The sequence below is a fragment of the Chryseobacterium indologenes genome (genome assembly GCA_016025055.1).
Taxonomy (GTDB): domain Bacteria; phylum Bacteroidota; class Bacteroidia; order Flavobacteriales; family Weeksellaceae; genus Chryseobacterium; species Chryseobacterium indologenes.
The window spans coordinates 4,210,015-4,267,685 of the sequence record CP065590.1; the positions used below are offsets into that span (position 1 = coordinate 4,210,015).

At 38.4% G+C, this 57,671-nt stretch carries 48 protein-coding genes, 8 pseudogenes and 1 riboswitch (1 of these 57 running past the window's edge); of the genes and pseudogenes, 14 read left to right on the forward strand and 42 right to left on the reverse strand.

Annotated elements, in window-relative coordinates; translation table 11 throughout:
* Positions 1–329: 329 nt before the first annotated feature.
* Positions 330–522, reverse strand: a riboswitch (cobalamin riboswitch).
* Positions 523–976: 454 nt separating this feature from the next.
* Entirely contained in the window at positions 977–1,240 is a 264-nt protein-coding gene (locus tag H3Z85_19425; protein ID QPQ51432.1) for a transporter suffix domain-containing protein, read from the forward strand.
* A 70-nt stretch (positions 1,241–1,310) separates the two neighbouring features.
* On the opposite strand, the gene H3Z85_19430 is transcribed toward H3Z85_19425, so the two are convergent.
* Complete coding sequence (locus H3Z85_19430; GenBank protein ID QPQ51433.1) at positions 1,311–1,793, reverse strand: hypothetical protein; 483 nt, start codon at positions 1,791–1,793, stop codon at positions 1,311–1,313.
* Positions 1,794–1,958: 165 nt separating this feature from the next.
* Here H3Z85_19430 and aroQ point away from each other — a divergent pair, with 165 nt between their 5' ends.
* The 3 genes from aroQ to H3Z85_19445 are packed head-to-tail and all read left to right on the forward strand — an operon-like array spanning position 1,959 to position 3,214.
* Entirely contained in the window at positions 1,959–2,525 is a 567-nt protein-coding gene (gene aroQ, locus H3Z85_19435; GenBank protein ID QPQ51434.1) for a gamma subclass chorismate mutase AroQ, read from the forward strand.
* 30 nt (positions 2,526–2,555) lie between these two features.
* A complete protein-coding gene (locus H3Z85_19440; protein ID QPQ51435.1) occupies positions 2,556–2,996 on the forward strand; it encodes a hypothetical protein in 441 nt (146 codons plus the stop codon).
* The gene (locus H3Z85_19445; protein QPQ53955.1) at positions 2,951–3,214 is read left to right on the forward strand and encodes a hypothetical protein; all 264 of its coding nucleotides are present in this window, start codon (positions 2,951–2,953) and stop codon (positions 3,212–3,214) included. Before H3Z85_19440 ends, H3Z85_19445 begins: the two co-directional genes overlap by 46 nt.
* Positions 3,215–3,273: 59 nt before the next feature.
* On the opposite strand, the gene H3Z85_19450 is transcribed toward H3Z85_19445, so the two are convergent.
* From H3Z85_19450 to H3Z85_19465, 4 genes and pseudogenes are all read right to left on the reverse strand, one after another.
* Positions 3,274–4,596, reverse strand: coding sequence for a phosphatidylserine decarboxylase family protein (locus H3Z85_19450; protein ID QPQ51436.1), 1,323 nt, complete (start codon positions 4,594–4,596; stop codon positions 3,274–3,276).
* A 175-nt stretch (positions 4,597–4,771) separates the two neighbouring features.
* Positions 4,772–6,164 (reverse strand): annotated as a pseudogene (locus H3Z85_19455) (alkaline phosphatase).
* Positions 6,165–6,247: 83 nt separating this feature from the next.
* On the reverse strand, positions 6,248–7,450 hold the full coding sequence (locus H3Z85_19460) for a GTP-binding protein (GenBank protein QPQ51437.1): 1,203 nt from the start codon (positions 7,448–7,450) through the stop codon (positions 6,248–6,250).
* Positions 7,451–7,456: 6 nt separating this feature from the next.
* Complete coding sequence (locus H3Z85_19465; protein ID QPQ51438.1) at positions 7,457–7,795, reverse strand: MerC domain-containing protein; 339 nt, start codon at positions 7,793–7,795, stop codon at positions 7,457–7,459.
* An 89-nt stretch (positions 7,796–7,884) separates the two neighbouring features.
* Here H3Z85_19465 and H3Z85_19470 point away from each other — a divergent pair, with 89 nt between their 5' ends.
* Entirely contained in the window at positions 7,885–8,277 is a 393-nt protein-coding gene (locus tag H3Z85_19470) for a transcriptional repressor (GenBank protein ID QPQ51439.1), read from the forward strand.
* A 175-nt stretch (positions 8,278–8,452) separates the two neighbouring features.
* Positions 8,453–9,541: an alpha/beta hydrolase gene (locus H3Z85_19475; GenBank protein ID QPQ51440.1), complete on the forward strand. Its 1,089-nt coding sequence runs from the start codon at positions 8,453–8,455 to the stop codon at positions 9,539–9,541.
* Here the strand turns inward: H3Z85_19475 and H3Z85_19480 are convergent.
* A complete protein-coding gene (locus H3Z85_19480; GenBank protein QPQ51441.1) occupies positions 9,513–10,058 on the reverse strand; it encodes a GNAT family N-acetyltransferase in 546 nt (181 codons plus the stop codon). The genes H3Z85_19475 and H3Z85_19480 overlap by 29 nt on opposite strands.
* Positions 10,059–10,215: 157 nt before the next feature.
* Here H3Z85_19480 and H3Z85_19485 point away from each other — a divergent pair, with 157 nt between their 5' ends.
* The gene (locus tag H3Z85_19485; protein QPQ51442.1) at positions 10,216–10,710 is read left to right on the forward strand and encodes a hypothetical protein; all 495 of its coding nucleotides are present in this window, start codon (positions 10,216–10,218) and stop codon (positions 10,708–10,710) included.
* Between the two features lie 92 nt (positions 10,711–10,802).
* Here the strand turns inward: H3Z85_19485 and H3Z85_19490 are convergent, their stop codons facing one another.
* The 22 genes and pseudogenes from H3Z85_19490 to H3Z85_19595 all read right to left on the reverse strand — a co-directional run bounded on the left by H3Z85_19490 (position 10,803) and on the right by H3Z85_19595 (position 36,842).
* Positions 10,803–11,030, reverse strand: a complete 228-nt coding sequence (locus H3Z85_19490) for a hypothetical protein (GenBank protein ID QPQ51443.1) — start codon at positions 11,028–11,030, stop codon at positions 10,803–10,805.
* Positions 11,031–11,244: 214 nt separating this feature from the next.
* Positions 11,245–11,703 carry an NUDIX domain-containing protein gene (locus H3Z85_19495; protein ID QPQ51444.1) on the reverse strand — a complete coding sequence of 153 codons (459 nt, stop codon included), beginning with the start codon at positions 11,701–11,703 and terminating at the stop codon, positions 11,245–11,247.
* A gap of 177 nt (positions 11,704–11,880) precedes the next feature.
* The gene (locus H3Z85_19500; protein QPQ51445.1) at positions 11,881–12,366 is read right to left on the reverse strand and encodes a hypothetical protein; all 486 of its coding nucleotides are present in this window, start codon (positions 12,364–12,366) and stop codon (positions 11,881–11,883) included.
* Positions 12,367–12,424: 58 nt separating this feature from the next.
* On the reverse strand, positions 12,425–13,225 hold the full coding sequence (locus tag H3Z85_19505) for a hypothetical protein (GenBank protein ID QPQ53956.1): 801 nt from the start codon (positions 13,223–13,225) through the stop codon (positions 12,425–12,427).
* A 190-nt stretch (positions 13,226–13,415) separates the two neighbouring features.
* Complete coding sequence (locus H3Z85_19510) at positions 13,416–14,924, reverse strand: TSUP family transporter (protein ID QPQ51446.1); 1,509 nt, start codon at positions 14,922–14,924, stop codon at positions 13,416–13,418.
* Between the two features lie 7 nt (positions 14,925–14,931).
* Positions 14,932–17,808 (reverse strand): TonB-dependent receptor, encoded by a 2,877-nt coding sequence (locus H3Z85_19515; protein QPQ51447.1) that lies wholly within the window; start codon positions 17,806–17,808, stop codon positions 14,932–14,934.
* Positions 17,809–18,177: 369 nt separating this feature from the next.
* On the reverse strand, positions 18,178–19,857 hold the full coding sequence (locus tag H3Z85_19520) for an NADPH-dependent assimilatory sulfite reductase hemoprotein subunit (GenBank protein ID QPQ51448.1): 1,680 nt from the start codon (positions 19,855–19,857) through the stop codon (positions 18,178–18,180).
* Between the two features lie 39 nt (positions 19,858–19,896).
* Positions 19,897–21,608: pseudogene (locus H3Z85_19525) on the reverse strand (flavodoxin domain-containing protein).
* Positions 21,598–22,443, reverse strand: a complete 846-nt coding sequence (gene cobA, locus H3Z85_19530) for a uroporphyrinogen-III C-methyltransferase (GenBank protein ID QPQ51449.1) — start codon at positions 22,441–22,443, stop codon at positions 21,598–21,600. The pseudogene H3Z85_19525 and the gene cobA overlap by 11 nt, the downstream one beginning before the upstream one ends.
* A 23-nt stretch (positions 22,444–22,466) precedes the next feature.
* Positions 22,467–23,378, reverse strand: a complete 912-nt coding sequence (cysK, locus tag H3Z85_19535) for a cysteine synthase A (protein ID QPQ51450.1) — start codon at positions 23,376–23,378, stop codon at positions 22,467–22,469.
* Positions 23,379–23,406: 28 nt separating this feature from the next.
* Positions 23,407–24,235, reverse strand: a pseudogene (locus H3Z85_19540) (serine acetyltransferase).
* Positions 24,236–24,240: 5 nt separating this feature from the next.
* A complete protein-coding gene (locus tag H3Z85_19545) occupies positions 24,241–25,479 on the reverse strand; it encodes a GTP-binding protein (GenBank protein QPQ51451.1) in 1,239 nt (412 codons plus the stop codon).
* Positions 25,480–25,575: 96 nt separating this feature from the next.
* Positions 25,576–26,487: a sulfate adenylyltransferase subunit 2 gene (locus tag H3Z85_19550; GenBank protein QPQ51452.1), complete on the reverse strand. Its 912-nt coding sequence runs from the start codon at positions 26,485–26,487 to the stop codon at positions 25,576–25,578.
* Positions 26,405–27,211 (reverse strand): phosphoadenylyl-sulfate reductase, encoded by an 807-nt coding sequence (locus tag H3Z85_19555; GenBank protein QPQ51453.1) that lies wholly within the window; start codon positions 27,209–27,211, stop codon positions 26,405–26,407. The genes H3Z85_19550 and H3Z85_19555 overlap by 83 nt, the downstream gene beginning before the upstream one ends.
* 82 nt (positions 27,212–27,293) lie before the next feature.
* On the reverse strand, positions 27,294–27,710 hold the full coding sequence (locus H3Z85_19560; protein QPQ51454.1) for an Rrf2 family transcriptional regulator: 417 nt from the start codon (positions 27,708–27,710) through the stop codon (positions 27,294–27,296).
* A gap of 286 nt (positions 27,711–27,996) precedes the next feature.
* Positions 27,997–28,482 (reverse strand): GNAT family N-acetyltransferase, encoded by a 486-nt coding sequence (locus tag H3Z85_19565; protein QPQ51455.1) that lies wholly within the window; start codon positions 28,480–28,482, stop codon positions 27,997–27,999.
* A gap of 290 nt (positions 28,483–28,772) precedes the next feature.
* A complete protein-coding gene (locus H3Z85_19570; GenBank protein ID QPQ51456.1) occupies positions 28,773–30,926 on the reverse strand; it encodes a T9SS type A sorting domain-containing protein in 2,154 nt (717 codons plus the stop codon).
* Between the two features lie 269 nt (positions 30,927–31,195).
* Positions 31,196–32,461 carry an FAD-dependent oxidoreductase gene (locus tag H3Z85_19575; GenBank protein QPQ51457.1) on the reverse strand — a complete coding sequence of 422 codons (1,266 nt, stop codon included), beginning with the start codon at positions 32,459–32,461 and terminating at the stop codon, positions 31,196–31,198.
* An 8-nt stretch (positions 32,462–32,469) separates the two neighbouring features.
* Positions 32,470–33,468 (reverse strand): 4-hydroxyproline epimerase, encoded by a 999-nt coding sequence (locus H3Z85_19580; GenBank protein ID QPQ51458.1) that lies wholly within the window; start codon positions 33,466–33,468, stop codon positions 32,470–32,472.
* Positions 33,465–34,949 (reverse strand): aldehyde dehydrogenase (NADP(+)), encoded by a 1,485-nt coding sequence (locus H3Z85_19585; protein ID QPQ51459.1) that lies wholly within the window; start codon positions 34,947–34,949, stop codon positions 33,465–33,467. The genes H3Z85_19580 and H3Z85_19585 overlap by 4 nt, the downstream gene beginning before the upstream one ends.
* A 14-nt stretch (positions 34,950–34,963) precedes the next feature.
* Complete coding sequence (locus H3Z85_19590) at positions 34,964–35,869, reverse strand: dihydrodipicolinate synthase family protein (protein ID QPQ51460.1); 906 nt, start codon at positions 35,867–35,869, stop codon at positions 34,964–34,966.
* A gap of 88 nt (positions 35,870–35,957) precedes the next feature.
* On the reverse strand, positions 35,958–36,842 hold the full coding sequence (locus tag H3Z85_19595; protein ID QPQ51461.1) for an AraC family transcriptional regulator: 885 nt from the start codon (positions 36,840–36,842) through the stop codon (positions 35,958–35,960).
* Between the two features lie 185 nt (positions 36,843–37,027).
* Between H3Z85_19595 and H3Z85_19600 the strand changes: the two genes are divergently transcribed.
* From H3Z85_19600 to H3Z85_19610, 3 genes are all read left to right on the forward strand, one after another.
* Positions 37,028–38,431 carry an aminopeptidase P family protein gene (locus tag H3Z85_19600; GenBank protein ID QPQ51462.1) on the forward strand — a complete coding sequence of 468 codons (1,404 nt, stop codon included), beginning with the start codon at positions 37,028–37,030 and terminating at the stop codon, positions 38,429–38,431.
* Positions 38,432–38,436: 5 nt separating this feature from the next.
* Entirely contained in the window at positions 38,437–40,608 is a 2,172-nt protein-coding gene (locus tag H3Z85_19605; protein ID QPQ51463.1) for a S9 family peptidase, read from the forward strand.
* A 94-nt stretch (positions 40,609–40,702) separates the two neighbouring features.
* Positions 40,703–40,921: a hypothetical protein gene (locus tag H3Z85_19610; GenBank protein QPQ51464.1), complete on the forward strand. Its 219-nt coding sequence runs from the start codon at positions 40,703–40,705 to the stop codon at positions 40,919–40,921.
* 619 nt (positions 40,922–41,540) lie between these two features.
* Here the strand turns inward: H3Z85_19610 and H3Z85_19615 are convergent.
* On the reverse strand, positions 41,541–41,963 hold the full coding sequence (locus H3Z85_19615; protein QPQ51465.1) for a lipocalin family protein: 423 nt from the start codon (positions 41,961–41,963) through the stop codon (positions 41,541–41,543).
* A 121-nt stretch (positions 41,964–42,084) separates the two neighbouring features.
* Here H3Z85_19615 and H3Z85_19620 point away from each other — a divergent pair.
* Positions 42,085–42,689: pseudogene (locus tag H3Z85_19620) on the forward strand (DNA-3-methyladenine glycosylase).
* 462 nt (positions 42,690–43,151) lie between these two features.
* Positions 43,152–43,472, forward strand: coding sequence for a multidrug efflux SMR transporter (locus tag H3Z85_19625; GenBank protein QPQ51466.1), 321 nt, complete (start codon positions 43,152–43,154; stop codon positions 43,470–43,472).
* 91 nt (positions 43,473–43,563) lie between these two features.
* Here the strand turns inward: H3Z85_19625 and H3Z85_19630 are convergent, their stop codons facing one another.
* The 7 genes and pseudogenes from H3Z85_19630 to H3Z85_19660 form a co-directional block, all read right to left on the reverse strand.
* Positions 43,564–43,776, reverse strand: coding sequence for a hypothetical protein (locus tag H3Z85_19630; GenBank protein QPQ51467.1), 213 nt, complete (start codon positions 43,774–43,776; stop codon positions 43,564–43,566).
* A 283-nt stretch (positions 43,777–44,059) separates the two neighbouring features.
* Positions 44,060–44,760: pseudogene (locus H3Z85_19635) on the reverse strand (response regulator transcription factor).
* Positions 44,741–45,815 (reverse strand): annotated as a pseudogene (locus tag H3Z85_19640) (histidine kinase). The pseudogenes H3Z85_19635 and H3Z85_19640 overlap by 20 nt, the downstream one beginning before the upstream one ends.
* Before the next feature lie 274 nt (positions 45,816–46,089).
* On the reverse strand, positions 46,090–46,473 hold the full coding sequence (locus tag H3Z85_19645; GenBank protein QPQ51468.1) for a DoxX family protein: 384 nt from the start codon (positions 46,471–46,473) through the stop codon (positions 46,090–46,092).
* A gap of 139 nt (positions 46,474–46,612) precedes the next feature.
* On the reverse strand, positions 46,613–47,125 hold the full coding sequence (locus H3Z85_19650; GenBank protein QPQ51469.1) for a TlpA family protein disulfide reductase: 513 nt from the start codon (positions 47,123–47,125) through the stop codon (positions 46,613–46,615).
* Entirely contained in the window at positions 47,118–47,546 is a 429-nt protein-coding gene (locus H3Z85_19655) for a rhodanese-like domain-containing protein (GenBank protein QPQ51470.1), read from the reverse strand. Before H3Z85_19655 ends, H3Z85_19650 begins: the two co-directional genes overlap by 8 nt.
* Positions 47,547–47,617: 71 nt before the next feature.
* The gene (locus H3Z85_19660; protein QPQ51471.1) at positions 47,618–47,893 is read right to left on the reverse strand and encodes a hypothetical protein; all 276 of its coding nucleotides are present in this window, start codon (positions 47,891–47,893) and stop codon (positions 47,618–47,620) included.
* A gap of 194 nt (positions 47,894–48,087) precedes the next feature.
* On the opposite strand from H3Z85_19660, the gene H3Z85_19665 reads away from it, so the two are divergent.
* Positions 48,088–49,749 (forward strand): FAD-binding dehydrogenase, encoded by a 1,662-nt coding sequence (locus H3Z85_19665; protein ID QPQ51472.1) that lies wholly within the window; start codon positions 48,088–48,090, stop codon positions 49,747–49,749.
* A 19-nt stretch (positions 49,750–49,768) separates the two neighbouring features.
* Entirely contained in the window at positions 49,769–50,572 is an 804-nt protein-coding gene (locus H3Z85_19670) for an SDR family oxidoreductase (protein QPQ51473.1), read from the forward strand.
* Positions 50,573–50,665: 93 nt separating this feature from the next.
* Here H3Z85_19670 and H3Z85_19675 read toward each other — a convergent pair whose 3' ends face one another.
* The 6 genes and pseudogenes from H3Z85_19675 to H3Z85_19700 all read right to left on the reverse strand — a co-directional run.
* On the reverse strand, positions 50,666–51,472 hold the full coding sequence (locus H3Z85_19675; GenBank protein ID QPQ51474.1) for a phosphatase PAP2 family protein: 807 nt from the start codon (positions 51,470–51,472) through the stop codon (positions 50,666–50,668).
* 33 nt (positions 51,473–51,505) lie between these two features.
* Positions 51,506–53,922, reverse strand: a pseudogene (locus H3Z85_19680) (TonB-dependent receptor).
* A 38-nt stretch (positions 53,923–53,960) separates the two neighbouring features.
* Complete coding sequence (locus tag H3Z85_19685) at positions 53,961–54,713, reverse strand: hypothetical protein (protein ID QPQ51475.1); 753 nt, start codon at positions 54,711–54,713, stop codon at positions 53,961–53,963.
* A gap of 126 nt (positions 54,714–54,839) precedes the next feature.
* A pseudogene (locus H3Z85_19690) lies at positions 54,840–56,065 on the reverse strand (HAMP domain-containing histidine kinase).
* An 84-nt stretch (positions 56,066–56,149) separates the two neighbouring features.
* Positions 56,150–56,824, reverse strand: a complete 675-nt coding sequence (locus H3Z85_19695) for a response regulator transcription factor (protein QPQ51476.1) — start codon at positions 56,822–56,824, stop codon at positions 56,150–56,152.
* An 84-nt stretch (positions 56,825–56,908) separates the two neighbouring features.
* Positions 56,909–57,671, reverse strand: partial view of an aldo/keto reductase gene (locus H3Z85_19700; GenBank protein ID QPQ51477.1) — the 3' portion only. 227 nt of this gene lie beyond the right edge of the window; 763 of the gene's 990 nt are visible here — the last part of the coding sequence; its start codon lies off the right edge, out of view; the stop codon is at positions 56,909–56,911.

Here is a 57,671-nt window from a genome sequence, read left to right on the forward strand (position 1 = left end):
GCCTGTCGGAAATCCGATGCGTGGAATCAGTTAAAATGCTATGTATAAAACATTTTCCGATCTCTACCTGTTGTTTCAGATTGAGATAGACGGGATTGTGAATGGGCATATTTGTCAACTTTTTAAGGATTAAACCATATAAAGTTCCTGTCAGGCTTCACAATACTTTAGGGGAAATAAAAATTAAGGAAAGGAAAATATGTTTATAGGTTAATAGCAGATGTATTGCATCATTCATCTATCTCAACAATAGGATGAGCACATAAAAGTATAATCACACTGTTATCTATATCATATCATACCTGACTATAAGCTTCAGACCGCGAAAGCATCGTCAATTCAAAACAGGCAGGTCTCCTGACTTGTAACAGTTTTTATCTTCCTTCCCATTTACAGAGCAAACAGTGGACATGATGTGATAAAAACCTTGGTGTGTTACTTACAGTTGCGCGACAGTTCGTGATTTGCACACGATTCCCTTTTAATACACAGCTAAGTGTAACCAGTTTTGGTTGATAAAGAAGGTGTTAAGAACTCCTTGGTGGTAAATATAGACATTTTATTGAAACAGCCGCATCTGGAATTGTTTTTTATTTTAAAAAAGCTTTAAACCATTGAAAATATGGGTGATATTTTCAATTAAAGCTTTTATTTTGAAAGGAAATAATAGTTGATTTTAACAATATTTGTAATTTTTTTAACACCAAAAATTATGCTTTGAATAGAAAGCGATTCACTTCTTTTTATTTTACTGATGAAAATCATGTTATCTATTTGTTAAGTTTTGAGACTTATCACAGGCTTTATGATGAATGATCTGAAAGGCGGATTTTTCTGTTCTGACTGGCAGCTCATTTAAATATTTTGCTTCAAATCCTTAAAATGACACTTCATGATCCTTAAAATACACTTGATTCACAAAACTGATCGCCTTGATCATTAAAATTTCTTGCTTTGTCCTGAAAAAACCGACAAAATGCCGAAAGAAAAATTCAGCCTTAAAAACAAACCAGAATATATTTTCCTGGTTCTGGGAACGTTATGCCTGGCAGCAGTTCCTGCTCTTTTTCTTTTGGATTTTCCCAATAAAGCTGCAACAATTCTGATAGTACTGATCTGTGGGGAAATTTTATTTCTGATTACTATTGCCCTTTCCGGAAAAGGTTATACTGATAAAATAAAGGAATCTTTTACCGGGTTTTTTAGAGTAAGACAAAAGTTAAGAAACAAGAAAAACTGAAAATTATAAGAAACAGATGTCTATGCGGGAAAAAAAGACAGAAACACTGTTGTTTCTGTCTTGTAAGTCGTTATAAAGAAGAAATGTATACTTCTATTTTTGTTCCATCGTAATTAAAAGTTCCATCTTCATTCTTTTTGCCTAATTCCCACTTGAAATCTACAGGTCTATCCCATCCTACTCCTAGTTTTCCTCCATTCACGGAGCGGGCGTAATCTATGTTTTCGGTCGTAATTGCAGAATGAAAGAAAGTTTTGTCTATCAGCCTATAGAATCCAAGGGCTTTTCCTTTAGGGATTACGGAATAGCCGTCCCACTTTTCTCCTCCCATGTAGTCGAACTTTCTCAGCCATGCCTGACCTGTAAGTTCTGATAAATCATTGGGACTGATGCTGGCGCCTCTCATATAAAGTGTATACGCTACTACATCATGACAAACTCCGGTGTTGTATTTGCTGATATTCTCAAAGCCTGCAAGAAGTGCATTGGCAACAGTGGCTCTTTCCGAAGGGCCTAATTGAGCTTTCGTAGCTCCTTCTGGTGTTAATGACATATTAATAAAATTTTGTTTTTGGTCTTGTAAAGATAAGTTTTTAAAATTAAAGCGAAAATCATATTAATTTTCTGCATCTCCTGTATTCTCCTATGACGTGGACAACGAAGCGTCAGGGTTTCGATACAATTCAATTAAATTGTTTATTTTTAAAATAAAAAACAGATGATGAAAGTAGTGTTTAAGTTTCTATTAATTATCTTCTGCTTGGGAAGTACTGTATCATGCCTGACCCATTATGATGAGAAGAACAATGCCGAACTATTGCTGAAACTGATTGATAAAAGACTGAAGGTCTCACCTTTGGTTGCGAAAAGCAAATGGAATACAAAAGCTCCTATTGATGATCCCGTGCGAGAAAAAGTTATTCTGGACAGTGTGAAAATTAAAGCCCAGAAAATGGGAATTGATGAAAACCTGGCGGTTCAGTTTTTTCAGGCACAGTTTGAAGCCGGTAAAATAGTACAAAGGCAATTGCATAGCCGGTGGCAAATTCAAAATCAGGCATCTTTCAATCCGGTTCCGAATCTTGCTACAGAAGTTCGTCCTGTCTTGGATCGTCTTACTCCTCTGTTGTTACTGGAACTGAAAAAAAATAACCCTCATACTCTGAATGCTCAGTCAATAAAGATATTAAGAAAAGAAGCAAGAAAGATAATTAGCCCGGAATTTACCGATGACGTTGTGGAAACGGCGATACAACCTCTTGAAATCGCTGTCACATCAAAATAACGGAATGAATTAATGTACAAATATTATCCTTTGACAAAAAATATAACAATCATCGGATCCATCCGATATGTGGTGGGATGGATTATAATGGTAAGTCTTTTGGGAAGCTGCCATTTAAACAAAATCAACCCTTCAGAAAAAATAGCGTATCTCGGGCCTCCGGCATCATTTACTCATTCGGCGGCCGGGAAGAAGTTTCCGTCACAAACGCTGGTATTTCAAAACAGCATTGAAGAGTGTTTTATTTCTGTACGTTCAGGGATCGCGGAAAAGGCAGTTGTTCCTTTGAAAAATTCTATTGGAGGCATTGTAGTGCCCACTGAAAAGGCATTGATAGCGTTTCCTGATATTATGATCGAAGATTCTCTGGAGTTGCCCATATCCCAAAACTTAATGGTTGTTCCCGGAACGGTTGCTATTAAAAAATTTATTCTCATCCGCAGGCTTTACGACAGTCCCGTCGACTTATAGACAGCCTTTATCCCGCTATTCCAAGAATTGAATACTCCTCTACTTCGGCAGCGGCAAAATGGGTATCGGAACATCCTGAAGAGAAAGCAGCAGCTATCGCCAATACCGAAGCTGCAAGATTATACAAACTGAAAGTCATTAACACTGATATCCAGGATGATAAAAATAACAGAACAATGTTTATCATTATTTCAAAAAAGAATAAAGAGCTGCACTAGTGTCAGGCAGCTCTTTATTGTATAGTAACCTAAGCTTTGTTTTGATAGTTTCCGGATTATTATGAAACTACACCGATTCTCGCTTTTAAAGGGATATTGTAAGTATTTAAGCATGGCGTCTGCCCATGAAAATCAAAATCAATATTGACATCCGGTCTGAAAATCAGGCAATGAGTGGAGCCTCCAAAATGGAAGGTACCGATAGGATCTCCTTTTTTTACTTGTTGACCTTCTGTAACCATAATTTCACAACTCGACACTTCCGCCATTCCAACCGCTACAAAACACATTAATCCTATTTTTTCATTATCGGATTGAATAAAAATCAATGCGCGGGCTGCCAATTCTGTAATATATCCCTGAGAATCATTCGGTCCTGATGGGTCATAGCCTTCAACAGGGGCTTCTGCATAGTAAGTTCCCGGAACATTCTGAATGGCTACTATTTTTCCGTCTACAGGACTATTCCACCTGTGATAGGTTTTGGCGCATAAAAACGCCTGATAAACTGTGCTGTTATCTCCAAACTGCTGTGCCAGCTCATGATTATTCATAATATCAATCAAAGAATAAGGCTGGCCTTTCATCCAGAATTTATCTTTCATTTTAGCATTGGTAACCACATTATAAGGGGCAGATTCGCAAGCATTAACAATTACTGACGGGTCCTGATCTTCGGGGCTTACCTCCCGTACTCCAGGATTGAACTGTCTGGTAAAAAAATCGTCCCAGCTTTTATATCCGAAATGCGGCTGATCCGGCTGGCATTGGTAATTGTAAATAAAATTTTGTAACGCATCCTGCGGATTATTCCCCTTTCCTCTCAAGGGATCCATGGCTGCAATAGCTTCAAGAGCCGGCTGTGAAAACCATCCGATCGGGTTCGTATAATCCGGCTGTGGCTGGGTGACAGGCCCATTAACCAAAACATATTGTGAGGCCGGAGATTCCAGAAAGGTTTTCCATTCTGCCAGGATAACGCTTAGTTTTTCATTCACTACAGGATGAAGGAAAGTGAGGTATCCTGCCTGAGTACCCATCGCCCAGTCCAGAATTGCATTGATAGGAAAGCCAACCAATCCTATACTGTCTTCTATAGTACTGTAACAGGGAGCTTCGTTTAAGACCTGATTGATGATAAGCAACATAGTTTCAAAGTTTTTAACGGGCTCATTGTAGCCTTGCGGAATTTCATCATACATGCTTGTAAAGCTCATGTATAAAGTAGGATCATTATAAATAGCCTCCCTTAGTGCATTGACTGCAGAGCTGAGAGGAAGTCTGGTCTGCTTTACCTGATGTACTTTTTTCTCGATCCAGTTATTGAGAAAACTTCTGTCGGAGGGAAGCCATTTCCCTACCCTGTACTTTACATGATTCATGGTATGAGTCTTTTAGAGGTTATTTTTATACTTTAAAGTTACCTCTGTTCTTCTATACCTGCAATAGTATTTCTACTTAAAGTAAGATACGTAAAACTACTTAAACAAAAAACAAGACGGAAGAAACCCGCCTTGTTACCAAAAAATAATATGATATGAAAAAATATGAATGTTTTTATATTTGTGATGCATTCAACATTAAGTTATGCAGATCTGTATTCTTTATAAAGGGTTGCAACAGTTCACTTCCCGGTCCGAATGCCGCTACTTCCACATAGTCTCCGGAATGATCCATACTGATCCACCCTACGGAGTTATGTTTTTTCTGAATTTCAGAATACAGTTTGAAAGGAAGCTTTTTATAATTGTAAAGCCCTTCTTCCTTCTCCAACCCGTTATAGAAACCCAGAAGCTGCCTGGCTTCATCATCGGTCAGTACGATTTGATTTCCTTCATAGATCCAGTCTTTGATATCTTTCGGTGAATAGTCTTTATGAATTTTATTTAGTATATATTCATTGGTATATTTATAATCTGAAATACTGTTGAAGTTTTTCGTAGCATTACTTCCGTAGATGGTTCCGGGATTGGCATTTCCATGATCTGTTGTGATGATCACCAATGTATTTCCGTCTTTTTCAGCGAAATCAACAGCTGCTTTTACCGCTTCATCAAAAGCGATCTGGTCGTGGATAAGGGCAGCAACATCATTGGCATGTGCCGACCAGTCTACTTTTCCGCCCTCTATCTGGAGTACAAAACCATTCGGATGATCTTTCATCTGGTCAATAGCTGATTTGGCCATTTCAGCTAATATTGGAGTGTTTTTAAACTCAGTCAGATGCGTTCTGTCTATACTGTAAGGTAAAGCTCCAGTACTGAAAATACCCAGTGTTTTACCACCTTGTTTTATATTTTTTAAATCGTTCCGGTTCTTAAGAATCTGATAGCCCTTGTTCCGGTAAACTGCATAGAGATCTTTTTGTCTTCTCTTTTCCCGGATTAAAAAATTCATCTCCGCCACCCATTAAAACATCAATTTCGAGATCGGCATACATTTCGGCGATTTGTGGTTCTGCATTTCTCTGAGCCGAATTCACACAAAATCCTGCCGGTGTAGCATGAGTGATGGTCACTGTGGTCACACAACCTGTTTTTTTGCCTGCTTTTTTAAATTTCTGCCATATGGGCACATGTTTTTCGCCATTAACCCCGATGTTCAGGACCCCGTTTTTTACGCGTATCCCTCCTCCAAATGCAGAACTTGCCGCAGCAGAATCTGTGACAACAGAACTTGCCGATGCCGTATCCATGAGCGCACGCGAAACTTTCTTTTCATTATACAAACTAATCCAGTTTGTTTCTCTGCCCAATATATTTTTTGAATACAGATTGGCCATCGATAATGTACCCAGACTCATTCCGTCACTGACCATGAATATGATGTTTTTCGCTCTTCGCAGGGTTTTATTAGCAATAATGTTCTTCGACCGGAAAAGCTCAAAAGGTGATAAAGTAAGGGCTCCGGAAAGTAATGCGGAACCTTTCAGAAATTTTCTTCTATCCATTTCTTTAAAAATATAATGGCAAGGTAGTATATCTTGCTATTTATTGAAACTTTGTTGCATTAATAAATAATTAAATTTCCTCTTTAAATATTCTTTGGAAAAGGATCATAAAAAGATTCCCCATGTTCCAGATATTCTTTTTCTGTATCACTGATAAGACAGTTTTGAAGATCATTCAAGATTTCATCTTTATTCAGGTTCTGTCCTATAAAGACCAGTTCATTGATGCGGTCGCCCCAATCTTTGTCCCACCTGCTTTCAATAAAATCCTGGTTTTCTATAAAGGATGCATATTGTACCCTATGGCTCATAGGCATACTTCCCCACCACACTCCGGCTTTTTCCAGACGGAAAGAACCGCCTGCCTGGGAGAAATTCAACGCATCATCAGGTCTTGAAGCCAGCCAGAACAGCCCTTTTGCCCTGAGAGTTCCCTGCGGATAGCTCTCATTGAGATATTCCCAAAGCCGCATCGGATGGAATGGTCTTTTATTTCTGAATACCAGTGAGCTTATTCCATATTCTTCGGTCTCAGGGGTATGATGCCCGTTTTGTAGTTCTTTTTGCCATCCTGCAGAGGCCTGTGCCTTATCAAAATCAAAAAGCCGGGTGTTGATAATCTCCTGCCAATCAATCTGGCTGAATTCTGACTGCAGGATTTTAGCCTCAGGGTTCAATTTTTGAAGAGCAGCCTTTAAGAATCCCAATGTTTCAGGATCTACCAGGTCGGTTTTGTTTAAAATAATAACATTGGCAAATTCTATCTGATCGGTCAGAAGATTAACAATAGTTCTGTAATCGCCTTCCATATCGGTAAGATCGCGGTCAGCAAGAAGTTCTGCAGAGCCGAAATCTTTGATGAAATTGAAACAATCAACCACTGTTACCATTGTATCCACATAGCTGAAACGGGAAAGATCAATTCCGCTTTCTTCATCTACATAAGTAAAAGTTTGTGCTACGGGAACGGGTTCGCTGATCCCTGTACTTTCAATAAGCAGATAATCAAATCGTTCTTCTTTAGCAAGGCGCTCTACTTCCACCATAAGGTCTTCTCTCAACGTACAGCAGATGCAGCCATTGCTCATTTCTACCAGTTTTTCTTCTGTCCGGGAAAGAGTATTCTGATTTTCCACTAAACGTGCATCGATATTGATTTCACTCATATCATTGACAATAACTGCTACTTTTAAGCCGTCTTTATTATGCAGAATATGATTTAAGAGTGTGGTTTTTCCGGCTCCCAGAAAGCCGCTTAGTACCGTTACAGGAAGTTTTTTACTCATGATAGCTTAGTGTTTATGATTCTTAAAATTGATAATGTGCGCGATAATGAGTCCGGCAGCTCCTACATAGATTAAAGGAATATGAATTTCAAATAGGAGGTCTACAAATACCGAAATGGAAATGAGCAGAATAGAGAGGCAAAATATAAATTTTAACCATATGTTGGTCATGTGTTTCGTGACTCTATACACTACGGCAGCTCCGATGATAAGAAAAGCCAGATCAATATAAGGATTATGGGATATCCCTAAAGGAATAATCAGTAAAAGCGGAAAGATAATGCAGTGAATCAGACATAATACAGCGGCGGATATTCCTACTGCGTCCAGAATTTTCGATTTCATAAAGTATAGGGAATTTAGATTTGTTATCGTAACTTTGTTGCAAAAGTAGAGATTAATTTTCAAATAACGCAACTTTGTTGCATTAAAAAATGAAACAAGTAAGAAATACGCACGCCAAAACTGAAATTCTGAACCTTATCAACGGGTCTGATGTAGCGCTTACCCATGCGGATATTCAAAAGAAATTAGGAGACCTATGCAATAGAGTTACCATTTACAGGGTGCTTGAAAGACTTGAAAATGAGGGTGAAATTCACAAAATTGTCAATATTGACGGAGTAGTGAATTTTGCCAAATGCAGTGGAAAATGTACCCATGAAGAGCATTTTCATAACCATGTTCATTTTAATTGCAAAGAATGCCATTCCGTAACGTGTATTGAAAATGCGATTCCGGAAATCAGTTTGCCGGAACGTTTTATTCCCCAGGAATATAATTTTATCATCAGCGGAATTTGTCCGAAATGCGGAGAAAAAGAATGATGGCTCTTTCATCAGATTAACCGTTTTTATACTCAGAAGATGTAACCAGAGTACAACTTCTGGAAAATCTGTTTGCAAGAAGACTTGTCATGTAATAGAATATCATGTAAAAGTGTTTTTTATATAGGTATTCAAATTATATTTTTAATTTGGTTACTACATACAGATAAAAAAGATGGAAAATAAGATTATATCAATCATTGTACTGTTGTTGTCGCTCACACTCGCTGGCCAGAATAACAAACCTGGTGATGAGTACGGATCAGCAAGAGAAATTATTAAAGATCTTGATTCTATTGTCAATCCCAATGGCATTCAGGAAAGATATAAAGCGGATATTGGCGGTTTAAAACAATGGGTATATGTCCGCGGGCAGAACAAAGAAAATCCTGTTATTCTATTTGTACATGGCGGTCCTGCCTCTCCCATCTCTCCTGTAATGTGGATGTTTCAGCGACCTGTTGAGGAATATTTTACCGTAGTCAATTATGATCAGAGAGCTTCAGGAAAAACATATAATGCCAATGATACTTTGAAGCTGAAAAACACAATCAATATCAATCAATATGTAGATGACGCGATCCACGTAGCTGAATTAATTAAAGAAAAATATAAAAAGAAAAAGGTGATTCTTGTAGGGCACAGCTGGGGAACAATTATTTCCATGAAAGCAGCTTTAAAAAGACCGGACTTATTTTTTGCCTATGTAGGAATCGGACAGATCATTAATACAAAAGATAATGAACGCTTAAGTGTTGATTTTGCTGTAAGAGAAGCCACCAGATTAAAAAATGATGCAGCCTTAAAAGAACTTGCTTCGATATCACCTTATCCTGGAAACACCGCGATTACAAGATCTCGTATTATTATTGCCAGAAAATGGCCTCAATATTACGGAGGACTGACAGCCTACAGGAATAATTCCAGATTTTTCTTCCAGGCACCTTTACTATCCCCTGAGTATTCCTATAATGATGCAGAAGCTATTGGCAAAGGCAGCTTATATACTCTGGCCAAAGTACTTCCCGAATTTCTGGATACTGATTTTAAAAATATAAAGACATTTCCTATTCCGGTTTTTATGTTTTTGGGAAGACATGATTATACGACCCCTTCAGAGCCTACTGCTGAATGGTTGAAAAATGTAAAGGCTCCGTTTAAAAAAGGGATATGGTTTGAAAATTCTGCTCATTTGATTCCCATAGAGGAGCCCGGAAAGTTATTGGTTACTTTAATTACTGACGTGGAACCTGTTTGTAAATAACGGGGGCTTCTTCCTCAACTTCCAGCTGGAAAAGCTCCATTATGGCATTTTGATAATGCGCCGGACGTCCTTCGGCATCAGTTATTTTTTTGGGGCCAAGATGTGAAAATCCGCATTGTATGTAATAATCATTAAGTCGTTGATTTCCAGCCGTGGTATCCATCCTCACATAGAGTTTATTGTTGTCTGCAGCATAGTTTTTTGCCCAATCTACGATCTGTTCAACGAATTTCTGTCCTCTGAAGTTGGGATTGGCTGCAATCCTGTGAATATAAATGGAAGGGTCAGCGTTTCGGTCTTCCCAAACCTGATGATCATCGAAAGTAATACTCCAGACACAGGCGATAGCACCATCAACCATAATTTTCCAGTGACGTTTTTCTTTGATTTCTGTTTCGATCATGTTTCGATCAAATACAGGCCATTGTACGCCGGAGATTTTTTTCTTAAAATCTGAAGCTATGGTATAAACTTCAAAAACCTCATCTGTATCCTGTAAAGAAGTGTTTGCGATCATTATTCCTTTCTTATCCTCAAAAATACGGAAAATAAACGGACGAGCGTTGGCGATCGTTATTCAGAATCGGTATAAATACGGCCCTATTCACCCTATACCGTTGGGAAAAGTAAATAAAAATACTATTTTTATCGGCTGATTAAGAATAGATTCCATTATGCCTACTGACGCTTCTCATAAGCTGATCCCGATGACCACCTTCGTCATTGAATATTATTCAAATGAAGGATATGCCGATCTTCAAATTTTACATTTGATGAATAATTATGCGAACTTTTTAAAAACGCCGCTTACGTTGGGAATGTTTGTTCCCGTAGACCCTCAGGGAAATGTTCTGAAGGAGCCTAAAAACTATGCTGCATGGAAATCTCTTGAGCATAATGACGGAAACAGAACGGATATTGCAGGATTTGAGGAGTATGCTCAATACCAGAGCGCAGAATCTTATTGTATGTTTGAAGGTTTCAGAGTAGATTACAACGGGTATTCCAAAGTGAGAATCGTGGCTGATTATGACACTTCCATCGAATTGTCTTTTAATAAAAACGACCTGCTTCCGTCAGGATTCAATGATGTGGAATCATTGATTGTTTTTGATGATATATTCCTGACTGTTCACGCCTTAAAAACAATCGGGATTAAGATCAAATAAGTTCCTTCCCCAAAAGTAAGATGTTAAAGTCCGGTATTTTATAAAAAAACAAACCTCTTTATGAGTTGATAAAGAGGTTTGTTTTTATGTTTTTATCTGACACATTCGCCGTTGTGACAGGAATAGCCTGCCGGACACATCCCGTTGATACAAGGGCCTGCAACATCAGGATAGCATCTTTCATCCGCACGGCAATGGGAATGAGGAGGGCAAAGAGAAATAAGATTTCCCAAGCAAACTCCGACGGGAAGAGGAAGATTTATTTCTATTCCAAGTTCTCCTGCGATTTTTTTCAAGTTTTTTCTGTTTAATTTTTTCATGGCTGGTCAATTTTAAATTAAATACATATCGATTTGATAACAACTAATATATCAAATATAAAAATATTATATTATATAAATAACAACATATCTTACATATTATTTAAAAATCAACTTAAATACAGTTATATAATTTATTATTTCACAAACGATTTAAATATCATACCTCCTTTGTGTATTAATAAAAGTTAAACAAACTTAATAAGTTATAATTTCAATTATTGAATAACGATTCTGTTTCGGTTATGAATGCAGCCTGCGCTGAATTGATCTTTTTCAAAGCTTCTTCCGCGGTAAACCATTCCCATTGGTCAACTTCCGGGACATCAATGGTTTTGCCGGATTTTGGAGGCCATTCCAATGGAAAGGTGTTGCTGTACAATATAGATGGGTCAATATTTCCTTCTACAGCCCATGCATACACTATCTTTCCTCCTTTTTGTTTGATAGGAGTAAGTTCAATAAATTCTCCCGTTATTGTTGTTCCTGTTTCCTCTTCAAACTCTATTAAAGCTCTTGATAATGGATCTTCATCAGGTAGTATTTCTCCTTTTGGAATAGACCATGCGCCAAGGTCTTTATTTTTCCAGAACGGACCTCCCGGATGTACAAGAAAATAATGGAATTCGTTATTTTCTCTTTTAAACAATACAATACCTGCACTGGTTTTCATAGGCATAGCGGTTGAATTTTGCGATTATCAATAAGATTTCCGGAGTTCTTTATTTTGCTTTTGAAGTTGCAGGAACTTCTGAAAGTCTGTTATTTTTGTAGATAAAACTGACCGGAGTACTTTCCCCATCAGGATAATGAAATCCCGGTTCAACAACTCCTTTTACCACTCCGTTTTCTATGCTTTTAAAAAAGTCTGTGTTTCAGCAAGATCAGCTCCTCTGTTGAAAGAATACTGATAGCTGAGCTTCCCGCCCTTATTAATAAAAATAGCATAATGGGCGTCCCAGTTATTTCCCCCGTCACGTCCTTCAATGGTAAAAGGCATAATAGCATCATCGAGTTGATCTCCGTTAAGATCTCCTATAAGAATAGGGCGTTCCGAATCAAAAATAGATCCTGAAAGCTCGTCCTTTATATCGTAATATACGTCTTCACCAAATTGTTTTGTTTTGGTGGCATTCTTAAAGGCATGCAATACCGCTGTTGTATCGATGGGCTCAACTCTTTTCTCTTTTGTAAGACTGTCTGAAACCTTTTTTATACCTGGAACAACACGAATTGTATCCTGAGGTTTTGTTTCCGCAACAGATTTTTTTTCAGGTTTACAACTTATAACTGCTGAAAAACCCAGCAATGAAAAATATATTTTCTTAAAATGCATATTATAAAAATTGAATATTGACCAAAGGAATTATTGTGAAAGAACTTTGCATCCCCACTCAATGTCTTTTTTCCTTTTCCACTTCTTTTTCCAGACCTTCCTGGAATTCTATCAAAGCTTTGGTGGATCCTGATTTTAAGCTTCCCTTCTTTTCCCCTTCTTCCCATGTTTTAAAAGCCCTTTCTCTTAAGCCTAAAGTAAAATAATAACTTCCCAGGACCGTATATCCTTCAGGCTCACCAAGATCAATAATTTTCTTTGAGAGGGCAATGAGCTCCGGATGAGGCTTTATCTTTTTTGAAGGAATTTTTGTTGCGTCCGTTAGCAGCCCCGGGGTATATTGCATCATTTTTAATCCGAAAAGATTCATACATGCTTTTGCAAGGCCTTTATTGCAAAGTTCTTCATTGATGCCTGAGGTTTTTCCGGATAATAATGCTTCAAAATCTAGATCAGAACCATTGGAGTTCTTTGTCCTGTCATAATATTCGGCTAAGAGCTGTGCTTTCTTTTTAGCGGCCGCCGGATTATGTCTGTTATTGATTTCGGAGCTGTCTTTTTTACGAATCCACATCCCTTTCTCTACCCAGTCTGAAATTCCGGCTATTTTTCCTTTTTTGATTTTGAAAATGAATATACTTTTATCAGGATAGACGATCAGGCTGTCATTTCTTGTAAAATAATCTCCATAATCCATTCCTGCTATTGAAACTTTTCCATTTCCGTCAAAATTGAAATGATCGTATAGTGTTTTATCGGTAGATGCCTTGTAATATCCCTGTAAAGAATTGTCCGCTTCCTGGGCAGATAAAATGTATCCTGAGAATGACAACAAGGTTAAAAGTAATTTCTTTTTCATCATGTTCTACTTCCTGGTATTATTAAAATGATTTTTTACAAAGCTATTGAATAGAAAGGGGAATTTCAATAGTCAATTTCAGCTATTTTATTCATTTAAACCACAGCCGGGAAATCAGCTACATACTAAGGCCCGCGAAGGAAGGATCTATTCTGTTTCAAAAGGAAAAGCCCTCGGAGCAGAGAGCTTTTTAATGAAATAAAGATTTAATAATCGTGACCAGACTCATGGCAATAACCACTATTCCTACGACGACAAACATCTTTTTAGTAGGAAGCTTTGAAGTCAGCATGGCAGAGAATGGCGCTGTAAAAACACCTCCCAGTAATAAACCTAAAACGATATTCCAATGATGAATGCCAATTGTAAAAATAAAGGTGATGGCACTAGTTATGGTGAGTAAAAATTTAGCCACCGTAGAACTTCCAACTACATAACGGGGAATTCTGCCTTCTTTGATCAGAGTTCCGGTAACCAATGGTCCCCAGCCGCCGCCGGCAAAAGAGTCTATAAAGCCTCCTACCAATCCCAATATCCTTAAATTGGTTCTGCGCCTTGGTTTTCCCTGAACTGATTTCTTTATTTTAAAAGCATTTCTCAAAATGTTCACTCCCAAATATAAAGTATAACAGGCAATAATGGGTTTTACAATATGAGCGTAGTATTCTCCATAATGAGAAAGAGTCAATGCTCCGATAACAGATCCCACAATTGCTAACGGGAATAATACCAAAACCATTTTTTTATTAACATTTCCCAGTTTATAATGACTGAAACTTCCTGCAGCAGTTGTAAATGATTCTGCCGAATGGATGCTGGCACTGACGACAGGTGGCGGAACATTCAACAGTAAAAGGATCGTCGTACAGATAACACCATAGCCCATGCCCATAGATCCTGCTACAATTTCTGCCATAAAACCGGCAAATAACATCCAGTAAAAAATATGACCATCTTTGTTTAAAAAAGTCTGAATATCACCGGAAAGATCAAACTGATACACCACAAGCCCCAATATCGCGAATAAAAGCAGAATTCCGATAATCGCCAGATAGATATTGGCTCTTCGCTGAGCGATTTTGGTAATGCTGATCAGTTTTTCGATCTCCATATCATTCTTTTTCCCTTCAGAAAGATATTCGGTGGTGATTTTATTGAGTTCTTTTACTTTATCATTGAAATCTCCTTGCAGCTGACGGCGGATGTTCTGCATATTATCCAGCACATGATCCATTTCATCAGGAATAATTTCTGTAAAGGTTTCTCTTAAACGCTTAGCGATTGTGGGAGACTTTCCGTTGGTTGAAATAGCGATTTTCAGGCTTCCTTTTTTGACAATGGAACCCAGATAAAAATCGCAAAGTTCAGGTTTGTCTGCAATATTAACCAGAACATTCTTCTGATGGGCCTGATCGCGGATTTGTCCGGCCAATACAAGATCATTGACGGCTATAATGGCAAGGTCTGTATCATTAAAATCGTGGTCTTCGTAAGGTCTTTCATGTAAAATAATATGAGGATACTGATTTTGTAAACTTCTGACCTCTGGAATGATTTCTTTAGCGACCAATTTTATAGGTGTTCCCGGTGAATTACCAAGCACTGATTCTAATTTTTCAAGAGAAATCTTGCCACCGCCAATAATGAGCAGTGACAACGTTTCAAGTTTTAAGAATATGGGGTATAACGAATTACTCATATCTTGATTACAGTTTTAAGTCATACGTAAAAGCGACATAATACAGACCTCCGATCTCAGGGCCGGCTGCATATTGAAAATACCGGCGGTTCAGTAAATTGGTGGCGCCAATTTTTACATTTGCATTGATCTGTGGAATCTTCCAGGTAGCCTGAGCATCGATGGTATAGTAAGCTGGAATTTCACCTGAAGCTAAGGGACTTTCCCACATAAAACGGCTCTGCCATCTTGCAACAAGCGTAAACCCGATGTTTTTGACAATTTCCCTGTTTCCTATGCTGATATTAACCATCCATTTAGGAGTGTTGAAAGCGGTAATAAAAAGATCAGAATTGGTATTGGATGCGAGATCATTATAGGAAACGTTGGTGTTGATATTATAATTTCCCGTTACATTATAACGGATTCCCAGTGAAGTTCCATAGCTTTTATAAGTATTGTTGCTGTTGGTGTACACCCTGTAACGATCCTGTTTACTTCTGTCCAGCATAGCAAGAACCGCTGCATTGCTTCCTACTTCGCTGTTTTTAGGAACGGCCACTTCCACCTGCCCGAGAAATCCTTCGTAGATATTGTAATAAAAATCCCAATCCAGAACCAGTTTATTATTGAAGAACACGGATTTGTATCCTACTTCAAATGAGTTGATTTTTTCAGGTTGCAATTTTTGAAGACTCGCTACCACCAAAAGCTGTTTATTGTCCTGTGCAGCCTGAGACTGGCTTTTTCCTCCGTCAACATCGGTATTTACAGCAGAAGTAAACCGGTCGATAGAGGCAAGGGTATACGAATTTTCAAGATATCCCAATCCTTCATTGACTTTGGATAAGCCTCCTACTCTTCTTACATTGCCGTTATTCACAAATGAAAGAGCCTCAAATAAGGAAGGAAAACGATAGCCGTTCTGGAAGGAAGTCCTGAAATTATGCTGATTGACCGGAGAATAAACAATGCTTATTCTCGGATTCAATTTGGCTTCAAACTCGGGATTCCTGTCAATCCTTAAAGCAACATTTATTTTTAATTTATCATCGAAAAAGACTTTTGTAATCTGCGCAAAAGCTCCATATTTCCGGTAAATCACATCTTTCCCGAAAGTACCGTTGGCCAGAGGAATATTTCTTTCATTAACCGGCCTGTTGAAGTCGACAAAATTATTTCCGTCCGGAGTGATGCTGTACAAACGATAATCGATCCCTGCCAGAAGGTTAAATATTTTCACAAACCTGCTGAAATCATACGTAAGCTCTCCCTGGTAAAACCTTGATTTTTGCTCAAGCTTAGCACCTCCTGTTGCCGGAGCCCCTGCAATTCCTGCATTGGCAGAATCCCAGTTATTGATTCCGATAATGGTATTTTTTAACTGTTCAAATGCAGCTGTTCCCGGTGCTGCACGATTTTTATCAGCTTCTCTGCGGGCAAGAATGAAAGCGTCATTTAAATTTACACCTGCATTAATGCTATTTTGTAAAGAAGTCTGAAATATACTTTTCCAGTTGTTATTGGAAAGATTGGTAAGATCCAGGTTGTCAGCAAGAGGTTTAAGATTATAGGAATCTCCTGTGTTTTCTACGGATACGTAAGCTCTGAAAGTAAGTTCTTTCCCTGTCAGTTCCACTTTATGATTCTGAACGGCGGCATTCTGTAACCGGATTTTATTCCCTCTCTGAAAAGTTCCGTCCAGCAGACCGTAGCGATATACATAAGAAGCTCTCCACTGATCTCCAAACCGGTAATACAGCCCTGCATCAAACTTGATGTTTTTAACTTCAGGGCTTACCAGATCTTTTTCAAGATATCCCGTTCTGGATACATTGAATGTGGTTGGTTTTCCGTTATAATCTACTTTTACAGCAACTCTGTTGTTCCTTTCATCGCCATATTTGTTCCAAAGATCTTCTGCCGGATTGTTGAGCAGTGCGAAGTTTGGATTTGCAGTGACCAATGAACCCGGATTCTGATCCGTTTGGTTGTTGGAAATCCAGTCTGTACCTGTGAAGTAAGAAGCATTTACCTTAACCGCCCAATTTTTATTGAAAACTTTAGCAAATCTAAGGGCACTTTCTCCTAAAGAACTGATTTTGTGATTGACATTGTCAACGTGGTTCACCCCGCCTCTGAAATACACGCTTAATCCCTGAGAAGTAAACGGATCTTTGGTCTGAAGGCTGGCCAGTCCGTTGATGGCATTCATTCCATACAATGCAGAAGCAGCACCGGGAGTAACTTCCATAGACTGAATGTCGAGTTCTGTAGGTCCAATGGCATTTCCCAGAGGAACTCCCAATGTAGCCGATTGTACATCTACTCCATCTACGAGCTGCATAAACCGGAAATTATTGGGAGAATTGAATCCCCTGGAATTGGGAATTTTCAACGTCAGACTGGAGGTTAACAGCTGCAGCCCTTTTACATTTTCCAAGGTTTCATAAAAAGAAGCTGCCGGACTTTCTCTGATCGTTTTGATGTCAATCTTTTCAATGGCGATCGGAGACTTTAGTATTTTTTCAGGAACTCTGGATGCTGAAATAACCACCGCATCAATAATGGTGTTCTGCGGGTTTAAACCAACCGTAATTTTATTGGAAGGAGAAAGAACTTCAACCGTCTGTCCTGAAAACCCCTCTTTGTTGATCACCAACCGGAAAGGAATGGTAACTCTGGTCCGTATTTTAAAATTACCCAGCTGATCGGTTACAGCAATATCTTCCGTATTTTCAATCTGTACTTTTACAGAATCAAGACCTTTGTGGGTTCCTGTATTTTTTATACTTCCGCTTAATTCAATAAGCTGTTGCTGTGCTTTTGCTGCGTTGAAAGAGAGAAAACTAATGGCGACGATACCCGCTTTGGGCAGAAAATTTCCCTGTTTTTTGTTTTTCATTTTTTCTTCATTTTTTAAGGTTGAGAATGAGGCTGCCTGAACTTTTTTACCCTTAATGATGAAAATCTTCAATATGATTTCATATTACAATGGAAGGGCTTAAGATTCCCCTCCTGTGGAGGGGTGGCGAAAATTCAAAGAATTTTTGACGGGGTGGTTTAAACCGTTAATATAATCCTGAGATTGCTTCTCCTTTGGCTCGCATTGACAGGATGTAATATTAACTTTTCCTCGTGGTTCAAAAAGTTGAAACAGCCTTGTATATATTGTTATTTTGAAAAGCAACAACACATACACATTCGTTCACCTGAAAGAAGAAGTTGAGTTTTTATATTTTTTTTCAGATTATCAAGAAAATAAGCCATATAATCAGTTTAAAGTTTGCAAATAACGGTAAGAAAAATCACCGAATGTTTCTTCCGAAAGTCTTTTGTGTACGTAAATCCCGAAAAGTTCATCCAGTGTGGCAAGAATTTCTTCTTCCCCTATATTTTCTTTAAATTTTGTATTCAGACGCATGCCCAGGCGGTCTCCACCGATATGAAGATTGTACTTTCCGTAAGCGGTACCCACAAATCCTATTTCAGCATTGGGAGATCTTCCGCAACCGTTAGGACAACCGGTCATACGAATGGTAATATCTTCTTCCAGAAGACCATATTTTTCAAGGATAGGTTCTATTTTAGTAACCAGAGACGGTAGATAACGCTGGGCTTCGGCTAATGCTAAAGAACAGGTATTTAAAGCCACGCAGGCTACAGAATTTTTACGAAGTGCACTGGCACCATCCGTATTCCCTGAAATGCCATATTCCTGTAGAAGATTTTCGATTTCAGCTTTATCCTCTTCATGGATGTCTGCCAGAATAAGATTCTGATTACAGGTAAATCTGAAGTTGACCTTTCCGGTTTGAGCAATTTTTAATAAGCCTGATTTTAAAGGATATTCCGGTGTATCAAGTACTCTGCCATGCTCCACAAATAAGGTGTAGAACCATTTGCCTTCGTGATTCTGTATCCAGCCGTACCGGTCTTTTCTCTGTTCAAACCTGAAATCTCTGGCCAGCTCAAAACTGAAGCCGGTTCTTTTCTCAACTTCGGCTCTGTACTGGTCAATTCCCAGTTTATCTATGGTATATTTTAACCTGGATAGTTTTCTATCGCTTCTGTTTCCGAAATCTCTCTGTACGGTAATAATTTCATAGACTGCTTTTAACACTTTTTCTTCCGTATCCACAAATCCCAGTACTGAGGCAAGACGGGCATAAGTAGATTCATTTCCGTGGGTAGCACCCAATCCGCCACCGGCAGCAATATTATATCCTGCAATCTTTCCGTTTTCAATAATAGCAATCAATGCAATATCATTGATGAAAACATCCACATCATTATTGGGAGGAACGGCAATCCCTATTTTTAATTTTCTGGGAAGATACCGGTCCTGATACAGCGGATCTTCTTCGGCTTTCCGGTCTACAATAAGCTCATCATCAATCCAGATATCATAATACGACTGGGTTTTTGGAAGACACATTTCACTTATTTTACCTGCCAGTTCATAGGCCTCATGTTGCAGCGGTGATTCTGACGGATTGGCTGTACAGGTTACATTTCTGTTCACATCACCACAGGCGGCAATAGAATCAAGATGTTGCAGGTTAAAGCTTTGGATGGTAGGCTTTAAATGAGATTTTAAAATACCATGCAGCTGGATCGTTTGTCGGGTTGTTATTTTTATGGTCCCTGTAGAATGATCTTTTGCCGTTTCGTTGAGCCCTACCCATTGTTCAGAAGTTAAAGAACCTCCGGGCAGTCTCAGACGGATCATATAAGAATATAACCACTCCAGTTTTTTGGCGACACGTTCTTCCCTTCTGTCTCTGTCGTCCTGCTGATACATGCCGTGAAATTTAATCAGCGTCTGATCATCTTCTCTGATGGCTCCTGTAAAGTCATCCGAAAGACTTTCCTTTAAAGTTCCTCTCAGTCCGTTGCTTCCGGTTTTAATTCTTTCTACCGGTGAAAGATTATCTTTATTATCGTTGCTCATAATTTTTTCCTTTAATTTTTGCTACTACTTCAGGGAGTTTTAATACACATCTTTGGCGTATCTGCCGCTCAGTTCCATTTCTTCAAGATAATGCAGGGCTTGCTCTTTGTTTTTTTTTCCTTCGTTCTGAATAATGTTCAACAAGGTTTCTTCTACATCCCGGCTCATAGGTTCTTTGGCTCCGCATACATACACAGATGCGCCTCCTTCGAGCCAGTAAAAGACTTCCCGGGCTTTTTGTTGCAGTTTATGCTGAACATAGACTTTCTCTGCGGTATCTCTGGAAAAAGCAGGATCTAAATGCGTAAGACTTCCTGTTTTAAGAAAATCCTGAAGTTCAGCCTGATAAAGAAAATCTGAAACAAAATTCCTGTCTCCGAAAAACAACCAGTTTCTTCCTTCAGCTCCTATCGCATCACGCTCCCAAAGGAAAGACCTGAACGGAGCAATTCCTGTTCCGGGCCCGATCATAATTATATCTTTATCATGCTCAGGCAGTTTGAAATGTCCTGCGTCCTGGATATAAAATTCAACCTCCTGTCCTTCACTGAATTCACTAAGGAAACCGCTGCAAAGCCCGTTATATTTCTGGTGATCAATAAAAAACTCCGATTTGGCTACGGTAATATGAATTTCAGTATCACCATGAGCTTCCAGTGAAGATGATATCGAATACAAACGCGGAGCCTGTCCTGTGAGGATCTGAAGGACCTCTTCAAATTCTTCTGCATTTTTTACCGGATAAATTCTCAGGAGATCCAGCAGGCCCAAACGTACTTCAGGAATAGTATGTCCTGTGATTTTAGCGTACTGGGCAACTACGGATTTCAGCAAATAACTGATGTTAAGATGTCTTTGTAGAAGCTGTTCCACAGAATCAGTTACTTTGTGGGTTTCTATTTGTTTTTGAGAATCAATACCGGTCAGGGCAATGATTTCTTCAACTGTCTGCTTTGAATTATATGGTAAAATCCCCAATGCTGCACCAGGTTGATAAGCGAGTGCTTCTTCCGTTTCTATTTCTATGTGATAAGTTTCTTTGTCGGAAGTAATATCGTTGAGATTGATAATTGATGATACTTTTCCGTGGTATTTTTTTCGTCCTGCCGAAACTTTTGGAGCGGAAATATTTTTGGAGGAAGTTTCAGATGTTTTATGGACCGTTTCAAATACATGCTCGATCCAATGGCTGGCTTCCTGCTCATAGTCGATGTCACATTTTTTTAATGGAATGATACGTTGGGCACCCAGGATTTCAAAACGGTAGTCAACCTCTTCTCCTGTTTTGCAAAACTGAGGATAGCTGCTGTCTCCCAACGCTAAAATTCCAAATTTAAGATGGGTAAGATTGATTTCATTTTCATGAATATAATCATAGAATTTTTTGGCTAATGCCGGCGGTTCTCCCTCTCCCTGTGTACTGATTACCACAAAAAGAATTCTTCTTTGGCCAGATCTTTAGGTTTGTATTGTGAAAGGTCTGACAGTTTTACCTGAACTCCTTTCTTTTTTATAATAGTGGCTAAACTTGTCGCCAGTTTTTTACTGTTTCCGGTTTCTGTACCATAAGCCAGTGTTATTTTTTTTACAGCATTTGAAGCAGTAATTTCTGTTTGAAGTGGTGGCAGTACGGTAGCAGAAAGACTTCCTCCGGCCAATCCGGCAAGGTATCCGCTCGCCCATATGGCTTCATCTCTGGAAAAGTCACCGGATATTTGTTTAAGGACGTTTAATTTAGTTTCAGACAGCATATTCAAAGAAATTTTGATGATTAGGGATTAGACTTCCGTTTTCTACAGATTTGAAATAAAGACCTTCCTGCTGTGCATTTTCAAGCCACGAAAATTCTTCATGAAGGTTAACAATTTTACCTATGACCACTAATGAAGGGGAAGCAAAGTTTTGGGTTCCGAATTTTTCATTAAACTCCTCAAATAAAGAGGTGTATACCTTTTGGAAAGGTGTTGTGGCCTGTTCAATGACCGCGATTTTTTTATCGGCAGAAATTCCAAGGGTCTTCAGTCTTTCAACAAGACCGTTAAGTGTTCCCTTTGACATATAAAATACCAGTGTATCATTCGTAGCAGCCAGTTCTTTCCAGTATTCCTCACTTACAATTTCGGATGTATAATAGGTCAGGAAGCGAACCGAGGTTGAATATCCTCTTGCCGTCAAAGGCATACCTGCAAACGCAGCAGCTCCGAGTGCGGCAGTAATTCCGGGAATAATCTCGTAAGGAATATGATTGCTTTTTAAAGCCTGTAATTCATCCAGAATATTGGAAAATATGGAAACATCTCCCCCTTTAAGTCGTACAATGGTTTTGTTCTGAAGGGCATACTCCACCATCAAAGTATTGATATGAGATTGAGGAGTGGATGCATTTTTACTACATTCTTTACCTACATAAATAACTTCAGTATTCGGGCTGACATAGGTTTCCAGGATTTCAGGACTTACCAGGCGGTCGCATAAAATAACGTCTGCTATGGCAATGGCTTTTACGGCTTTTACAGTGATCAGTTCAGGGTTGCCGGGTCCTGCACCGATAAGGTAAACCTTTGGTGATTTTATATTTGTTTTCATTGAAGTAGGTGTTAGTTAAGGATTTAGAAGAGTCCTTCTACTGACAGATACCTTTCCCCGGTATCATAGTTGATGGTAAGAATTTTAGCGTTAGATGGTATTTCGGGTAAATGTTTTGCAATGGCAGCCAGAGCAGCTCCTGTAGAAACGCCTACAAAAAGTCCTTCTTTTTTAGCCGCATTAAGAGCATATTCGTAAGCTTCATCTTTGCCTACCGTGATCACTCCGTCTAAAAGAGTGATATCAAGGATAGATGGTACAAAACCGGCTCCCAGCCCTTGCAAAGGGTGTGGTGCAGGACTTCCTCCGCTTAGGACAGGAGATAATTCAGGCTCTACAGCAAATACTTTAACATTCGGGAATTTTTCCTTCACTGCTGTGGCGATACCTGTGATATGCCCTCCCGTTCCTACTCCTGTGATGATGTAATCAAGGCCGTCCGGGAAATCATTGATAATTTCCTGTGCTGTGGTTTCGGTATGAACCTTTACGTTTGCAGGGTTATCAAACTGTCTTGGAATCCATGAATTGGGAGTTTCTTCAGCCAGTTCATTGGCTTTTTCGATGGCTCCTTTCATTCCTTTTTCTCTTGGAGTCAGTACGAATTCGGCTCCGTAGGCTTCCATAATTTTACGACGTTCAATACTCATGCTTTCCGGCATTACCAGAATAAGTTTGTATCCTTTAACAGCAGCCACCAGTGCCAGACCTATTCCTGTGTTTCCGCTGGTAGGTTCTATAATGGTGCTGTCTTTATTTAATAATCCTTTTGCTTCGGCATCTTCAATCATTGCCAGGGCAATTCTGTCTTTAATGCTTCCTCCGGGATTGGATTTTTCAAGTTTAATCCAGACTTCATGATCTGAACTGAATAGTTTATTGATTTTTACGACGGGTGTATTTCCTATCGCTTCAAGTGTGTTCTGAAATTTCATATCAATATATTTTTACTTTTTGTTTTTTTTAAATCACAAAGGTTAATGACTCCGGTAATGAAGTGTTATCCTTTATTTTTATTTCACTTTTATGATACACCAGAGAATTTGCGGGTACATTCTGTGTAATCCAGACATTTCCTCCGATAATGCTTTCTCTGCCTATGGTTGTATTTCCTCCCAGAATTGTGGCCCCTGAATAGATGATCACATCGTCTTCAATAGTAGGATGCCTTTTCTGATGGGCTTTTTCTTTGGAAACATTCAATGCACCGAGAGTAACTCCCTGATAGATTTTCACATGATTCCCGATAATGGTTGTCTCTCCGATGACGATTCCGGTTCCGTGATCAATGAAAAACGATTTTCCGATTTCTGCCCCGGGATGGATATCAATTCCGGTTTTGCTGTGTGCATACTCGGAAATAACCCTTGGTAATATTTTTACTTCCTGCTTCCATAGCTGATGAGAAATACGGTATACATAGGTGGCAAAAAAGCCGGGATATGCAAGGTATACTTCTTCCAGCGAATCTGCAGCCGGATCAAATTCCAGAATAGATTGCGCATCCAGAACCAGAAGATCATAAAGTTCCGGTAAAGAGGCGAAAAACTTTTGGGTATGAGTCTCTGCCAGCTTTTGATTTCCCGTTACTACATGAGTCAGTTCAAAAGGGTATTGTGAAGTGTTTCAAAATTCTTTTTCAACTGATCTTCACTATGATCTTTTGAGGAAGGAAAAGTGTTTCGTACAAATCTTTTACCCATTTTTTGGTTTTTATCTTGTCAAAGAATCCATGAATATTATTTTGTTTGCTGTGATGAATTCTTTCAATTAAATGATTGGAAATAGCCATTGTTTCTATTGAATTATACAGGCTGCAACAGTTGAATTAGAAGTTTCATCCACCAAAATTGCAGACCCTGTTGTTTTATTATTGATAAAACTATCATAGACCAAAGGCTGTGCCGTTCGAAGGGTTACTTTTACAATTTCATTAAGTTTAATATCGCTGTCTACCTGCTCACGATTAAGGGTATTGACATTGATTTTATAATCTACTTCTTTTACGATCGTTTTTACCAGTCTGCTGTTTTGTTGCAACAGGTATTTATTACCCGGCTGCAAAGGTTTCTGATCCAGCCAGCATAGCAAAACTTCCAAGTCTTTTTCAACAGCCGGAAGCTGATCTTCAGTGGCAAAAATATCTCCTCTGCTGATGTCCAGATCATGTAAGGTATGGATTACTGCGGGTTGTCCTTCCAATGCTTCCTCCTTTTCTACTCCGTTGATTTCTATTTTGGAGATTTCCGTGGTTGATCCTGCAGGAAGAATCTGAATGGTGTCTCCTGTTTTGAATGTTCCACTTACGATCTGGCCTGCATATCCTCTGTAATCATGCAGTTCTTCTGTTTGAGGTCTGATGACATACTGTACCTGGAAACGATTTCCGGTATTGGATTCTTCATTCAATGTTACCTGTTCCAGGTATTCCAGAAGAGAATTTCCTTCGTACCATTCGGTTCTTGATGATTTGGAAACGATATTATCTCCTTTCAGAGCCGAAATCGGGAAATAACTTACCTCCTGTAATCCCAGATTATCTGCTATTTTGGAATAGTCTGATTTTATAGCTTCAAAAACATCTTCCGAATAATCTACCATATCCATTTTATTGATGGCTACGGCAACTTTTTTCAGTTTTAGTAATGAAGCAATGATAGAATGTCTTCTTGTCTGCTCAATCACTCCCTTCCGGGCATCAATAAGAATGACCATCAATTCGGAGTTGGATGCACCGGTGATCATGTTACGCGTGTACTGAACATGACCCGGAGCATCGGCAATAATAAATTTTCTTTTGGGAGTAGAAAAATACCTGTAGGCAACATCAATCGTGATTCCCTGTTCTCTTTCTGCACGCAATCCGTCTGTGAGAAGGGCGAGATCTACCCCGTCTTCATTTTTGTTTTTAGAATGTTTTTCAAGGACTTCAAGCTGATCCTGTAAAATACTTTTGCTATCGTAAAGCAGTCTGCCGATAAGGGTACTTTTCCCGTCATCTACGCTTCCTGCTGTTATAAATCTTAATATATCCATCCGATTTTGTTTATAAGTAATATAATTGGTAATGGGTAATTTATGGTTGAAAGAGAAAAGCCCTTTGTGTATTGCTGATTACTCATTATTGATCCCTTATCTAAAAGTAGCCTCCTTTTTCCTGTCTTCCATTGCCGCTTCGGTTACCCTGTCGTCGATTCTCGTTTCGCCACGTTCTGAAATTCTGGTGGCAACTATTTCTTCAATAACGGCATCAATGGTTTCTGCGTGAGATTCAACGGCTGCGGTACAGGTCATATCACCCACCGTTCTGTAGCGTATTTTCCGGGTGGTAATAATATCCTCCGGTTCCAGAAATACATGCTCGGAATTGGCCAGCCATTGCCCGTTAAAATCTACCACTTCCCTCTCATGCGAGAAGTAAATAGAAGGTAAAGCAATTTTCTCTCTGCGGATATAGTTCCAGATATCGAGCTCTGTCCAGTTGCTGATCGGGAAAATTCTTACATTTTCTCCTTTGTGGATTTTTCCGTTGAAAATATTCCACAACTCCGGGCGCTGAAGTTTAGGATCCCATTGTCCGAATTCGTCACGCACGGAGAATATTCTCTCCTTTGCTCTGGCTTTTTCTTCATCTCTCCGGGCTCCTCCGATACAGGCATCAAATTCAAATTCTTCAATTGTATCGAGTAAAGTATAGGTCTGAAGCCAGTTTCTGCTTGGAAATTTACCTTTAGCCTCTGTTAATTTTTTAGCTTTGATGGTATCTTCTACTTTTCTGGCTACCAGATCTACGTGTAACCGGGCTACCAGTTGATCACGGAATTCCAATACCTCCGGAAAGTTATGTCCGGTATCAACATGTACAAATTTGAAAGGGATTTTTCCATGAAAAAAAGCTTTTCGCGCCAGATGAGCCAGAACAATACTGTCTTTCCCACCACTGAATAATAAAGCGGGACGTTCAAACTGTCCTGCGACTTCTCTTAATATATAAATAGACTCTGCTTCCAGCTGATCTAAATAGTTTAATTGATGTATTGACATTTTTATCTTTTTTATTGATGAATATGCAAACCGCACTCTTTTTATTGGCATCTTCCCACCACCAGCGGCCTGCCCTGAAATCTTCCCCCTCTTTAATTGCTCTTGTACAAGGCGCACATCCGATGCTTACGAATCCTTTTTTATGAAGCTGATTGTATGGTAAATGATGGGTTTGTACATAATCGGTTACCTGCTCCGATGTCCAGTGAAGAAGCGGATGGTATTTTATAATCTGATTATCCGGGTCCCACTCCAGCTGGGGCATATTTTGTCTGTTGGCAGAATGTTCTGAACGTAATCCTGTAATCCAGACTTTATAGCCTTGAAGTGCTTTTTTTAACGGATGTACTTTACGAATGGTACAGCAGGCTTTTCTCTGCTCCACGGACTGATAAAATGAATCGGGTCCGTTTTGGGTAACAAATTCTTTGATTTCTTCGGTATCCGGATAATAGGCTTTGATGTTCTTCTTGAAAAAAGCTTTTGTATTCATCCATGTTTCATAAGTCTGTTCGAAAAGTCTTCCCGTATCCAGAGTGAAGATTTCGATATCCAGATTTTTGATGAGATGAGTAATTACCTGATCCTCATAACTGAAACTGGTTGAGAAAATAAGCTTACCGGGAAATTTTTCTGCTAATATCTCCAGTGCATGAGCTTGTGAAGAGTTCTCAGAGAGCTCTGTCAGTAGTTTTTCAAATTCATTTTTCAGATTGTTTTCCATATCCAATTGAAATTAAGTATTGCAAATATATACAAATTTCTATAACTCCTATCAAAATAGTAGAATTTAAATTAAAAAAAATTTATTTATTATTGATAAACTTTGTCAGAGTAGCCTCCATCATGCTTGTTCTGGTCTTTTCACGAACGATCATTAATTCTTTTCTGAGGTAACAAACTGCTTCATCCACACAATCATCACAAGCTTCGTAAAAGTTTAAAGAGACACAAGGAGTCAGGGCAATAGGTCCGTCAAAGATGCGGTAAATATCTGCTAATGAAACCTCATCAGGTGATTTTAACAGATAATACCCTCCTACTTTACCCTGCTTACTGTTAACAAGTTTAGCTCTTTTAAGTTCGAGAAGAATCTGTTCTAAAAATTTCTTGGGAATGTTCTCGTCCTGTGCAATAACGGAAGTGGGCAGAAAGCCTTGATTGTAATTTCTTGCTAATCTGACCATTGCTTTTAGTGCGTATTTGCAGCGTTTCGACATCATAATTCCTGCAAGTTATGATAAATTATTGATAAATGAAATGTTTTGCGATGAGAGGGTAATTCTCTCTTGACAGATTTTTAATGCTAAAATAGTTTAACCACAAAAGTTCTTAAACACTAAAGTTTAATTTAAGTTACACGCAGACTGCTGAAAAGTTCACTTAAGTTTTGAAAATCAAAGATTTTCACCGTGCACTCTCTAAACGTTATAGGTTTTTGAAACCTATAACGTTTTTACTGTCTGGAAAATTCAAAATAGGTTTTAAACACATCATATTTTCATGAAGTTACCAAATAAAATAAGCCAGTTCCCTATCGTCTCTCAACAGATTATCTACCCTTCTGAACCCTGTTTTTGTAAGGACTTTCTGAGATCCGATATTATCTAAGTCAGTAACGGCAACAATGTTTGTGTCCGTAGCTAATGATCTGCAATACTCTACCAAAGCTTTACAAACTTCCGTTCCAAGACCTTTTCCCCAGTAATTTTCCCCTAATGTATAACCTATTTCTATTTGTTCAGGATTATCAAGGAAGGTTCTGGCCAGACACATTCCCACAAAATCTTGATTCTGGGCATTGAAAATTCCCCATCTGCTGAAAGGACCTTCCTTATAATCTGCCAGGGCTTTTTCAAACATTTCTTTATATTCATCAGGGGTTTTGTAAGGCAGATAGCGGGTTACATTTTGGTTTTCAAAGAGATTTAGAAATAAAATAAATTCTTCAGGGGTGAACTCTCTTATGATGATTCTATTATTATTGTACTGCATATATAAATGGAATATCGCTGTGGTAGCGGTTAAATGATTGATAAAAGTACGAAATAAACTAATATCTTGTCATACTAAAAATGGGCTTAAAAAATTAAGCCCATCTGTTATTCAACAAGTGAATAACTAATATATCAATACTAAATTATTTTATTAATTGCATCTGTTTAAAAAATTTTAAACCAGTTTGTAACGTTTTAAAGTACTAATAAGGAGGTTGATGGCCAAGAAGGATTCCATTTCCAGAATACTGCCCACCTTCAATATGGTACCGATATAGCGTTTTGATTCTATTTTTTAATGAATTTTTGAGAAGTTTTCCCTAAAGAAGTTTCAATATCAATTAAATAAGTTCCGCTTAGGAAGTGTTTAACATCAACCTTATCACCCATAACTTTTGCATTCATTTTTCTTCCAGACATATCATAAACAGAAATTGATTTGATTTCCCCTTTTGCTTTAATATTCAACACATCAGATACCGGATTTGGATAGATGGATGTTTCTGAGTTTGTTGTATCAATGTCTGAAGTGGATAGTGATGATGATAATGCACAAGGCGTTGTAATACTGCCAGATGGTTGTGTATTGTATGCAAACTCAGTTACAGAATAACCTGAACCATTGGTCCCAACAATCAGTTTGAAATAGCCGTTAATATTGTAGCCTTCGAATTGGTTTCTAAAACCAACATAAGCGGTTTTGCCAGACCAGTTAGTGTATGTAGGGGTGTACACGTCAAGTTGTCCGGGAGTACCCGTTGGGTAACCTATATTATTTGCATTAGTTATAGTGGTACAGGCTGGAATTAAACTGATATTTCGTGTTCCTGTTTGGCAAACCAATCCTTTCCAATAGGTTTCCAATTTTAATTGATTGGCGCCATAGTACCAGGCACCATACCCTGCATCATCACTAAGCTCCGGATTAATGATAAAATATTTCCAAGTTGCCCCGGAGTTGGTGGTTACTGTTGTCGGTGTTGGATTGGCATAACTTTCAAGAGGAGTTCCTGTAACTATTTTATAGGGATCTTTGTAAGAAAAAGTTAATGCCAAAGCCGTAGTCGATCCTAGTGAAGTTACACCTCCTGTTATAGCCGGATTCAGGAACGTAATTGATGAATTCAGCACCTGACTCTTAGGATGACTGGCTGCCGCGCCATTTATGGTAAGTGTGGCAGTAGTAGGACTTGTAACTGCTATAGCTGCTGTTAGTCCTGCTGGCAATGAAGACGTGAAATGTGTTCCTGTAGTAAGAGTTGTTCCATTGGGTACGGCAAATGTTGCTCCGTTTAGGGTAATGGTTGATGTAGGGGCAGATGTTACTGTTCCATCTAATGATACGGCTCCATTATTGTTTAAGTTCTCTGTAAAGGTACTGTTGCTAAGGGTTAATTTAGGTGGAGTATTGGCAACTCCGGTTGCGGCTAAGTTGGCAGGCTGCCATAAATTCATTCTCGAAGGATGGTTTAATGCGGCTAACATTCTATTAACTTGCCCATTGGTAAACATTTTATAACAACCAGCGGAACCGTTGTACCCCATATAGTTTTCAACGTTCACTTTTTGTCCAAGGCAATTGTTTCCGGCTGTGCATCCTAATCCGGAAGAATTATTTTCTACAGGGGTGTCAGCGACTCCGTCACCGTCATTACCGGGGTTTGCCGTTGAACAAAGAACATTGAAGGTGTGTTGAAGATTTAACCAATGCCCGAATTCGTGAGTGAATGTGTCAGAAAACTCGTTTGAAGCCAAAGTTCCTGCAGCATCATATATATAACGGCCATTATAAACAACTCTTGCTGTATTTACTGAAGTCATGTATGAATCCGGATACCAGGCAACTCCTGATTGATAAAAATCTTTATTAGCATACAGATCATTTTGTATATACACATTCATATACTTTGTATTATCCCATGCATCTGTTCCAATTTGTGCATCATATCCGCCACCGTTGCCATATCCGCTTTTGAAAGGATGAAATACCACTCCGCTTGTTGCTTTTCCGGTTGGATCAATTTTAGCTAATCGAAATTCAATACTTAACGCCCCTCTGATAGATTGGAAGTCGGGATCCACAGTATTTGAATCAGTGTTAATTCCATTGAAATTTAAGTTGATTTGTTTCAGTAAGTCAACTACTTTTTGGTAATTTACTTTTACATTACTCTGAGATTCTCCATACACATGGAAAACCACTGGGATGATGTAGGTGGGCGCATTGCCTTTTTTGTTCAATGGAGTTTTGTTTGATTCCATTTTTTTTACAAAATCTTTGGTGAATTTTTCAAAATTTTCATATTCAGCCTTAGATTCCGGGTGCAGTTCAAAATGTTTTTTCATCATTTCATCTGCTTTACACTCATGAGGTCTATTTTCCTGAGCCAAACCTATTATTGGAAATAGGGAAACAAGTAGTAGTAATTTAAATTTTTTCATGATTTTTTGGATTTGTTTGTTAATAAATTATTTGAATAATCCAATTGTTTGGGGCTTAATCAACCTATTGAATTGGATCTAGAATGATTTTAACTTGTCTGTAAATTTTGATAGCCAATATCTCCCATGCTTCTGTCTACAACTTTGCCATCCATTATCATAAAGTTCTGTGGGATGCTTATCCCATGATTGTTAATTTTCTGGAAACTCTTTCTTTAAAAATTTTAAACAGGTTGAAATAATAATTTGGGGTGTTAAGTGATATTTTTTTAATTAAATCTTTCGGGGTTGAAGATCTTTATCTCAACCGTTGGCTTTTGGTCATTGGCAAGTTCTGACACTGTTTTTCCAAAAATGGGTCCTAAACTTAACCCCATCATACCACCGCCGCCTGCGATAATCAGGTTTTTCAATTGGGAAGATTGTCCCAGATAAGGCAGTCCATCCGGTGCGCACGGCCTGTAACCAAACCAGATTTCAGATTCTTTTTTATAATGCATCTGAAAGTCAGGCAAATATTGAGGAACAGACCGGACGATGCCTTCTACTCTTTTCATGTTAATTTTATCATGATGGGAAGCCAGTTCCATAGTCCCACCAAAACGGATCTGCCCATTCATAGGAGTGACAGCTACTCTTGCTTCCAGTAATAAAGCAGCATGATTCAGGGTATTGACCGGATTTTCTGGGGTATGCATGAACGAATATCCTTTTCCGGGCATTAATTGAATTTTGATTCCTGCCTTCTGAGCCAGTTCAGGAAGAAATGAACCTCCGGTCATGACGAAACGGTCTGCTGTAAACTTTTTATCATTGGCAATTATGGCTTTAATCCTGCTTCCTGATGTTTCAAATCCGGTTACTTTGTGATGAGTATGAAAAACGGCACCATTATTTTTAAGATAAGAGATCATTTGTTTCATCAGTTTCATCGGATTCATATGGCCGTCACATTTGTAATTGATCCCTCCTATGACATCCATCCGGATATAAGGCTCAAGTTCCTGAATTCCTTTTTGATCCAGAATATCAACTGATAATCCCAGATTGATCGCTTTATGAGCAAGCTCTGTTTCTTCTTCCCTTACTTTTTCGGTTTTGTAAAGCATCAGAATACCATTCTGATTAAGCTCAAAATCAAATTCATCCTTTGAGGCAATCTCGTTGTAGAGGATGCTGCTCGCCAGATTAAGGTCTCTGATGGCTGATGCTGAACGATCCACGTGATTCTGGTTGGAATGTTTTAAAAACTTCAATCCCCATGATATCAGGTTGGAATTCAATGAAGGTTTAACATAAAACGGACTTTTGCTGTCAAACATCCATCGTATTCCCTGGGCAACGACTCCCGGGGCAGCTAACGGAGTAAAGTGGCTGGGTACAATCATTCCTGCATTGCCATAAGAACAATTGTTGGACAGATCATTCTGTTCCAGGATTTCAACCTGCCAGCCTTTTTGTAAAAGATAATAGGCGGAGCTTAGTCCTGCTATACCTGCACCAATGATAAGTGCTTTTCCTTTATTGTGTGCCATATGTTTGTTTATATAACCTGAAATCCCTGCCAGTAAGGATCTTCATCATCAATAATAATATGATTATAACCGGTGACTCTTGCCCAGCCTTCTACTGAAGGGATAATTGCCGGTTTTTCGCCAACAGTAGCCGTTCCTTCAATTCTCCCGATAAACTGCGATCCGATATAGCTTTCATGGATAAACTCTTCGCCTTCTTTTAATTTTCCTTTAGCATACCATTGCGCCATTCTTGCAGAGGTACCTGTTCCGCATGGTGAACGGTCCAAAGCGTTCTCCCCCACTAATACAGCATTTCGCCCGCTTGCTTCAGGATCTGTAGCATTGCCTGTCCATTGAATATGGCTTAATCCGGTAATGTGTTCATTTTCAGGATGAATAAATTCATACTTGTCATTGAGTAATTTTCTGATGATCTTTCCATAATGAATAAGCTGGCTGGCTGTAAAATCGGAAATATCTCTGAAATTTTCCTGAGGGTCTATAATCGCATAGAAGTTCCCTCCATAAGCTACATCCGCTTTTATTACCCCGAGATCCGGACAATCAACTTCCAGATTTTCAGCATACAGAAAGGATTTCACATTGGTCAGTTTTACAGACGTTACTTTTTTGCCTTCCTGTACATAATCAATAAGAATAAGTCCTGCCGGTGTTTCGAGGCGCAGCTTGCCGGGAATTTTAGGAAAAATCAACCCTTCTTCTATAGCAATGGTTACTGTGCCTATCGTTCCGTGTCCGCACATGGGAAGACAGCCGCTGGTTTCAATATATAAAACTCCGATATCGTTTTCTTCGTCAATAGGCGGATACAAAATACTTCCGCTCATCATATCATGACCACGGGGTTCAAACATGAGTCCTTTCCGGATCCAGTCGTATTCTTTCATGAAGTGAAGCCTGCGCTCCATCATAGAATTTCCTTTCAAAATAGGTCCGCCACCTGCCACAAGACGTACAGGACAGCCACAGGTATGAGAGTCTACACAAAAAAATGTTCTGTTCATACAGTTTCTAATTTTAATGATTCTGAATTAATTTCACCATCTACCATTCTGTTGATTTGTAGTGGATTTTCATTTTTTAATTCCTCCGGTAAGAATTCATTTGGCCAGTTCTGAAAAGAAATAGGACGAACAAAACGTTTGACAGCATCCGGTCCTACGGAAGTAAAACGTGCATCAGTTGTAGAGGGAAAAGGACCTCCATGCTGCATGCCATAAACCACTTCTACGCCTGTGGGCATTCCGTTGAATAACAATCTTCCACATTTATCTTTCAAAATATCAATCAGCTCTGAGTTTTCATGGATATCGTCTGACGTTGCCGCTAAAGTAATAGTTAATTGTCCTTTTAACTTTTGAGCAATCTGTATAAGTTCTCCCTGGTTTTCGCAAGTAACAATAATACCAAAAGGACCAAATACTTCTTCGCTCAATACAGGATTATTGATGAAGTTTTGAGCATTGGTTTTTATCACAGCAGCACTTCCTTTCCCTTCTTCCGTTTCGGTTGATGCAATTACTTCAACATCTGCCTGTGTTATGGCAATAGACTTATCCTTTTTAAAACTCTCATATATTCCTTTGTGAAGCATTGGAGCAGGGGAAATTTCCTGAATTTCATTTTTTACTGCAGAGATAAACGTGTCCAGTGATTCGCCTTTACGTGCAATAAATACTCCCGGATTGGTACAGAACTGCCCTACCCCTAATGTTAATGAAGTAACATACTCCTTTGCCAAGGCTTTTGCTTTATTTTCAAGTAATTGCTGTAGTGCAAACACAGGATTGATGCTTCCCATTTCTGCAAATATAGGAATAGGATTTTCCCGATGACTGGCTGTATCAAACAAAGCTTTTCCGCCATTAAAAGAACCTGTAAATGCTACGGCGTGGATATCTTTATGTTGGGTTAAAAAAGCACCGATCTCATGCGATGTTCCGGTAATATGACTGAAAATTCCTTGCGGCCATCCGAATTCTTTTACTGTATCTGTGATCACATCAGCCATCATTTGAGAGGTCTGAGGATGGGCAGGATGTGCCTTTACAATAACAGGGCAGCCTGCTCCTATCGCACTTGCCGTATCACCTCCTGCTGTGGAAAAAGCAAACGGAAAATTACTGGCACCGAAAACAACCACAGGCCCTAATCCTATGTTGTACTTTCTGATATCACTTTTCTGTTTTTCAGGCTGGGCAAGATCAATTCTTGACTCTGTATATATTCCTGAGGCTACCGCTTTTGCGTAACTTCTCCATTGGCCGGCAGTTCTGGCTTTTTCACCCGTGAGTCTTGCCAGAGGCAAAGAAGTTTCAGTGTGGGCTGTTGTCAAAAGCTCTTCACCTAAAGCTTCAATCCGATCCGCCACCGCATTCATAAATGCAGCCCTTTCTTTTACCGTTGTTTTCTTCAGGAATTGATATGCTTCGGAAGCCATCTGAATTCTTAACTCAATATTTTGTTTTGATGTTTCTTCAATCATAGCTTTCTTTGGTATTAATCTAATATCGGACGATTGTTTCTGCCTTCTTCAATAATCTTATTGATTCTTTCAGCTTCTTCACCTTGAAGCTCCAGACGTGGTGCTCTTACATATGGATTGCTGATTCCTTCTGCAGTGGCGGCCAGTTTGATGTATTGAATAAGCTTAGGATGAATATCGAGTTCCAATAATGGCATAAACCATCTGTAGATCTCTACCGCTTTATCGTATTCACCTGATTTAACATAGCGGTACATTGCCATTGTTTCGTTGGGAAAAGCATCTACAAGACCTGCAACAAGTCCATCTGCACCGAGCATGAGGGTTTCAAGGCAAATAGTATCTACACCGCCAAGAATTTTGATTCTTTTTCCAAAGCGGTTGATCATTCTGGTTACATTGGCAAGGTCTCTTGTAGATTCTTTAACAGCCTGAATGGTTGGATACTCAATAAGTTCTTCAAACATTTCAAGGGTTACATAAATTCCGTAATCAACAGGATTATTATAGATAAGGATAGGAAGATCTGTAGCCGAAGCTACTGCTTTAAAATATTCTACTACTTCATGACGATCCGCTTTATAACGCATGGGGGGAAGAAGCATAAGTCCGTCAGCCCCTGATTCTTTTGCTTTTTTAGCGAAATGTATAGCATTTTTGGTTGTATTTTCAGCAAGGTTTAGGATGACAGGAATTTTTCCTTCTGTAATTTTTTTTGCATACTTCAGCAATTCAAATTTTTCTGCAGTTTCCAAAGCACTGGCCTCTCCTAATGTTCCGGCAAGGATAATTCCCTGAACTCCGGCTTTAATCTGGGCTTCTGTATTGACTGCAAACATTTCAAAATCAATCTCTCCTTCATTTGTAAAAGGAGTTAATACAGCAGGATAAATACCTTCCCAGTTTAGTTTTGTACTCATATCAAATAATATTTATTCAAAACTAAGTGAATTTCACAACGGTAAATGTTAATATTTTAATATATTCTAACCGTATTTTAACATGTGATTATTCGTGGTCTGTAGTAGCCTCTTTATAATGCTTCAGATATTCTTTTGGAGAATACTTCATGATGGATTTAAATACCCGGTTGAAGTTGGTAAGACTGGTGAATCCGCTGTTAAAGGCAACAGAAGAAATACTGTATCTGCTGCTGGATGTCAATAGTCTGCATGCCCTCTGTACTCTTAATTCATTAAGATATTGAATATAAGTAATTCTGGTATGTTTTTTAAAAGATCGGCAAAATGCCTGAGGAGTCATACAGGCTTCTTTAGCAATGGTATCAAGAGTAAGTTTGTGCTGGGTGAAATTCTTCTTAATATAGAATTGGGCATCTATAATTCTCTGGTCATTGTCAGAAATATGATTAGGAAGGTTTTTTTCTGAAGACAACGGAACATGCAGATGTCTATTCAGCATCAGATGGTTTAAAATTTTTATAAAATCTAGGATCTGTTCTACTCCTTGTGTCTTTTGCAAGGCAGCCATGCTATCTCCTACACTTGATTTCAGTTTTGAAGCAATTTGAAATCCTACTTTTGATTGTTCAATGAAGTTTTTCAGTTCTTCAAATTCCGGTAAATCAAAAAAAGCGGCTATTTTTTTATCTGGATCGAAGAAAATAGAAATAGCATGAACGTTCTGTTTTTCGTTTTTATTAAAAGATCCTTTAAAAACATGTGATTGGTTGGCTCCCAGGTAGAAAATATCACCTGGTTCAAAGGTAAAAAGGTTCTGTTCTATGGCCAAAGTACCATGCCCTTTAAGAATCCACATGATCTGAGTTTCTGTATGTCTATGAAAATAAGGATAGAAATTGGGCATAATATCTTCCTGTATGCGGATGCTTTTGTTGGTGTCGGCAGGAACTGAAAACTGAAGACTCTTCATACGATCAATATTTTAAAGGAATGATGATTAAGAATGTTAAAATATTGCCGAATTTAAGCAAAATATGAACATTAACTGTCATATTAAAATCCAAACTTTACATCTTCATTATTTTAATGAATGAAGTGCTTCAAATAGTACAAAATTGTAACTTTAAACTTTTAAAATAAAACTTTCATAAATATATGTTTTCAGCACAAACTTATCAAGACAGAAGAGGTGTATTGCAGAGCAATGTAGCCGGTGGAATTCTGTTATTTTTAGGAAATATAGAGAATCCTGTAAATTTTGAGCATAATCCTTATTATTTCCGTCAGGACAGTACCTATCTATACTATTTTGGAATTCAGGAACCAAAAATTGCAGCCATAATTGATATTGATGAAAATAAAACCCTTGTTTTCGGAGATGAACTAAGCATTGATGATATCGTCTGGATGGGCAGGCAGGAAACCTTAAAAGAGAAAAGCCTGAAGTCAGGAGTACACGAAACATTACCTTATAAAGAGTTGTCTCAATATGTACTTAAAGCGAAAGCTGCCGGTAGAAAAGTACATTATCTTCCTCCTTATCAGTCTTCCAATAAAATTATATTGGCTGATCTTCTCGGGATTAGAGTAGCAGAATTGCAACCTTCAGCAGAAATGATCAAAGCGATTGTAAAACAGCGTTCTATCAAAGAGGCGCAGGAAATCGTACAAATTGAAGAAGCTGTGAATGTTTCCAACGAAATGCATCTGCTGGCTATGCGTATGGCCAGACCGGGCATAAAGGAATATGAAATTGCCAATGCCATTCAATATTTTGCGGCCAACAAAGAATGCCAGATGTCTTACCCACCGATCGTGACTATCAATGGAGGAATTCTTCATAATCATTACCGATTCAATACCATGAAGGAAGGAGATCTTTTCCTGAATGATTCCGGTGCAGAAACAGCTATGGGATATGCAGGAGACTTAACGCGAACATTTCCTGTAAGCAATACTTTTACGACAAAACAAAAGGAAATTTATGAGATTGTTTTGAATGCTTTTAATAATGCTCAAAAATTGCTGAAACCGGGAACACGCTTTAAAAACATCCATTTGAAAGCCGCTCAGCACCTCGTGGAAGGCCTTGTAGATCTGGGACTAATGAAAGGAAACCCTGAAGAAGCTGTAAAAAACCATGCACATACCCTGTTTTTCCAATGCGGATTGGGACATATGATGGGACTTGACGTGCATGATATGGAAGATCTGGGCGAGCAATATGTAGGCTACACCGAAGCAGAACCTAAGGATACCAAAACATTCGGGCTTAAATCTCTCCGTTTAGGAAAAGCCTTGGAAACCGGATTTGTATTAACGGTTGAACCGGGTATTTACATGATTCCTGAACTGATTGATATGTGGCAGGCAGAAAATAAAAATGCGGAGTTTATTAATTATGATAAAGTGAATGAATACCGAAACTTCGGAGGCGTACGTATTGAAGATAATTTCCTGATCACGGATGACAGCTATAAGCTTCTGGGGAACGGGTTGATTAAAACGGCAGAAGATATTGAAAATTATCGCAAAGAGCATTTAGCAGACATCAAATAAGCGCTATGAAAAATATAAAAAAACTGGGAATTGTTGCATTGTATTTCCTCTGTTTATCGCCATTGGCTGCACAAAAGATGCAATGGACTCCTGATGGGAACGCCTATTATTCGTTTACTAAAAAAGGGGTTCAAATTGTTGACGTTTTGCATCCGGGAACCGAGCAGACACTGCTGAACAGCAACGAACTGATTCCGTCCGGAAGTTCCGAGCCCTTACAGGTTCAAAGCTTTCAGATATCTCCTGCAAATAAAAACTTATTGCTTTTCACCAATACCAAAAAGGTGTGGAGAGACAATACCCGCGGAGATTACTGGATCTTTGATAAGAATACCAAAAAGCTTACACAGCTCGGAAAAGGATTACCTGCTTCATCATTAATGTTTGCCAAATTTTCTCCCGATGGTAAGAAAGTAGCTTATGTGTCAAAGCATAATATTTACTTGGAAGATCTTTCAGACAATCAGATTACTAAAATTACTACAGACGGTAATGACGGAATGATTAATGGTACTTTTGACTGGGTATATGAAGAAGAATTCGGTGCAAAGGACGGTTTCAGATGGTCTCCGGATGGAAGTAAAATTGCCTACTGGAAACTGGATGCCAGAGGTACTAAAAACTTCCTGATGATCAATAATACCGACAGTCTGTATTCGTTTACCATTCCTGTAGAATATCCTAAAGCGGGAGAAGATCCTTCAGGTTGCAGCATCTGGTTTTATGATCTTGCCTCCAAATCTTCAAAGAAAGCTGATATATCAGGAGATGAAAAACAACATTATATTCCAAGAATGGAATGGGTACAGGATTCAAAATCCGTTATCCTGCAACAATTGAACAGAAAACAGAACCAAAGTAAGATTATCGTAGCAGATGCAGGTTCTGGAACCGGGAAAGCCATTTATACCGAAACAGATCCCGCATGGATCGATATCAAATCTATGTGGAATAACAACGATCCCAGCGGCTGGGACTGGATTAATAACGGCAAGGAGTTTTTATGGCTTTCAGAAAAAGACGGATGGAGGCATATTTATAAAATAGATATGAATGGCAAAGAAACCCTTATTACAAAAGATGCCTTTGACGTTATCAAACCAGAATTTTTTGATGTTCCTAATCAATTGATTTATTTCCTGGCCTCTCCCGGTAATGCTACTCAGAAGTATTTGTATAAAGTAAATATGAAGGGAGGAAAAGCAGAAAGACTGACCCCTCAGGCTTATTCAGGTTCTAATGAATATACGATCTCTCCCAATGGAAAGATAGCTTTGTTTACGAATACCAATACCGATAGATATTCTGCAGGAGCGGTAGTGTCTCTCCCGAACCATAAAGAACTTGTGGCTGCCACAAAATCAGAGAAAGCAGATCCTGCAAAAGCTAAAAAAGAGTTTTTCCAGATTACCACTGAAGATGGGGTTACGCTGGATGGCTGGGTCGTAAAGCCTAAAAATTTTGATCCTTCTAAAAAATATCCTGTTCTTTTCATGGTGTATGGTGAACCTGCGTTACAAACCGTGACAGATAGCTTTTACGCCAATTGGGATTATTTGTATACAGGTGACATGGCTCAGGACGGATACCTTTATGTTTGCCTTGAAAACCGCGGCACACCCGCTCCTAAAGGACGCGAGTGGAGAAAATCTATCTACCGGAAAATAGGCCAGCTAAATATTCGTGATCAGGCTATGGGGGCAAAAGCATTATTTGCAAAATGGCCATATGCAGATACTTCCAGAGTGGCCGTTTGGGGCTGGAGCGGCGGCGGTTCTTCCACGTTGAATCTTCTTGGTCAGTATCCGGATATTTACCAAACAGGAATAGCCATTGCTCCTGTAGCCAACCAGTTGTTTTATGATAATATCTATCAGGAAAGGTATATGGGACTTCCACAGGAAAACAGAGAGGATTTTTTAAAAGGTTCTCCCCTTACATATGCTAAAAACCTTAAGGGAAACCTGCTGTTGGTTCATGGTACAGGTGATGATAATGTACACTATCAGAATACAGAAGTATACATCAATGAGCTGGTGAAGTACAACAAACAGTTTCAGCTGATGTCGTATCCTAACAGGTCCCACTCTATCAGTGAAGGAGAAGGAACATTCCTGCACCTGGCGACCATGTTTACAAAATATTTAAAAGAACACTGCCCTCCGGGAGCAAGATAATAAAAACGAAAAAGTCTTACATAGAGTAAGGCTTTTTTATTATTTGAGTTTGTTTACGCTAGGAAGAAAACGGCAAACTTTGTATCTTTACTCCATGGAAAATCAGGAAGAAATTGAGAAGCAGATACTGGATATTGTACGGGCACAATATGAAAAGGATGGTGGCAATAACGGCGTTACTTTTGGTGCTTTTGACCATATTCTCAATATGTCTATTGAAGACCGAAACGCATTTCTTGAAAGAATGGCAAAAGAAAAAAAAATATTTATTTTTAACAGCCTGAATATGAGACGCATTATTCTGCCGAAATAAAACCTCTGTTGAACAGGGGTTATTTTTTTTAGAACACCTCATCAATAGGATCTGTATAAAAGGAATTCTGCAACCCCAAAACAGAGTATAAAAAAGATTGAATAAAAAAACCTCCCGTAGGAGGTTTAGAATGAAATTTATAAACTATATGACGTGGTGTTAAAAAAAACTTGTAAATAAAAACTTGTTTTAAAGCCATCAATGGATATGCCAAATAGATCACTGCTTAAGGAAATCTTAACTTTTGTGGTAGCTTTTTTCTAAAAAAATAAAACCTCCCGCATCAACGGAAGGTCAAGTGTAATTTGTCAGAAATATGAATTTTCAAGGGTTCAAAAATAGAAAGTAATTCTGTAGACAAGTATGACTGCAATCATATCTAAATTCCAAAAATAAAATAAAAATCCCCGGATTTCTCCAGGGAATAAAGTGTCAAAACCTATATTTTTATATAGTGGTATAAAATGATGTTCTGTTGTAAAAACAGCAAGACACGTGCCAAATTAATCACTGTTTAATGATATGCGTGTTTTTGTGGTATCTATTTTTAGGTATCCGTATATCTCCGGAAGCTTTGCCAGATTTTAGCATAACGAATTCACACAGAATACTATATGATTCATTTTCTTTTAAAAACAATGGTCCACGTTATCCGAAAAGGTTCTCCGCGATAATGATCATTATCCCGGCTGACAATTTTCATAGTGGTTTTATCCAATTGAACAATTTCAAATTTTCTTTCATCATTAGTATTTCCGAACAGGGATAAGGTCTTATCATCAGGATGTATTGAATATGAAAAATAAATCTGCCCGCTGTCCATAATAGAACCATCTGCATTAAACTGCATGACATCATTTCTGCTTAATGTAGAATGGTTTACAGTTCGTTTTCCATTGGCTTCCACTCCCTCAGCAGTGGAGCTTACAGGCTGCCATTTGCCGACAATCATTTTTTTATAAGACTGCTGGGAAGAAGTCTTGAATGACACTGAAGCCAGGCAAAAAGTACATAACCACAGCACCAGATTAAAGGATTTCATTGTATTTTGTTTTTGATGAAATAAGGATCATTAATTTCCAAAGGTAGCAACAATCTGTTGATCTGTGTGGAAATTGTTTTTATATCCTTAATTTTGATCTGTAACACATAAAACAATCAGTTTGAAACTACCACTCTCCTACTATTCCAATCAGGATGTTCTTTTTCTCGCACAGGATCTCTTAGGAAAAGTGCTTTTTACGAATATAAACGGTGAGATAACAGCCGGAATCATTGTAGAAACGGAAGCTTATTTCGGGATACAGGATAAAGCTTCTCATGCTTACGGCGGCAGGCGTACACACAGGACGGAAACGTTATATGCTCACGGCGGAGTTTCTTATGTCTACTTATGCTACGGGATTCATCATCTTTTAATGTGGTCACTTCCGTTGAAGACGAGCCTCATGCAGTATTGGTAAGAGCTATTGAACCTCTAATCGGAAAAGAAATTATGGAAAAAAGACGCCAGATGCCGGTTTCCAGAACAGCCATTTCCTCCGGTCCCGGTTCGTTGGCCAAAGCATTGGGTATTAATCAGGCTTTCAATAAAAAAGATCTCATCGGAAATGAAATCTGGATTGAAGATCATGGTATTGCCTATAACCCTGATGAAATAGCAGCGGGCCCGCGCATAGGAGTTGCTTATGCAGAAGAAGATGCCCATTTGCCGTGGCGTTTCTTTGTGAAAGGAAATAAATATGTGAGTAAACCCAATAAAGTTTAGTTATAGAATAAAAAATTAACGTTATTCCTGAATCGCCATGTAAAATTCTGTGTAAAAACCTTCCAAAAACGATTGCTTTTTCCTGAAAAATGATGGCCGTCACCTGCTGACTTTAAGCCGGTATTTATTCTACAAAAAACGACACTCAGATTGATGAACATTATATCTGTTAGCATGAAAAGAATTGATTTATTAAATAATCCGGATATCCGTACCCGTATTTCAAAGCAATTTAATATTATTTAATTCAAATTACGGTTTGGAATCATTTTATGAAACACATTACGTTTCGCTGCTTTTATACTACGTTCCACCCTTCAATTTTACCGGATCGCTTTGACAAGTATATTTATTACAATAAGATAACAATAATTTTACAGGATGAATAAAGGTAAGGAAAATAGAAAATGCCTTCAGAATAGATTGATTTTTCCCTCACTACTATTTAAAAAAATAAAATGTATGAATTGGATTGCACTAATTATCGCAGGAATTTTTGAAATCGGATGGCCATTAGGACTTAAATTATCCCAGCAACCCGAAAGTAGTAATAAATGGTCATGGATTATGTTTTCTGTGGCTTGTATGGCTGTAAGCGGCCTGTTTCTATGGTATGCACAGAAAAGTATTCCTATTGGAACCGCCTATGCAGTCTGGACAGGAATAGGTGCAGTAGGAACTTTATTGGTAGGTGTATTATTCTTCCAGGATTCCGCAAATGTATTCAGATTGTTGTCGGCATTACTGATCGTGATCGGCATTGTGGGACTTAAAATATTTTAACGAAAGATTGTTATCAGAAATAAATTGGCTTAAGTGTATCCACGTAACCTTAAGCCAATACTAAACCAACCACATTCTGTATATTATTTGTTTAATAGGTATCTAACATGGCAACTTTTCCTTCAATAACTCCTTTCCTATCAGTATGGGTAGAAATTCTGTCTGCGGTATTAAATACACCAGCAGAAAAATCTTTCTTAACAGGAACAGAATAAGAATTGCCATGAAATCCTTTATATCCGAAAGCGAAACCTGCCGTCATCAGAAGCAAGAAAATCGCGTATATTACTTTTTTAATTTTCATTATTTCAGTGTTTTTTGTCAATTTATAAATCAAATCTGGGAAACGAGCCACCCAATGAAATTAACAGCTACCCATAAGCAGCTTCTCCATTTAAAAGCTTACTGATATTTCATAATTATGGATGTTTTTAGCTTGTTGTCATTCAAAGTTCGGCAATTGGTGAATTGTATGATGACATCTATATATCAACAACAGAATACGGTCTACTAAAAATAATAATCAGCATAATGATTAGATATTCCGGGAATGATCAATCATTAAATAGCTCTATACCGGAACGTAATCAGAGTTCCAAAAAAGGTTTGTAGGTTCTTCCAACCGGAAGTTTCTTGCCATTGATCTGAATAATATTGGCTGATTTCACTTCGATTTTTGAACGGGAAATAATATATGATTTATGAATACGGGTAAACATCCCGGGATGTAAACTTGCTTCTATTTTGCTGAGAGGCATTTTAAAGGTCAGGGTCCCAGTTTTAGTATGAATACTAATGTATTCCCTTAAACTTTCAATATAAAAAATATCCTGCAAAATAATCTTTTTTTGTTTTTTCCACTGTTGATAAAGATATAGTCACGTTCAGCGATTTCCAGCAGTGCATCTTCCGCTTCCATAAGGTACTTAAACTTTCCGATAGCTGTTACAAAACGATCATAAGGAATGGGTTTCATGAGATAATCGGCAATATCTAACTCATAGCCTTCTACGGCATACTGATGATATGCTGTTGTAACAATAACAAACGGCGGATTTTTTAACTTCCTCAAAAAGTCAAATCCTTTTACTACAGGAAGATGAAGATCCAGGAACATAAGATCTACCTCATGAATACTCAAAAGACTGCTGGCATATACAGCATCTGCGCATTTGCCAACCAGATTAAGTTCCTTATCTCTGGAGATAAAATTTTCCAGGATCTCTGCAGCGATAGGCTCATCTTCAACAATGATGCAGTTGTATTTTTTATATTCTGAATGTATCATGGAAATCAATCATTAATTGTATACTATATCTGTCAGTTGTATCCTGTACAATAAGACTATGCTTAGGATAAAGCAGCTCAAGTTGCCTTCGGATATTTTTTAATCCTATTTGGGTAGAATCCTCATGAGATCGTTCTTCTTTGGAATTTTCTACGCTGTAGACAAGAATTCCTTTTTCCAGCTGAATACTGATATTGATAAATGATGCTCCAAGGCTTTCTGATACACCATGTTTAAAGGCATTTTCTACAAACTGGATCAGTATCAGCGGGGAAATTTCCTGAGAAGGATCATCAATTTTTTCCCTAAAGTTTACCCTAAGGTCGCGATGACGAATTTTTTGAATCTGGATAAAATCTTTAATATTTTCTACATCTTTTTCTATAGAAATACTTTTTTCAGCCGCTTCATAGATATTGTACCGCATCACTTTTGAAAGCTGTAAAATGGCATCAGGAGTTTCATCAGCCTTCTTCATAGCCATTCCATATATATTATTGAGGGTATTAAACAAAAAATGTGGATTAATCTGAGCTTTTAACATCGTCAGTTCCTGATCAAGTTTCTCCGATTTCAATTGAGAAAGCTGTTGTTTCAAAACATTTTTCTGCCTTGTGATTTCAACTCCAAAAACAAGCCCTACCATAAAGATCAGATCCATAAAAGAATTAAAAGCCACAAGCCCATTGATATACCCGGATAATTCTTTTCCATCCTGGGTTTCCAACAACACCATAAATGTAAGGATACATGATATAATGGGCAAAGAACCGATGGGCAAATACAGCCGATATAACAATAAGAATGTACAGAATGTATTTGAAAAAACTTTTGAAATGCCCATTCTCATAGACATAAAGCAAAGAATAAGCAAGCGGAACTTTTATAAAAAGATACCCCAGCTCCAGCATCAAGGTATTCTGAAGTCTTATTGGCCAATTGACATCAGGAAACTGATACCTTGACCAGTAAAAATCAAGATAAACTTCCAGAATATAATACAATATCCAAAAAAGCAAATGAACACGGAGTTTGGATTTTCCGATCGTTTTCAAAGGTATACTAATTTAAATGTACAAAGTAATATCGTTCAATCAAATATAATCATATAAAGTCTACAAAATAAAGATAATCATCTATGAGTGAAATGTTTTATTACTCCTTAATGGTTTGGATGTAAAACTATTTAAAAACCACAAGCCTTATAGGTTTTTGAAACCTATGAGATTAAGAAAGTATAGGATGAAAATTTTCGGTTTTCAAAACTTTTGTGATGTTGTGGTTTAAGCTATTTTATTTTCCCACAGTACAAATAAGCTCTTACTACATCTATACCCTGTTTTTCAAACTAATTTCAGGATAGATAAGATTGAAAAAACAAAAAATAAGCAGGATGTTAAATTCAATACCGTTGATGCCTCCTCCTACCACAAACCAGCCATTCTGCCAATGAATAAGATAGATTCCCAGCATAAAGATAAGTATATTAGAAAACGCCACAGGTTTGATATACCGGTCAAACCAAAGCAACGGAACAGATAAAAGATGGGTAAGCTTTACTGTCCAGGCGAGATACAGCCCGAAAGGGCTAAAACCTATCGTATCCAGATAAAGGTGTCCAAAATTATGAACATCACCACTGAAGATAGAAATCACACTATGCATCAGTAAAATCGCTGACAGCGCAATACGGAGATAGAAATTCTTTGTCATAGCATCAAAAATATGAGATACCCGAGACAGAAATTCCATCTTGTATATCAACGTCATTTATTGATATATAAATGTACTTTTATGGCATTATAAAGTAAAAAAAGTGGCAACAATTACCACTTTTTTCTATTGAATATATTTAATTCCGGTTCAGATTTTTCTTTAAAAAGTCTTCGAGATCTTTTCCGTGAATATTTTTAGCCATGATAGTTCCTTCTCCATCGATAATAACATTAAAAGGAAGCTCATCTACTTCGTACAACTTTGCTACGGGACTTTTCCAAAATTTTAAATCGCTGACCTGTATCCATTTGATCCCAAAACGATCAATGGATTTTTGCCAGCTCTCTTTGTTTCTGTCTAAGGAAACACCGAGAATTTCAAACCGGTTGTTTTTGACCTGGTCTGCGTATGTTTCATACAAGGTTTTTAGTTCAGGCTGTTCTTCAACACAGGGAGCACACCAGGTTGCCCAAAAATCGATCAATACAAGCTTTCCTTTTAATGATGAAAGCAGGAACGGGTTGCCATCAACTTTGGACATTGCAATTTCAGGAGCTCTCTTTCCTATTTCAATTTTATTTTGAGAAAAAATATTCCCTGAAAACAGGACACCCAATAATATTATAAAACGGATTTTCATATTAATCATTTGTTGGATACTCTTTATCTAGCCAGTCTGTTTTAATATTTTTTGGAAGGTTTAGTAGTTTGGCATTCTTAAAGCCCATTTCCATCAGCAGATTAAATGCAGGGCGTATATTCGGGCACTTTACAAAAGGACAGCAGCCACAATAAATAACGACTTCTCTGTCTTTAGGAATATTATTAAGATAATTTTTTAATTTTTCGAGATTTTCAGGCTCATGAGTGGGGCCGATATCCACAGAACCTTTGATAATTGCTTCAGGCCCTACAGAAATAATCACCAGGTCTTTCGTTTTATTTTTTACAATACGGGAAGCCAGTAATGCCGGGTCCATCAGCTGACTGTCTTTCCATGGGTCCTGTTTTTGCTGAGCCTGACTTAACATGGAGCATACAAAACATGCCACAATAAACAAATACTTCATAGTTTTCTTTTTCACAAAGATAGAAAAAGTGAAAAGTAGGGAACCTGAAAATCTTATCTTTCCTTTATATTTTAACTACACGTGATTTTTTTAACACTGATATGAAGAACGTTTGATGCTCCGGGTTCGATAATGAGTTGAGTCCCCAGACCTCTTTCACGTTCTCGTCCCCGGATTGCTGACCCCGTTGTCAATGTTAATCTTCCATTGAAAACAGGATGAGGAGGCACCAGAGAAATCTCGATTTCCTCTTCTTCCACCTGCAAGATAATATACTCTGCTTCAATGGGTTGCTTTGTTCCGTCTTTTTTGATAGCCCACGCCTGATATTGTTTTATTTCCTCCATCTTATTGATTTCCGGCAAAGATAAAAAAGCTCTGTATCCGGTAGCCAGTACATCATACTCATCGTTAACATATTCAGTAAACTACTGCTTCCGGATATGGAATGTATAGAAAGTCCAAAATAAATTGGCGGTTCAGGTGTAAATATTTTATACATTTATGTAAAGTATTGTCAAATAAAAAAACGTGACACAAAATGGAGGAAATATTCCAGCCTGACGTAATTATCATAGGAGCGGGATTGGCAGGACTGACCGCTGCTATGGAGATAACCAATGCAGGAAAAAAAGTTTTGCTGCTGGATCAGGAAACTGAACAGAATATCGGCGGGCAGGCATTCTGGTCGTTCGGAGGTCTTTTTTTAATCAATTCTCCTCAGCAGCGAAGAATGGGAATCAGGGATTCTTATCAACTGGCTTTGCAGGATTGGAAAGGAACTGCGGGTTTCGACAGGGATGAAGACTATTGGCCCCGTAAATGGGCTGAAGCGTATCTGAAATTTGCTGCCGGTGAAAAATATGCATACATTACCAGACTGGGAATCAAACTTATGTTTATGGTAGGATGGGCAGAACGTGGTGACGGAAGAGCCAATGGTCACGGAAATTCAGTACCCCGTTTCCATGTGAGCTGGGGAACCGGAACCGGAGTGATCAGGCCTTTTGTAGAAAAAGCCTATCAGGCTAAAGAAAAAGGCTTACTACAAATGAAATTCAGACATCGGGTAACTGAATTAATGCTTGAAAATGGAAAAATAGCAGGACTAAAAGGTGACATCCTGGAAAACGATTCCAAAGAAAGAGGAATGGAAACCAATAGAAATATCATTTCCTCATTCGAATATCATGCCTCTCATATTGTTATTGCTTCAGGGGGTATCGGGGCAAATCATGAATTGGTACGAAAAAACTGGCCTGAAAGATTAGGCAGCCCTCCGGAAAATATGGTCTGCGGGGTTCCGGCATATGTGGATGGAAAAATGATTGGTATTGCTGAACAGACGGGAGCTCATATCATCAATCCCGACAGAATGTGGCATTACACAGAAGGCCTCCGGAACTGGAATCCGATCTGGCCGAATCACGGAATCCGGATATTGCCGGGCCCCTCTTCCCTTTGGTTTGATGCTAAAGGAAAACGGCTACCACCGCCATTTCTTCCTGGATTTGATACGCTGGGAACTTTAAAATATATTCAGGATACAGGTTTACCGTACTCGTGGTTTATTCTGACTCAAAAGATTATTAAGAAAGAATTTGCCCTTTCCGGATCAGAGCAAAATCCCGATATCACCAATAAAGACTACTCTCTTTTCCTGAAAAGGATCTTTGGAAAAAAAGCTCCGGGCCCTGTAGAAGCATTCAAAGAGCAAGGAGAGGATTTTATCGTATCTGATAACCTTAAAGACCTTGTAGAAAAAATGAATCAACTGGCCGGTAATCATCTTTTACATTATGAAAAGATATTACAACAGATTGAAGCACGGGATAGGGAGCTTGACAATAAATTTTCAAAAGATACCCAGGTGAACTATATCAGAAGCACCCGGAAGTATCTGGGAGATAAACTTGGGCGTGTAGCCGCTCCCCATAAGATTCTTTCCCCTGAAAACGGTCCTTTGATTGCCGTTCGGCTCAATATATTAACCCGTAAAACGTTAGGAGGAATTAAAACCAATCTGAACGCACAGGTATTACGGCATGATGAAAGCGTTATTGAGGGGCTTTATGCGGTAGGAGAAGCTGCAGGCTTTGGCGGAGGCGGAATGCATGGCTACCGTGCCCTGGAAGGAACATTTCTCGGAGGCTGTATATTTTCGGGAATGAAAGCTGGTCAGTATATTGCCGGATTAGAGTGAATATTTTAATAAAATGAATATGAATAAATATTTCGATGATAAGGTAATCTGGATCACGGGGGCATCATCTGGAATCGGAGAAGCATTGGTTAAAGAACTCGCGGAAAGCACCACTGCTAAGATTATACTTTCCTCAAGGAAGGAAGAACAACTTTATCATGTTGCCGGAAAAGTGAACCTGGCGGCTGAAAGATATGCTATAATTCCTCTGGACCTCATGAATTATAAAGAAATGCCTGATATCGCTGCTCAGGCATTGAAAAAATTTGGAAAGATTGATATCCTGATCAATAATGCAGGCCTGTCCCAGCGTTCTTTAGCCCTAGAAACAGATATAGAAGTAGATAAACACCTGATGGAGGTAGATTTTATCGGAACCGTGGCCCTTACAAAAGCTGTTGTACCTTACATGATCAAAAATGGCGGCGGTCAGATTGCTGTGGTTTCAAGTCTTATGGGGATTTTTGGAGCTCCGATGCGCAGTGGTTACGCCGCAGCAAAACATGCTTTACATGGTTTTTTTGATGCTCTACGTGCAGAATTGTACAGGGATAAAATTTCAATAACCATAATTTGCCCGGGATTTATACAAACCAATATTTCTATTAATGCAGTTACAGGAAATGGTTCAGAACAAGGCACAATGGATGATGCTACGCTCAATGGTATGCCACCGGATGTTTTTGCCCGAAAAATGCTAAAAGCTATTGAACAAAAAAAGAATCAAACAGTTATTGGAGGCAGAGAGATAATGGCTGTTTATCTGAAAAGGTTTTTCCCGGGGCTGCTGGCAAAAGTGGTTCGTAAGGCGAAAGTAGTATAAAAGATAACAGAGTGAAATCAGGAAGTTTAAAATCATAAATCGCCATCCGTTTATGAATGGCGACTTTTTAGTTTACAGTTATTATATTCTGGTCTAAAAATTCTTTATCAATCCTATTCCTACAGTATTATTCTGATAAAATGGCATTACCATCGTGGAAGATAAGGAAGTTTTGGTTTTATTTTTTCCGCGAAGAAGACTGTCTATTTTTGGAAATAACCAGTACGCAAGTTCTGTGGAAAGAATTCCGAATCCGGCACCTGCAACAACGTCACCCACCCAATGTTTATCATTGATAATCCGATATATACCGGTAAAAACAGCAAAAGGATATCCTGAAAGACTCAGCCAAAAATTGGTATCCTTATATTCCCTGAACATAAATTGAGCATTGGAAAATGCTATTGCTGCATGCCCCGATGGAAATGACAGCCTATTTGAACGGTCCGGTCTCTCCTCTTTAACCATATACTTTAAGGGAGTGGTAAATGCTGTAACAATCAACTGTGAAGAAGCATAGATAATCGTCCGGTCCCTGAAATTGTGTTTTCCCTTTACACCTGCCATATTTAATCCATATACCATAAGGCCCGGGATAAACTGAGTATAATCATCAAATCTTGTACGGGCAGGCCTGTGCTCATCGACTTCTGTTTTTGTATCCCGATTAATTTCTTTAAGACTTCTGACTGATAACCCCGCTACTCCGTAACCTATAAAGGCGGCAGGAATAATCAAACTGTTATAGTTCAGTGTGTTTTTTTGAATAGCAGCAGTGGTGATACTATCTGTAGGCTGTTGAACTGCAATAGAATCATTATTGTTTTGTGCATTGGCTTTACCGGCAGCTGATATCAAAACAATTACATAAATCAGCATTCTTTGACTGTGTTTTTTCATCTTATGGTATATTTATAATAATCCGAATTTATCTTAAAACTTGTAACTGTATCCCATTCTCACGACCTGGGTTTCGTAGTAATCGTTGCTTGCATAGGCGAATCCCATTCCCTGAATTTTTTTCGCATAACCATTGTATTCAATACATCAGAAGCGTTCAGAAATACCTCTCCTTTGCCTTTCTGAATGGCTTTTTTCACCCCTACATCCATTGAAAACCTTGAACTCACCCTTCCCTGCGGAATAATATCCGGTGCCAGGTATACCAACGTACACTGTGCATCCAGCCCTTGGGTAAAATGGAAAATATTATTCATTTTAATGTTCCCTGAAACAGTGGATTGTTTGTCAGCAGAAAAAGTATTGGATTCAGGATAAAGATTCGTTACTGAAAAGGCATTGATCTGGTTGCGGTAGATATTTCCATTAATATTTAGGGAATATACATCAGACACTTTTTGGTTCCATATGGCTTCCAGACCAGTATTGTAGCTTTTCCCGGCATTTTGGAAAATGGCATAGATAAGGCTGCTGCCCGGCACAATACTGGAGATCCTGGTGATTGTTCCGTTCGCAAAACGATGATATAAAGCAGAATATAAGTATCCGCTGTCCCAATTGTATTTGTAACCTGCTTCAACAGAATTGGTAAACTGAGGGCGCAATGCAGGATTTCCCACCTTAATAATTTCAGCATCATCATATTTCGGGAAAATTCTTATATCGACTTCATTAGGACGGTCTACCCTTCTGTTATAAAAGATGGAAAGCTTGTTGTGATCGTTAAGTTTATAAGCCAGTCTGAAATTAGGAAATGGTTGGGTATAATTGTATCCGTCACTTTTATACGTAGGATGATCAGGATTAACATCGTATTGAATTCTTACATATTCCAGTCTAAGACCAAGTTCTGCCTCCCATTTTTCATTTTCAAATACATAATTTCCGTAGATTGCGGGGATAAATTCCCTGTAATCAGCCTTTCCTCCTGCACCGGCATCTAATACAGAATTGGTACCCGGAATGAAGTTCATATTCGTTGGGATACTTCTGTTTCTCACTTTGATACCCGTCTCAACCCTGCCATATTTCAATGGTTTTACGTAATCTATATTAAAATCATATACTTGTTCGTCAGATAATAACTTAAAGGAATCGGAGCCTGTAGAAGCCGGTAAATAATTATCATAGAAATATTTTTCATCCTCTCTATGAAATGTATAATTGAATCCCACATTCAAAAGATGCCCTGCCTCTTTAAACTTATGCTGGTAGGATGCTGTTCCCATAATGGTCGTTTTTAATTCGTCTTCCAAAAACTGCCAGAGACGAAGACGCCGGGAAAGGTTCCCGTTAAAAAAGGGCTGATCTCCACGGTCGATGATCTTTTCACTTCCATACATTCCTGAGATCGTTAAGGTATTTTGTGAATCCATTGTCCAGTCTATTCCTGCTTTAGTTGTGAAAAAATTGGTATTCCTGTTTCTTTTTAACTGAGAATTGATAATGGTTCCGTCATCATAGGTACGCGTTACAAATTCATTTTTATTGAGTGTTTCAGTATATAAATTATCAGCCTGTAAAAAGATATTTACTTTATTTTTTCTGTAATTAAGTGATAGAGAGGGATTGATCTTCGGAGTCAGTGTATATTGTGGCCTGATCGTCGGTAAATTTTCTTTTCTGATCCAGAGAGATCCTAATCCGGCTGTAAATCCTACCTTTCCGTTCCATCCGTTTTGTTTATTCTTTTTCATGATGATGTTGATAATTCCCGCATTTCCGTTCGCATCATATTTTGATGAAGGATTGTTGATAATTTCGATCTTATCAATGGAAGAAGCAGGGATATTATCAAGGCCGGTCTGACTTCCAAAGCCTGTAAGAGCGGTTTGTTTACCGTCGATTAAAACGGTTACTTTATCATTTCCTCTCAGCTGTACCTTACCGTCCTGTACTGTGATTCCGGGAAGATTCTGCATGCTCTGCAATACAGATCCGCCACTTTGGCTGATATTGTCTGCTACAGAATATGTTTTTTTATCAAGCCTGTTATCGATCTCATTCTTTTTAGAGGCTGTAAGGATAACTTCTTGTATTTGGGTTTCGTTGGTTTGTTCCGGAGAAAGTTCAATACCCGGAACCTCCAGAAATTCAGAAAGGCTTCCTATAAAAATCTGCCGGATCGCAGTATGATATCCATTTATGGAGGTAACCAGCAGATAATGATCAGGTTTTATTCCTGTAATGGAAAACCTTCCTTCTTCATTCGTTATAGTTCCGGCCACAAATGCACTGTCTTTTTCCTTTTTCAAAATAATACTCGCATACGGTACTCCTGCTTTTTTGTTATCGGTAACCCTTCCTGAAGCTGTTACTGAAGTTGTTTGTGCTGCCGCCATACAGGATATGACACAGGTTGGAAAAAGGAGCAGTTTCTTTCGATTCATTGTAATTGTCTTTATTTTTTTAGTTCTGTCGTATAATATTATCCTTGAGATGGCAATCTTTTAGTATGTTTTTTCTGCGAGATTAGGATCATTATGGTCATTAAGGCCAGGGATATGAGTGAAGCATTCACCGTTCCTAAATCAAGCCCACCCTTAGCTAAAGGCTTTGTTAAAAAATCTCCGAATGTAGCTCCGAAAGGACGGGTGAAAACAAATGCAATCCAAAACAGGATAACATGATTGATTTTTGTACCATAATGAAGGACGATCACGACCAAGATGACACATCCTGTAATAAAGGCTCCCGTCAGATATCCTAATCCGAGATTATCACTCAGAAAATCTCCGAATGCCGTTCCCAGGCTATTGGAAAACAATATAGCCACCCAATAATAAAGCTCTTTTGTACGTTCAGAAATCGGATAAACCTCCAGGTTATGGTATTTTTTATACCATAAAAACAGCGATGTTAAAAGACCCGTTACAAGAATCAGGCTTCCTGCCAGGTACCCTGCTTTCAAGGTTCTGTCTATAAAATCAGATATTTCTGTACCCAAAGTGGTTGTTCCTATGATTACCATCCAGTAGACCGCGGGAACATATTCTTTCAATTTAAATTGTAATGATAAAATGATGAGAAAAAATGATAAAGTGACAAGAATTCCCATCGTATAGCCCAGATTTAATGTCATTGAAATGAAATCTCCCAAAGTTTCTCCTAAGGTGGTGGCTACAATTTTCATGAGCCAGAACAGGGCTGTGACTGCTGCTACCTTGTTTGCCGTTCTCATCCTATTTTCGGTTTATTTTATGAATGAGGAATTACAGACAATCTGCATTCCCCGTATATTTTCAATACAAAAATGCAAACCGATTTAGAAGAAATTTTGAATTATCCGGATCCGGGTATTTTTTAACTAAAATTTAACGGAAAAGAAGTGCTGATTGTTTTCAAACCTGTAGCTTATCTCCCAGTGATGGAACTTGCAGATTTCCTGGATAATAGACAACCCCAGTCCGCTTCCGTGATGATCTGCCGACAGTTTTGAAAATCTTTTGAAAAGAAGATCCGTATTCAGTTGTTCTGTTCCGGAATTTGAAACTTCAAACACAGAATCTGTAAGGTCTATTCCAATAAAACCATTAGGCATAGTATGACGGATAGCATTGATGATCAGATTATTAATCATAATTTCGGTAAGACTGCTATTTCCGTTTACATGAATGCCGGCAATGATGTTTTCCCGGACGGCAATATTTTTCTGTTCAAAATGTTCCTGAAGAATATCAATACTTTGACGAAGCAAAGCATGGAACGAAATATTTTCGGAATTATCAAATTGATTATTATCTATTTTAGCCAGCAACAGCAGGTTTTTATTGATACGGGAACTGCGGGTGAGCGCTCTGTTCATTTCCTCCACAATCCGGTATTGTTTTTCTGTGAGATCGCTATCCTGAAGCAGTAGATCCAGTTTGTTTTTAAGAATAGCCAGTGGTGTCTGCAGTTCATGGGAAGCATTTTCAGTAAATTCCTTCTGGGTTTTATACACAGAAATATTATGCTCTATCATTTTATCAAGAGACTGGTTAAGTTCTTCAAACTCTGTGGTATCAGAAACAGGGAACTGTATTTTTGACTGGCTGTTGAGCTGGAAATTTTTCAGTTGATCCAGTGTTGCCCGAAAGGGTTTCCAGACAGAGGCTGAAAGTCTTCTGTTCAGATATAAAAGACCAATAACGATCATCACAAAGAAAAATATGGCAATCATTGCAATTACTGCAATGGTTTCATGAGTTTCTTCTATATTGGTCTGTATGGTGAAAAGATAAGGTTTGTCATGAATATATACCACTTTTCGCAGGCAACGGTAGCGTTCTTTTTTTGCTCCGATATAAAGGGCAGAGATCTTTCATTGGTATAAACACTATCCCCTTTTATATGATCTCCCGATATTTTCTCAATATTGGTTTCAGGCTGGATGTGATTCCAGAGTTCAAGTCCATCTTCAAGCTCCTTGTCAGAAAGTTTTAGCTGGTTAAACTCATAAGCCGTTTTCTCTACAATGATCTGATTGTGCTCATCCAATTCGCTTTTCCAGATCGTATCCACCATAAAATAATACACGGGAATACTTATCATCAGGACGATAAGTACATAAATAATGAAGGGTTTGGTGGTTTTGCTTAGGAGAGGCTTCAAGGTCATTGCAGGTTTATAATTAATTTATGCTTCCCATTTATATCCCGTTCCATAGACTGTTTTAAGATAATGTCCCGAACCGGCATCATACAGCTTTTTCTTAAGATTTTTCACATGAGCATACACAAAATCATGATTATCGAGCATGTCGGCAAAATCACCGGAAAGATGTTCTGCCAAGGTACTTTTTGAGATTACTTTATTTTTATTTCCTATAAAATAGATTAAAAGATCAAATTCTTTTTTGGTCAATGCAATAAGTTCCCCATTGACAGCAACTGATTTCCCCAAAAGATCAATCTCAAGCTCATTCTGTTTGACAACATTAGAACTGCTGAATTGCTTTCTCCTGATCACCGAATATACTCTTGCCATCAATTCTGAAAGATGGAAAGGTTTAGTCAGATAATCATCTGCCCCCATTTTTAAGCCTTCTATTTTATCATCCAATGCATTTTTTGCAGAAATGATAATGACACCATCCTGTTTGTTCTGTTTTTTAAGCTCTTCTAAAATTCTGAGTCCGTTGCCATCAGGAAGCATGATATCCAACAGAATACAGTCGTAATGGAATGCCTCTATTTTATTCATCGCCTCACCAAGGCTGCCAGCTGATTCACAGAGATAACTTTCCTCAGATAAATATTCGGAAATACTTTTGGCAAGCTCTGCTTCGTCTTCAATGATGAGAATTTTCATGCCATAAATCTATCACTAAATTTTGAAGAAATTTTGAAGTCCGGAAAATAGCGATGAATAAAAGATATATTTATCCCCTCCATCTTAATCCGGAACCTGTGCTTTGCCGTAAATTAAGCCTTCAGCTTTTAACTCCTGCCAGAAACCTTTGGGAATATCCGCATGCAATGCTTTTACATTATCATGTACCTGATCACTTCGGCTCGCTCCAGGGATAATAGAAGCAAACTCATCAGCAGCAAGTACGAAATGAAGAGCTGCATCTATAATATTTGTGTTATATTTCTCTGCGATAGCCATTATTCGTGACCTCTTTTCTTCCATTCCTTTGGGGATAACATCTTTATAATTATACCGCTCTCTTCCCGCAATATACCCCGAATTGTACCCTGCTCCCGAAACCAGTTTTACTCCTGCTTTTCTGACTGCGGGAAGCAATCTGTCCACAGCATCTTCATGTTCCAGTATGGAGTATTGGGTGGCAGAAAGACATATATCAGGGTCGGCAACTTCAATACAATCCAAAATAGGTTCAATTTTATTAACTCCCATTCCCCAGGCTTTGATAATTCCCTGGTCTCTAAGCTCTGAAAGAACTTTAAATGCTCCCTCTTTCGCTTGTTTCAGAAAATACGGATACCGGTCTCCTACCTGATCTTCAGAAAGATCGTGAATATAAACGATATCAATATGATTCAGTCCCGTCCTCTGAAGACTGTCTGCTATTGATCTTTTTATAGCGTCAGCAGTATAGTCGTGCCTGAAGTCATAGTTCAAAGGATTTTTCCACATCGTAGGAGGAACTTCGGACTGAGGAACTTCATTAAATAAACGTCCTACTTTGGTT

Bases quoted from the DNA above. Each gene is read 5' to 3' on its own strand.
- H3Z85_19425 (QPQ51432.1), top strand. From the start codon at position 977: ATGCCGAAAGAAAAATTCAGCCTTAAAAACAAACCAGAATATATTTTC.
- H3Z85_19430 (QPQ51433.1), bottom strand. From the start codon at position 1,793: ATGTCATTAACACCAGAAGGAGCTACGAAAGCTCAATTAGGCCCTTCG.
- aroQ (QPQ51434.1), top strand. From the start codon at position 1,959: ATGATGAAAGTAGTGTTTAAGTTTCTATTAATTATCTTCTGCTTGGGA.
- H3Z85_19450 (QPQ51436.1), bottom strand. From the start codon at position 4,596: ATGAATCATGTAAAGTACAGGGTAGGGAAATGGCTTCCCTCCGACAGA.
- H3Z85_19460 (QPQ51437.1), bottom strand. From the start codon at position 7,450: ATGAGTAAAAAACTTCCTGTAACGGTACTAAGCGGCTTTCTGGGAGCC.
- H3Z85_19465 (QPQ51438.1), bottom strand. From the start codon at position 7,795: ATGAAATCGAAAATTCTGGACGCAGTAGGAATATCCGCCGCTGTATTA.
- H3Z85_19470 (QPQ51439.1), top strand. From the start codon at position 7,885: ATGAAACAAGTAAGAAATACGCACGCCAAAACTGAAATTCTGAACCTT.
- H3Z85_19475 (QPQ51440.1), top strand. From the start codon at position 8,453: ATGGAAAATAAGATTATATCAATCATTGTACTGTTGTTGTCGCTCACA.
- H3Z85_19480 (QPQ51441.1), bottom strand. From the start codon at position 10,058: ATGATCGCAAACACTTCTTTACAGGATACAGATGAGGTTTTTGAAGTT.
- H3Z85_19485 (QPQ51442.1), top strand. From the start codon at position 10,216: ATGCCTACTGACGCTTCTCATAAGCTGATCCCGATGACCACCTTCGTC.
- H3Z85_19490 (QPQ51443.1), bottom strand. From the start codon at position 11,030: ATGAAAAAATTAAACAGAAAAAACTTGAAAAAAATCGCAGGAGAACTT.
- H3Z85_19495 (QPQ51444.1), bottom strand. From the start codon at position 11,703: ATGAAAACCAGTGCAGGTATTGTATTGTTTAAAAGAGAAAATAACGAA.
- H3Z85_19500 (QPQ51445.1), bottom strand. From the start codon at position 12,366: ATGCATTTTAAGAAAATATATTTTTCATTGCTGGGTTTTTCAGCAGTT.
- H3Z85_19505 (QPQ53956.1), bottom strand. From the start codon at position 13,225: ATGAAAAAGAAATTACTTTTAACCTTGTTGTCATTCTCAGGATACATT.
- H3Z85_19510 (QPQ51446.1), bottom strand. From the start codon at position 14,924: ATGAGTAATTCGTTATACCCCATATTCTTAAAACTTGAAACGTTGTCA.
- H3Z85_19515 (QPQ51447.1), bottom strand. From the start codon at position 17,808: ATGAAAAACAAAAAACAGGGAAATTTTCTGCCCAAAGCGGGTATCGTC.
- H3Z85_19520 (QPQ51448.1), bottom strand. From the start codon at position 19,857: ATGAGCAACGATAATAAAGATAATCTTTCACCGGTAGAAAGAATTAAA.
- cobA (QPQ51449.1), bottom strand. From the start codon at position 22,443: ATGAAAACAAATATAAAATCACCAAAGGTTTACCTTATCGGTGCAGGA.
- cysK (QPQ51450.1), bottom strand. From the start codon at position 23,378: ATGAAATTTCAGAACACACTTGAAGCGATAGGAAATACACCCGTCGTA.
- H3Z85_19545 (QPQ51451.1), bottom strand. From the start codon at position 25,479: ATGGATATATTAAGATTTATAACAGCAGGAAGCGTAGATGACGGGAAA.
- H3Z85_19550 (QPQ51452.1), bottom strand. From the start codon at position 26,487: ATGTCAATACATCAATTAAACTATTTAGATCAGCTGGAAGCAGAGTCT.
- H3Z85_19555 (QPQ51453.1), bottom strand. From the start codon at position 27,211: ATGGAAAACAATCTGAAAAATGAATTTGAAAAACTACTGACAGAGCTC.
- H3Z85_19560 (QPQ51454.1), bottom strand. From the start codon at position 27,710: ATGATGTCGAAACGCTGCAAATACGCACTAAAAGCAATGGTCAGATTA.
- H3Z85_19565 (QPQ51455.1), bottom strand. From the start codon at position 28,482: ATGCAGTACAATAATAATAGAATCATCATAAGAGAGTTCACCCCTGAA.
- H3Z85_19570 (QPQ51456.1), bottom strand. From the start codon at position 30,926: ATGAAAAAATTTAAATTACTACTACTTGTTTCCCTATTTCCAATAATA.
- H3Z85_19575 (QPQ51457.1), bottom strand. From the start codon at position 32,461: ATGGCACACAATAAAGGAAAAGCACTTATCATTGGTGCAGGTATAGCA.
- H3Z85_19580 (QPQ51458.1), bottom strand. From the start codon at position 33,468: ATGAACAGAACATTTTTTTGTGTAGACTCTCATACCTGTGGCTGTCCT.
- H3Z85_19585 (QPQ51459.1), bottom strand. From the start codon at position 34,949: ATGATTGAAGAAACATCAAAACAAAATATTGAGTTAAGAATTCAGATG.
- H3Z85_19590 (QPQ51460.1), bottom strand. From the start codon at position 35,869: ATGAGTACAAAACTAAACTGGGAAGGTATTTATCCTGCTGTATTAACT.
- H3Z85_19595 (QPQ51461.1), bottom strand. From the start codon at position 36,842: ATGAAGAGTCTTCAGTTTTCAGTTCCTGCCGACACCAACAAAAGCATC.
- H3Z85_19600 (QPQ51462.1), top strand. From the start codon at position 37,028: ATGTTTTCAGCACAAACTTATCAAGACAGAAGAGGTGTATTGCAGAGC.
- H3Z85_19605 (QPQ51463.1), top strand. From the start codon at position 38,437: ATGAAAAATATAAAAAAACTGGGAATTGTTGCATTGTATTTCCTCTGT.
- H3Z85_19610 (QPQ51464.1), top strand. From the start codon at position 40,703: ATGGAAAATCAGGAAGAAATTGAGAAGCAGATACTGGATATTGTACGG.
- H3Z85_19615 (QPQ51465.1), bottom strand. From the start codon at position 41,963: ATGAAATCCTTTAATCTGGTGCTGTGGTTATGTACTTTTTGCCTGGCT.
- H3Z85_19625 (QPQ51466.1), top strand. From the start codon at position 43,152: ATGAATTGGATTGCACTAATTATCGCAGGAATTTTTGAAATCGGATGG.
- H3Z85_19630 (QPQ51467.1), bottom strand. From the start codon at position 43,776: ATGAAAATTAAAAAAGTAATATACGCGATTTTCTTGCTTCTGATGACG.
- H3Z85_19645 (QPQ51468.1), bottom strand. From the start codon at position 46,473: ATGACAAAGAATTTCTATCTCCGTATTGCGCTGTCAGCGATTTTACTG.
- H3Z85_19650 (QPQ51469.1), bottom strand. From the start codon at position 47,125: ATGATTAATATGAAAATCCGTTTTATAATATTATTGGGTGTCCTGTTT.
- H3Z85_19655 (QPQ51470.1), bottom strand. From the start codon at position 47,546: ATGAAGTATTTGTTTATTGTGGCATGTTTTGTATGCTCCATGTTAAGT.
- H3Z85_19660 (QPQ51471.1), bottom strand. From the start codon at position 47,893: ATGGAGGAAATAAAACAATATCAGGCGTGGGCTATCAAAAAAGACGGA.
- H3Z85_19665 (QPQ51472.1), top strand. From the start codon at position 48,088: ATGGAGGAAATATTCCAGCCTGACGTAATTATCATAGGAGCGGGATTG.
- H3Z85_19670 (QPQ51473.1), top strand. From the start codon at position 49,769: ATGAATAAATATTTCGATGATAAGGTAATCTGGATCACGGGGGCATCA.
- H3Z85_19675 (QPQ51474.1), bottom strand. From the start codon at position 51,472: ATGAAAAAACACAGTCAAAGAATGCTGATTTATGTAATTGTTTTGATA.
- H3Z85_19685 (QPQ51475.1), bottom strand. From the start codon at position 54,713: ATGAGAACGGCAAACAAGGTAGCAGCAGTCACAGCCCTGTTCTGGCTC.
- H3Z85_19695 (QPQ51476.1), bottom strand. From the start codon at position 56,824: ATGAAAATTCTCATCATTGAAGACGAAGCAGAGCTTGCCAAAAGTATT.